This window comes from Fibrobacter sp. (assembly GCF_017551775.1).
Lineage (GTDB): Bacteria > Fibrobacterota > Fibrobacteria > Fibrobacterales > Fibrobacteraceae > Fibrobacter.
The window spans coordinates 1-56,866 of sequence record NZ_JAFZKX010000070.1; the positions used below are offsets into that span (position 1 = coordinate 1).

Annotated in this window: 52 protein-coding genes, 1 tRNA gene and 1 pseudogene; 30 read left to right on the forward strand and 24 right to left on the reverse strand. The window is 55.6% G+C overall.

Features of this window, described 5'->3' with window-relative positions; genetic code table 11:
- Together IK012_RS08070 and IK012_RS08075 are read left to right on the forward strand one after the other, a co-directional pair.
- On the forward strand, nucleotides 1–525 hold a 525-nt coding region (locus tag IK012_RS08070; RefSeq protein WP_290952910.1), incomplete at its 5' end, for a succinate dehydrogenase/fumarate reductase iron-sulfur subunit.
- 145 nt (nucleotides 526–670) lie between these two features.
- On the forward strand, nucleotides 671–1,639 hold the full coding sequence (locus IK012_RS08075) for a hypothetical protein (protein WP_290952913.1): 969 nt from the start codon (nucleotides 671–673) through the stop codon (nucleotides 1,637–1,639).
- 12 nt (nucleotides 1,640–1,651) lie between these two features.
- On the opposite strand, the gene IK012_RS08080 is transcribed toward IK012_RS08075, so the two are convergent.
- From IK012_RS08080 to IK012_RS08125, 10 genes are all read right to left on the reverse strand, one after another.
- The gene (locus tag IK012_RS08080; protein WP_290952916.1) at nucleotides 1,652–3,622 is read right to left on the reverse strand and encodes a TonB-dependent receptor; all 1,971 of its coding nucleotides are present in this window, start codon (nucleotides 3,620–3,622) and stop codon (nucleotides 1,652–1,654) included.
- Complete coding sequence (locus IK012_RS08085) at nucleotides 3,612–4,127, reverse strand: hypothetical protein (RefSeq protein WP_173379409.1); 516 nt, start codon at nucleotides 4,125–4,127, stop codon at nucleotides 3,612–3,614. The genes IK012_RS08080 and IK012_RS08085 overlap by 11 nt, the downstream gene beginning before the upstream one ends.
- A 148-nt stretch (nucleotides 4,128–4,275) precedes the next feature.
- On the reverse strand, nucleotides 4,276–4,542 hold the full coding sequence (locus IK012_RS08090; RefSeq protein ID WP_290952921.1) for a hypothetical protein: 267 nt from the start codon (nucleotides 4,540–4,542) through the stop codon (nucleotides 4,276–4,278).
- 7 nt (nucleotides 4,543–4,549) lie between these two features.
- On the reverse strand, nucleotides 4,550–4,981 hold the full coding sequence (locus IK012_RS08095) for a hypothetical protein (RefSeq protein WP_173379410.1): 432 nt from the start codon (nucleotides 4,979–4,981) through the stop codon (nucleotides 4,550–4,552).
- A 1-nt stretch (nucleotide 4,982) separates the two neighbouring features.
- Nucleotides 4,983–5,834, reverse strand: coding sequence for a metal ABC transporter permease (locus tag IK012_RS08100; protein ID WP_290952926.1), 852 nt, complete (start codon nucleotides 5,832–5,834; stop codon nucleotides 4,983–4,985).
- A 1-nt stretch (nucleotide 5,835) separates the two neighbouring features.
- Nucleotides 5,836–6,492, reverse strand: a complete 657-nt coding sequence (locus IK012_RS08105; protein ID WP_290952928.1) for a metal ABC transporter ATP-binding protein — start codon at nucleotides 6,490–6,492, stop codon at nucleotides 5,836–5,838.
- A 73-nt stretch (nucleotides 6,493–6,565) separates the two neighbouring features.
- Nucleotides 6,566–7,606 carry a metal ABC transporter substrate-binding protein gene (locus IK012_RS08110; protein WP_290952931.1) on the reverse strand — a complete coding sequence of 347 codons (1,041 nt, stop codon included), beginning with the start codon at nucleotides 7,604–7,606 and terminating at the stop codon, nucleotides 6,566–6,568.
- Between the two features lie 131 nt (nucleotides 7,607–7,737).
- Entirely contained in the window at nucleotides 7,738–8,004 is a 267-nt protein-coding gene (locus tag IK012_RS08115) for a hypothetical protein (protein WP_290952934.1), read from the reverse strand.
- Complete coding sequence (locus IK012_RS08120) at nucleotides 7,997–8,476, reverse strand: Fur family transcriptional regulator (RefSeq protein ID WP_290952938.1); 480 nt, start codon at nucleotides 8,474–8,476, stop codon at nucleotides 7,997–7,999. Before IK012_RS08120 ends, IK012_RS08115 begins: the two co-directional genes overlap by 8 nt.
- A 73-nt stretch (nucleotides 8,477–8,549) precedes the next feature.
- Nucleotides 8,550–9,113 (reverse strand): manganese efflux pump MntP family protein, encoded by a 564-nt coding sequence (locus IK012_RS08125; protein ID WP_290952941.1) that lies wholly within the window; start codon nucleotides 9,111–9,113, stop codon nucleotides 8,550–8,552.
- A gap of 150 nt (nucleotides 9,114–9,263) precedes the next feature.
- On the opposite strand from IK012_RS08125, the gene IK012_RS08130 reads away from it, so the two are divergent.
- Nucleotides 9,264–10,028 (forward strand): hypothetical protein, encoded by a 765-nt coding sequence (locus IK012_RS08130; RefSeq protein ID WP_290952944.1) that lies wholly within the window; start codon nucleotides 9,264–9,266, stop codon nucleotides 10,026–10,028.
- Here the strand turns inward: IK012_RS08130 and tsaE are convergent.
- Complete coding sequence (tsaE, locus tag IK012_RS08135; RefSeq protein ID WP_290952947.1) at nucleotides 10,025–10,447, reverse strand: tRNA (adenosine(37)-N6)-threonylcarbamoyltransferase complex ATPase subunit type 1 TsaE; 423 nt, start codon at nucleotides 10,445–10,447, stop codon at nucleotides 10,025–10,027. The genes IK012_RS08130 and tsaE overlap by 4 nt on opposite strands.
- Nucleotides 10,448–10,520: 73 nt before the next feature.
- A complete protein-coding gene (gene nspC / locus IK012_RS08140; protein ID WP_173379866.1) occupies nucleotides 10,521–11,648 on the reverse strand; it encodes a carboxynorspermidine decarboxylase in 1,128 nt (375 codons plus the stop codon).
- Between the two features lie 246 nt (nucleotides 11,649–11,894).
- Between nspC and IK012_RS08145 the strand changes: the two genes are divergently transcribed.
- Genes IK012_RS08145 through IK012_RS08155 form a run of 3 tightly spaced genes read left to right on the forward strand, consistent with a single transcriptional unit; the run spans nucleotide 11,895 to nucleotide 14,244 of the window.
- Nucleotides 11,895–12,524, forward strand: a complete 630-nt coding sequence (locus tag IK012_RS08145; protein ID WP_173379865.1) for a hypothetical protein — start codon at nucleotides 11,895–11,897, stop codon at nucleotides 12,522–12,524.
- Between the two features lie 8 nt (nucleotides 12,525–12,532).
- Nucleotides 12,533–13,516 (forward strand): iron ABC transporter permease, encoded by a 984-nt coding sequence (locus IK012_RS08150; RefSeq protein WP_290952953.1) that lies wholly within the window; start codon nucleotides 12,533–12,535, stop codon nucleotides 13,514–13,516.
- Nucleotides 13,513–14,244 carry an ABC transporter ATP-binding protein gene (locus tag IK012_RS08155; RefSeq protein WP_290952956.1) on the forward strand — a complete coding sequence of 244 codons (732 nt, stop codon included), beginning with the start codon at nucleotides 13,513–13,515 and terminating at the stop codon, nucleotides 14,242–14,244. Before IK012_RS08150 ends, IK012_RS08155 begins: the two co-directional genes overlap by 4 nt.
- Here the strand turns inward: IK012_RS08155 and IK012_RS08160 are convergent.
- From IK012_RS08160 to rho, 3 genes are all read right to left on the reverse strand, one after another.
- Nucleotides 14,241–15,563, reverse strand: a complete 1,323-nt coding sequence (locus IK012_RS08160; RefSeq protein ID WP_290952959.1) for a sigma-54-dependent Fis family transcriptional regulator — start codon at nucleotides 15,561–15,563, stop codon at nucleotides 14,241–14,243. The genes IK012_RS08155 and IK012_RS08160 overlap by 4 nt on opposite strands.
- A 127-nt stretch (nucleotides 15,564–15,690) precedes the next feature.
- The gene (gene proC / locus IK012_RS08165) at nucleotides 15,691–16,497 is read right to left on the reverse strand and encodes a pyrroline-5-carboxylate reductase (RefSeq protein ID WP_173383621.1); all 807 of its coding nucleotides are present in this window, start codon (nucleotides 16,495–16,497) and stop codon (nucleotides 15,691–15,693) included.
- 23 nt (nucleotides 16,498–16,520) lie between these two features.
- Nucleotides 16,521–18,449, reverse strand: a complete 1,929-nt coding sequence (gene rho, locus IK012_RS08170) for a transcription termination factor Rho (RefSeq protein WP_367273786.1) — start codon at nucleotides 18,447–18,449, stop codon at nucleotides 16,521–16,523.
- Between the two features lie 241 nt (nucleotides 18,450–18,690).
- Here rho and folK point away from each other — a divergent pair, with 241 nt between their 5' ends.
- The 3 genes from folK to panC are packed head-to-tail and all read left to right on the forward strand — an operon-like array spanning nucleotide 18,691 to nucleotide 20,711.
- Entirely contained in the window at nucleotides 18,691–19,200 is a 510-nt protein-coding gene (gene folK / locus IK012_RS08175; RefSeq protein WP_290952964.1) for a 2-amino-4-hydroxy-6-hydroxymethyldihydropteridine diphosphokinase, read from the forward strand.
- Complete coding sequence (locus IK012_RS08180; RefSeq protein WP_290952966.1) at nucleotides 19,200–19,850, forward strand: deoxynucleoside kinase; 651 nt, start codon at nucleotides 19,200–19,202, stop codon at nucleotides 19,848–19,850. Before folK ends, IK012_RS08180 begins: the two co-directional genes overlap by 1 nt.
- Nucleotides 19,851–19,859: 9 nt before the next feature.
- Nucleotides 19,860–20,711, forward strand: coding sequence for a pantoate--beta-alanine ligase (gene panC / locus IK012_RS08185; RefSeq protein ID WP_173383620.1), 852 nt, complete (start codon nucleotides 19,860–19,862; stop codon nucleotides 20,709–20,711).
- Nucleotides 20,712–20,854: 143 nt separating this feature from the next.
- Here the strand turns inward: panC and IK012_RS08190 are convergent, their stop codons facing one another.
- A complete protein-coding gene (locus IK012_RS08190) occupies nucleotides 20,855–23,899 on the reverse strand; it encodes a CHASE2 domain-containing protein (RefSeq protein ID WP_290952970.1) in 3,045 nt (1,014 codons plus the stop codon).
- A gap of 61 nt (nucleotides 23,900–23,960) precedes the next feature.
- Between IK012_RS08190 and IK012_RS08195 the strand changes: the two genes are divergently transcribed.
- The 6 genes from IK012_RS08195 to IK012_RS08220 all read left to right on the forward strand — a co-directional run bounded on the left by IK012_RS08195 (nucleotide 23,961) and on the right by IK012_RS08220 (nucleotide 30,291).
- A complete protein-coding gene (locus tag IK012_RS08195) occupies nucleotides 23,961–26,933 on the forward strand; it encodes a DNA translocase FtsK (protein WP_290952973.1) in 2,973 nt (990 codons plus the stop codon).
- 26 nt (nucleotides 26,934–26,959) lie between these two features.
- On the forward strand, nucleotides 26,960–27,844 hold the full coding sequence (gene ispE / locus IK012_RS08200) for a 4-(cytidine 5'-diphospho)-2-C-methyl-D-erythritol kinase (RefSeq protein ID WP_290952976.1): 885 nt from the start codon (nucleotides 26,960–26,962) through the stop codon (nucleotides 27,842–27,844).
- A gap of 248 nt (nucleotides 27,845–28,092) precedes the next feature.
- Nucleotides 28,093–28,164: transfer RNA gene (locus IK012_RS08205), tRNA-Gln, on the forward strand.
- Between the two features lie 38 nt (nucleotides 28,165–28,202).
- Nucleotides 28,203–28,826 (forward strand): 50S ribosomal protein L25, encoded by a 624-nt coding sequence (locus IK012_RS08210; protein WP_290952980.1) that lies wholly within the window; start codon nucleotides 28,203–28,205, stop codon nucleotides 28,824–28,826.
- Between the two features lie 105 nt (nucleotides 28,827–28,931).
- A complete protein-coding gene (gene pth, locus IK012_RS08215; protein WP_290952983.1) occupies nucleotides 28,932–29,486 on the forward strand; it encodes an aminoacyl-tRNA hydrolase in 555 nt (184 codons plus the stop codon).
- Nucleotides 29,487–29,547: 61 nt separating this feature from the next.
- Complete coding sequence (locus tag IK012_RS08220) at nucleotides 29,548–30,291, forward strand: hydroxymethylpyrimidine/phosphomethylpyrimidine kinase (RefSeq protein ID WP_173379126.1); 744 nt, start codon at nucleotides 29,548–29,550, stop codon at nucleotides 30,289–30,291.
- A 316-nt stretch (nucleotides 30,292–30,607) separates the two neighbouring features.
- On the opposite strand, the gene typA is transcribed toward IK012_RS08220, so the two are convergent.
- Entirely contained in the window at nucleotides 30,608–32,443 is a 1,836-nt protein-coding gene (gene typA / locus IK012_RS08225) for a translational GTPase TypA (RefSeq protein ID WP_290952989.1), read from the reverse strand.
- 94 nt (nucleotides 32,444–32,537) lie between these two features.
- On the opposite strand from typA, the gene IK012_RS08230 reads away from it, so the two are divergent.
- Nucleotides 32,538–32,987 carry a hypothetical protein gene (locus IK012_RS08230; RefSeq protein ID WP_290952993.1) on the forward strand — a complete coding sequence of 150 codons (450 nt, stop codon included), beginning with the start codon at nucleotides 32,538–32,540 and terminating at the stop codon, nucleotides 32,985–32,987.
- Between the two features lie 176 nt (nucleotides 32,988–33,163).
- On the opposite strand, the gene IK012_RS08235 is transcribed toward IK012_RS08230, so the two are convergent.
- Nucleotides 33,164–34,414, reverse strand: coding sequence for a lamin tail domain-containing protein (locus IK012_RS08235; protein WP_290952996.1), 1,251 nt, complete (start codon nucleotides 34,412–34,414; stop codon nucleotides 33,164–33,166).
- 141 nt (nucleotides 34,415–34,555) lie between these two features.
- Nucleotides 34,556–35,047 carry a peptide chain release factor-like protein gene (locus tag IK012_RS08240; protein WP_173383614.1) on the reverse strand — a complete coding sequence of 164 codons (492 nt, stop codon included), beginning with the start codon at nucleotides 35,045–35,047 and terminating at the stop codon, nucleotides 34,556–34,558.
- Here IK012_RS08240 and IK012_RS08245 point away from each other — a divergent pair.
- From IK012_RS08245 to IK012_RS08260, 4 genes are read left to right on the forward strand one after another with little or no spacing between them, the layout of a single operon-like run.
- Entirely contained in the window at nucleotides 35,042–35,776 is a 735-nt protein-coding gene (locus tag IK012_RS08245; RefSeq protein ID WP_290953000.1) for a hypothetical protein, read from the forward strand. The genes IK012_RS08240 and IK012_RS08245 overlap by 6 nt on opposite strands.
- Nucleotides 35,777–35,785: 9 nt before the next feature.
- The gene (locus IK012_RS08250) at nucleotides 35,786–36,649 is read left to right on the forward strand and encodes a hypothetical protein (protein WP_290953003.1); all 864 of its coding nucleotides are present in this window, start codon (nucleotides 35,786–35,788) and stop codon (nucleotides 36,647–36,649) included.
- Nucleotides 36,650–36,681: 32 nt separating this feature from the next.
- Complete coding sequence (locus IK012_RS08255) at nucleotides 36,682–40,797, forward strand: C25 family cysteine peptidase (RefSeq protein WP_290953006.1); 4,116 nt, start codon at nucleotides 36,682–36,684, stop codon at nucleotides 40,795–40,797.
- A gap of 2 nt (nucleotides 40,798–40,799) precedes the next feature.
- Complete coding sequence (locus IK012_RS08260; RefSeq protein WP_290953009.1) at nucleotides 40,800–41,663, forward strand: hypothetical protein; 864 nt, start codon at nucleotides 40,800–40,802, stop codon at nucleotides 41,661–41,663.
- A 204-nt stretch (nucleotides 41,664–41,867) separates the two neighbouring features.
- Here the strand turns inward: IK012_RS08260 and IK012_RS08265 are convergent, their stop codons facing one another.
- Nucleotides 41,868–42,749, reverse strand: coding sequence for a YicC/YloC family endoribonuclease (locus IK012_RS08265; protein ID WP_290953012.1), 882 nt, complete (start codon nucleotides 42,747–42,749; stop codon nucleotides 41,868–41,870).
- Nucleotides 42,750–42,920: 171 nt separating this feature from the next.
- Nucleotides 42,921–44,714, reverse strand: coding sequence for a homoserine O-acetyltransferase (locus IK012_RS08270; protein WP_290953015.1), 1,794 nt, complete (start codon nucleotides 44,712–44,714; stop codon nucleotides 42,921–42,923).
- Between the two features lie 272 nt (nucleotides 44,715–44,986).
- On the opposite strand from IK012_RS08270, the gene IK012_RS08275 reads away from it, so the two are divergent.
- From IK012_RS08275 to IK012_RS08305, 7 genes are all read left to right on the forward strand, one after another.
- Nucleotides 44,987–46,465, forward strand: coding sequence for an FISUMP domain-containing protein (locus tag IK012_RS08275; protein WP_290953017.1), 1,479 nt, complete (start codon nucleotides 44,987–44,989; stop codon nucleotides 46,463–46,465).
- A 239-nt stretch (nucleotides 46,466–46,704) separates the two neighbouring features.
- Nucleotides 46,705–47,598 carry an FdtA/QdtA family cupin domain-containing protein gene (locus tag IK012_RS08280; protein WP_290953020.1) on the forward strand — a complete coding sequence of 298 codons (894 nt, stop codon included), beginning with the start codon at nucleotides 46,705–46,707 and terminating at the stop codon, nucleotides 47,596–47,598.
- A gap of 1 nt (nucleotide 47,599) precedes the next feature.
- Nucleotides 47,600–48,547, forward strand: coding sequence for a GNAT family N-acetyltransferase (locus IK012_RS08285; RefSeq protein WP_290953024.1), 948 nt, complete (start codon nucleotides 47,600–47,602; stop codon nucleotides 48,545–48,547).
- A 1-nt stretch (nucleotide 48,548) separates the two neighbouring features.
- A complete protein-coding gene (locus tag IK012_RS08290; protein WP_290953027.1) occupies nucleotides 48,549–49,712 on the forward strand; it encodes a DegT/DnrJ/EryC1/StrS aminotransferase family protein in 1,164 nt (387 codons plus the stop codon).
- Nucleotides 49,696–50,307 carry an acyltransferase gene (locus IK012_RS08295; RefSeq protein WP_290953030.1) on the forward strand — a complete coding sequence of 204 codons (612 nt, stop codon included), beginning with the start codon at nucleotides 49,696–49,698 and terminating at the stop codon, nucleotides 50,305–50,307. The genes IK012_RS08290 and IK012_RS08295 overlap by 17 nt, the downstream gene beginning before the upstream one ends.
- A 9-nt stretch (nucleotides 50,308–50,316) precedes the next feature.
- Nucleotides 50,317–51,585 (forward strand): O-antigen translocase, encoded by a 1,269-nt coding sequence (locus IK012_RS08300; RefSeq protein WP_290953033.1) that lies wholly within the window; start codon nucleotides 50,317–50,319, stop codon nucleotides 51,583–51,585.
- Entirely contained in the window at nucleotides 51,570–52,535 is a 966-nt protein-coding gene (locus tag IK012_RS08305) for a glycosyltransferase (RefSeq protein ID WP_290953036.1), read from the forward strand. The genes IK012_RS08300 and IK012_RS08305 overlap by 16 nt, the downstream gene beginning before the upstream one ends.
- 62 nt (nucleotides 52,536–52,597) lie before the next feature.
- On the opposite strand, the gene IK012_RS08310 is transcribed toward IK012_RS08305, so the two are convergent.
- From IK012_RS08310 to IK012_RS08320, 3 genes are read right to left on the reverse strand one after another with little or no spacing between them, the layout of a single operon-like run.
- Entirely contained in the window at nucleotides 52,598–53,341 is a 744-nt protein-coding gene (locus tag IK012_RS08310; protein ID WP_290953039.1) for a glycosyltransferase family 32 protein, read from the reverse strand.
- A complete protein-coding gene (locus IK012_RS08315) occupies nucleotides 53,338–54,321 on the reverse strand; it encodes a glycosyltransferase (RefSeq protein ID WP_290953040.1) in 984 nt (327 codons plus the stop codon). The genes IK012_RS08310 and IK012_RS08315 overlap by 4 nt, the downstream gene beginning before the upstream one ends.
- Nucleotides 54,322–54,328: 7 nt before the next feature.
- Nucleotides 54,329–54,829, reverse strand: a complete 501-nt coding sequence (locus IK012_RS08320; protein WP_290953042.1) for a hypothetical protein — start codon at nucleotides 54,827–54,829, stop codon at nucleotides 54,329–54,331.
- Between the two features lie 98 nt (nucleotides 54,830–54,927).
- Here IK012_RS08320 and IK012_RS08325 point away from each other — a divergent pair, with 98 nt between their 5' ends.
- The 3 genes and pseudogenes from IK012_RS08325 to IK012_RS08335 form a co-directional block, all read left to right on the forward strand.
- Entirely contained in the window at nucleotides 54,928–55,482 is a 555-nt protein-coding gene (locus IK012_RS08325; RefSeq protein WP_173384771.1) for a hypothetical protein, read from the forward strand.
- A gap of 12 nt (nucleotides 55,483–55,494) precedes the next feature.
- Entirely contained in the window at nucleotides 55,495–55,986 is a 492-nt protein-coding gene (locus IK012_RS08330; RefSeq protein ID WP_290953048.1) for a hypothetical protein, read from the forward strand.
- Nucleotides 55,987–56,140: 154 nt separating this feature from the next.
- Nucleotides 56,141–56,866, forward strand: a pseudogene (locus IK012_RS08335) (phosphoribosylformylglycinamidine synthase); the annotation flags it as partial.

The window sequence follows — 56,866 nt, forward strand, 5'->3', positions numbered from 1 at the left end:
ACCACTTGCCAGCTGCACATGCGCAAGTTCAAGGATGGCGACACCATCGTGATCGAACCGTGGCGCGCCGCCGCATTCCCGGTTATCCGTGACTGCGCCGTCGACCGTACCGCTTTCGACCGCATCATCGCCGCTGGCGGCTTTGTTTCCGTCAACACCGGTGCTGCTCCCGAAGCTTCCACGATTCCCGTGCCCAAGGCTGATGCCGACCGCGCCTTCGACGCTGCCGCCTGTATCGGTTGTGGTGCCTGCGTGGCCGCCTGTAAGAACGCTTCTGCAATGCTCTTCGTCTCTGCTAAGGTTTCTCACCTCAGCTTCTTGCCGCAGGGCAAGGTCGAAGCCAAGAAGCGCGTGCTCGCCATGGTCGCCCAGATGGACAAGGAAGGATTCGGCAACTGCACGAACCTTTACGAATGCCAGGCTGCATGCCCGAAGGGTATCACCGTGGATTACATCGCCAAGATGAACCGCGAATACCTCGGCGCTACTGTTACCTACGCCGAAAAGGTTTACGGAAAGGATTAATTTCCGGCATTGTCATCCTGGAGGGGCGAAGCCCCGATAGGATCCAAGGCATTAAAAAAGGACCGCAGCAATGCGGCCTTTTTTTTTTGACAAATTATAAACTATCTTTATAAACATCTCAAAGAATATTATGAAGGAGATAAAAATGAGGTATTTTATTTGTTTGCTTGTTTCTGCTGCCGTTTTTTATGCGTGTTCTAGCGATGACGGCTCTAGCGTCAACGAAAACGAGGGATATTCCGAAAACAGCGGATTTCAATATGTGAATGTCGATAAAGACAATCATGTGATTATGATCAGAACGGAAGCCACGACCAAAGCGTATTGTGTTTTGAACAAAGGCGCCTTTACGTGGAGTGAACTTTCCTATCCGTCATACGACGAAATGGATCCGTCCATCTATGAAACCCGCGGCGACACCCTTGTCGTCTATTTCAACGGCAATACTGACGATCCGCACTATTACATTGGCGGTTCTACCGAAAAAATTTACGGCAAGTGGAAGAAACTTGAATGTGGCGAATACAATGGCAAGCTGCTTTGCCTCGACGATGATATTCGCGAATTCGATGAACAGTATAGTGAAACGATTCTGACTATTTCGGAAAATAAGTTCCAAGAAGAAGTCGTATATAAACCGGCTTATTTCAAAAATGACGATTACATGAATTCGATGTTTGTGCATTACCTTTATGGTTCCATTCAGAACGGCGAGATTGTGGGAGGGACTGTTTCGCTCAAAGACCTGTTAGAACCTGCACAAGAGTCTTATATAAAGAATGATGAAGAAATGCTTGACATTGAGGTTTTGGAATCGTCTAAAACTGAAAAGAAATTCAAGATGAAAGACAAGGAATTTGTGTTCAAGGTGACGAAAGCCGAACGAGATTCGTTGGACTACACGCTTGCTGTCAGCCTGACCTCTGGAGACAAGGGTTGTTCTTACGAAGAACGGCAGGTGAATGTCACGAAGGATAATTGCAAGGACCTGACCACGGACGGCTTGCGCAACTATGACGAAGAACGCGATTTCCAGGATTCGCTGTACATCCGGGGAACAGTCGTGTTTGCAAAGGGCGCCCGCGAATTTGGCGAGTGCCTTGCTGGACTGTAGCTCCATGCCCGCCTAGAATTGTACTCGTGCCATAGCGCTGAAATTGCGCCCCTTTTCGGGCATTACGGATTTCAGGCGCGAAAGGTGGTTGCGTACATCGGCGTCGAAAATGTTGTCGGCGCGGAATACGAGGCTGTATTTCGCAAGTGCGAGCTCCCAGCGGATTTCTAGCACGGCTCCCGTGGTGAAATAACCGGGAGTCGGCTCTTCGTAAAGGTCTACGAAGTTCTGCGCGAGCGCGAAGTCACAGTAGGCGGAGGCTTGCAGGTGTTCCCAGATGTAGCCCAACTCACCGTGGAACTTGAACGGGGGAATCTGCGGCATGTCGCCCCAGTCCCCGTCGCGGAAAATACCGCGCACGTAGCTCGCCGCCGCGGAGGCACGGAGGCCCAGCTCTGCGACTGTCTGTACCGAGGCGCTCGCGCCAAAGAGCAGGGCCTCGTCGCCCCGCACTTGGTATATGGGCAGGAGTTGTGACCAGTTTGTGTCCCCGGATGCTCGCGGGGCGAGGTGGTTCAAGAACCACGTGCCGTGCGCGGCCGCTCGCCACGAAAGCAGTTCCCCGTAGGAGCGGTATTCTATTTCCGCGCCATACCCGCTTTCTGCGTCGAGCTTGTGATTTCCGCGTTCGTAGGTGTAGGCCGCCAGATGCGGTCCCTGGTTGTAAAGTTCCTCGATGGTGGGGGCCCGCGTCGTCCTGAATACGTCAAGCGTCAAGAATTTGCCGACGCCGACCCTCTGCGAAAATTCCGCTTCGAGCGCCCACAATGCGAAATTGCGGTCTTCTATCGCGTCCTTGTCGGCGACGACGCTTTCGCGCGGGCGGAAAAACGCTCCTCCGAACCTTCCTGAGAAAGTCATCTCGAGGCCGCGCCACCCACCCGCGCTTGCAATCGCGAAAAGCGAGGCCCCGTACGAGCGGGTCGGTGGCGTGAATACGTAGCCGCCCATCTCGACCGAACGGGAGTCGAATTCCGCCCCGATGCGCACGCCGAAAAGGGGGCCAAGATTCGCCATGATCTTTTCCAGACGGAGATCCTCTTGATTCACGGCGAACTCGGCCCCCACGGTTTCCCCCTCGAATTCCTTGTGATGGTAGCGGTTGATACGTAAAGTCACGTCCAAGGTATCGTGCATTGCGCCCGATGGCAGGTAGAGCCCGCGCAGGGTCAGGTCGTGTTTCCATAAACTGATGTCCACCCCGTTCGGGTGGCCTCCGATAAAACCTCCGGGAATGCCATAGTCGCTGTCGAACCAGCGGTAAGATGCTCCCAGCCGGAATTGTCCGATTCCGTAAGCGGCTCCCACGGCGCCGCTGCCGTTTTCGATTTGCGTGTTTTTGAGCTTGCCGTCCGGCGTCTGCATGTCGCACATGCGTCGCCCCGAAAGTTCCCCCTTGACCGAGAGCCCCATCGCATAGGCGTTTGCGCCTACGGCAGTCGCGTATCCCGGTTGTCCGCTTTCTGCATACCACGTCACGTAACCGTGAAAAAGCGAATCGCTGAAGGGGATGTCCTTGCGTTCCACCTGCACCACGCCACCCGCGGCAGAATAGGAATGCAACAAAATGTGCGGCCCGCGCAGTACGCGGAGTTTCTGTGCCGTCAAGACTTCCGATGCCACGGCATGGTCGGGCGATGTGGCGCTCATGTCGCCGCTGATGGAGCCGTCTTCCGTCACTTCCACGTGGCTCCCCGAAAGTCCCTTGATTACGGGCCGCGCCGCCGCGGGCCCCATGGAACGTATCGCCACGTCGGGCTCGTTCCGGATAGTCTCTGCTATTGTCGTCGAAATTTCGCGTTCCAGTTTTCCGTCTTTCAAATCGTCGTCTTCGCGCAAGCCTTCCATCAGTGTCTGCGTCTGGATTTCGGCTTCGACCGTAGAACTTCCCAAATCCTGTATGAATTCCTGTGCAAAAGCAAAAGGAAGGAAGCCTCCCGAAAGGAGGCTCCCTATGGCTACCTTCAAAAGGCTAGTCTTCATCTTCGTCTTCCTGGAAGGGGCATTCTTCCGCCTTCAGGGCCTTGTCTACGACGACGCGAATTTCAGGCGTGCGTGCGTCGGCATGGTCGTGGTGGTTCACCTTCAAGATAAGCGTCGTTTCGCCTTCCTTGAGTCCCTTGAGGTGGAATCCCCAGCCGCCTTCCCAGTGGATGTCGAGAATCTTCTTGTCGCCGACATCCCAGCCGAGGGAATGTTCGTCATCCTTCGGGCCGGCCACTTCTTTCTTGTTCTCGTCCAGGAATTTCACGTGGATGTGTTCGCTCATGCAGTTCGCGTTCACGTGGAGCGCTTTGAGGCTCGTATCGGCCTTGCCGCGGTACACGCTGTAGGCGAGATCCCATTCGGACCAGTAGAGGTTCCAGCCTTCGACTTCGAAATGTTCGTGCTGTTCGGTAGAGACGCTGTTCTTGTCACCGCATGCGGAGAAGAACGCGCAAAGGACAATGCCGAGGAGGGCAAGGGAGATTGTCTTGATCATTTTCATTTTAATACTCTTTTGGTTTGCCGTCGTATGGCGGCAGTTTACAGGCAACAAGCCTATCCGCAAATGTCGTGGCGGATAACGCGGTTAAAACGCCTTGCGGTTTTTCGCGAGGCAAAAAGCAGGATGTTGCGATTGAAGTTTTTGCAGGCTAGGCGAAAAATGCCGGAGGCCCGCGCGGCCTGTAAAGATTAAAATGGGAATCCGCCCTGCGGGTGCCGCATGCGCCCGTGAGGACGAAGAGCACCGCCCAAAATACGGTAACTTGCGGCGTGAAGTCGTTGAATTCAAGACCGTCCTGCACCAGCGCGCAGACCGGGCATTCGTCATGCTCGTCAAAATCGTCGTGATGGTGCTGCGCGATGGCCAGGAGGCCCGCGACCATGAGCGATACGATTATGGTCTTGAAAAGTTTCACTGCGGAATTACTCGTTTGTCATTTTGGCTTTGCGGATGATGGGGTAGGAGATGTCCTCTTCCCCCTCTTCCACGACATAGTCGAAGTCGCCGGTAATGGTGATTTCGGTGCCTTCGTCGGGGAATTCGTCTGGGTACTTATGGGGTTTCTCGAGCTCGAACGCGAGCCCCTGCGAACAGCAGGCGAGCGCATCCGCGATAACGCAACCGAAGAACCGCGTTTTGGTGGCGTCGTCGTAGTAACTCGAAAAGACGCCTTTCATCTTGATGCGCTTCCCGACGTATTTGCCGGGATGCATTACCATTTGGTAAACCTGCGCATAGACCATGGTGCCGCTCATGCGGGTGAGGTCGATATCTACGGGCCTCGCGAAAGTCTGCGCTGCAAGTGCGAAAATAGCCAGGAATGCGATTGCCTTGGCTTGGATATGTTTGTACAATCTAGTTACCGCCGTTTCGTGCAATGCCTATCAAATAGAACAGGCCGAATGCTACGATATCCGCCGCCACGATGGTGGAACCCACGGGGGTCCCTGCGAGAATGGCAATCACGATGCCGATGAGCGAGCAGATTACCGAGATGGTCGCTGCCGCGATTGTCACCGAGAAGAAACTCTTGAATGTACGCATGGCCGAAAGCGCCGGGAAAACCACGAGGGCCGACACCAGGAGGGCGCCCACAAGGTTCATGGCGAGCACGATGATGACGGCAACGATGACCGCGATTAACAGGTTGAAAATCGTGGTGTTGACGCCCGTGGCGCGTGCGAAATTCTCGTCGAAGGTGATGGTGAATATCTTGTTGTAGAACAGTATAAAGCAGAAGATGACTATGCAAGAAAGTACGATGCACAGGTAGACTTCTTCCGCCTTCAAAGTGAGAATCGATGTGGAACCGAAAAGCGTGGTGCAAACGTCGCCCGAGATGTTCGCCGACGTCGAGAAAATGTTCATCAGCAGATAACCGATGGCGAGCGCCCCGACCGACACCATGGCGACTGCGGCGTCACCCTTGATGCGTGCGTTTTTCCCGGTGCAGAGCAGCAGTACGGCGACGGCTATGGTCACGGGCAGAATCAGCAGCATGTTGTTCGAAAGCTTCAACACCGATGCGATGGCGAGCGCGCCGAAGGCCACGTGCGAAAGGCCGTCACCGATATAGGAGTAGCGCTTGAGTACGAGCGTCACGCCCAGGAGCGACGAACAGAGTGAAACGAGCACGCCCACGATAATCGCATAGCGCACGAAGGGAAAGTCCATATAGAACGAGAGCTTTTCGATAAGTTCCGGCATGTTATTTCCCCTTCACGGAAATCTGGTCGAAGTTCATGACGCGAGTGGCGTCGCCCAGGGCGGAATCCACGTCGTGGGTCACCATCACGATGGTCATTCCCTTCTTGTGCAGGTCCTTGATGACGCGGTACATCGTTTCCGAAGATTCGGGATCGAGGCCGGTGACGGGTTCATCGAGGAGGAGCAGACGCTCTGCGGCACAGAGGGCCCGGGCCAAAAGCACGCGCTGCTTTTGCCCCCCCGAAAGTTCGCGGAAGCACGACTTGCGCAAACTTTCGGTGCGGGTCAGCGCCATGCATTCCATGGCGCGGTCCCGCTGGGCCCGTCCATAAAACGGGAGCAGGCGGTGCTTGCCTTGGAATGCCGACAGCACGATCTCTTCGACAGATGCCGGAAAATCCTTCTGAACTACCGTCATCTGTGGCAGGTAACCGATTTCACTGCGCTTCAGGCCATCGCAGAACTCGATGCTGCCCGATTTGGGCGAAAGCAGGCCGGCGATTCCGCGGAGGAACGTCGTCTTGCCGGATCCGTTGCGGCCGATGATGCAGAGGTAATCCTCCACGTTCACTTCGTAGTCCATATCGCGGATTAGGTCCTTGCTTCCGTAGCCGAGGGTCAGCTGGCGGCATTTGATCAGAGGGATTAGTTCGTTCATATTATATAGAGATTCCCTTCGGGCTGGCTCAGGGAACTTTGCGTAAGGTCGCTGAGCCTGCCGAAGCGATGTTTTATTTTAATGCCTTTTTCAGAATTTCAAGATTTGACCGCATAATGGACAGGTAACTGACGCCGGCTTTTATCTGGTCGTCCGTCACCGACTGCATCGAATTGAGCGTCAGGATTTCGGCTCCTTTGGAGTTCTTGCTCGCTTCGAGGACGGTGCGGGCGATTTTCGTGTCGCTTCCTTCAATGGTGAGAATGGCGGGCAGTTGTAGAGAATCCATCTTCCCCGCAAGGAACGCAACCGTCTCAAAGCTCGCCTCGCTCTCGGCGGAACACCCAACAAACGCGGCATAATACTTAATACCGTAATCATCCACCAGATAGCGAAACGGGAAACGGTCGCCGAACAGGATAGTTTGGTGGGTCGCCTCGCCAACGGCATCGGCATATTCGTCGTCAATTTCGTTCAGCTTGACGGTATAGTCGGTTGCGTTCGTTCTGTATGTTTCGGCATTTGCGGTGTCGATTTTGACCAGGGCTTTGACGATGTCCACGCCAACCAGGTATTTGGCCGCTACCAGCGAAAGCCAGATGTGCTCGTCGTTTTCCATCTCTTCCTCTTCATCGTGATGATGGTGTCCTTCGGCGTGCTCATGGTGCTCGTCTTCGTGCTTTTCGGCATGTTCATGATGTTCGTGTTCATGCTCTTCGGCCTCTTCGCCATGTTCGTGGTGGTGCTCCTCAGCCTGCATGCCTTCCACGATTTCTTCTTTCTTGACGTGGTCGCCGAGAGCCTTCATCAGGTTCAACGCAATACGCCCATCTTTCGGGGTTGCCGCAAGCGCTTTCTCGATCCATTCGTCGGATTCTCCGCCCACGTAAACAACGAGGTCGGCCTTGGCGATGGTCGCGATGTCCTGGGCAGACGGCTTGTAGCTGTGCAAATCGGTGCCGTTCTTGATGAGCAGTTTCAGATCCACGTCGTTTATGCGCTCGCCCAAAATGTTCTTGATCCAGTCGTATTGCGGGTAGATGGTCGCGACGATGGAAATCTTTTTCTGGGAAGAATCCTTCTTTCCGGATTCCGTCCCGCAAGCGGACAGCATAAACGCTGCCCCAAAAATCAAAAATGCAAGGAATGCAATTTTTTTCATGTAAAGTCCCTTGTCCTCATGGACAAATGTTGTTGATGTTGGTTCGCGGCTTGGAGCCGCTCGTCGTCTTGGGGCGGCGCACATCAATTCAGCAACAGGACTTTTTGCGAAACGAGGGTGGAGGTCCGCGTTTCCGGGAACTTGACGCGGGGTAGCCTGAAGAAGACTCCGCTCAGGGCGAGCTCGAAAGGCTCGACGACCAGTTCCATGCAAACCGAAATAAGCTCGAGGCAGCGGTGTATGTGGTGGCAAACATGGCAGTGTTCGCCATGGCAATGGTGTTCCAGGTGCCGCGACACGTAAAGCGATGCGAGTACCACCAGCAATCTGCCGAACAATGCCTTAACCATGGCGCATGCGCCTCCGCGGTTGGGGCTTCTTTGTGGCGATGGAACATTCGGCGCAGCGGCCGAGCAGAACCGATTGCTGCTGGTCCAGTTCGAATCCCTTGATGCGCTGGACGGAGAGGAGCAGCATCTTGAGTGCCGGACCGTCGAGATGGAAAAACTTGCCGCAAATTTTGCAGACCATGTGCATTTTCGCCTGGCACCTGCCCGGTCCCGTGTAGCGGTACTGGAGTTCCTTGTTCTCCTCCGCGCCGACGATTTGCACGAGGCCCGCTTTTTCGAGGCGGGAGAGGTTGCGGTAGATGGTGCTCAGCGAGACGGAGGGAAGGTTCTTGGCGATATCGGACGCCTTGAAAATCCGGTCAGGATTTTCGACCATGTAGTCCATGATGACTTGCCTAGTCTGAGTCTTGTATTCCATTTCGCCTCTGCGAATGAACCGGACTGTCCCTCCCGGAACGAATTTGCAATTCATTCGCAAATTCAAATATAGCATAAAAAAGCCGCCGCGTCAATGCGGCGGATGGCCCGTTTCGGGTGAAAAACGGCTAAAACAGCATTTTTACGCCGATGCCGATGAGGATTACGCCCGCGAAAATTTCGGGAATTTTCGTCTTGAAGCGCTTGGCGGTATGCCGGCCGATTTCGTACCCGATAACGCCCATGGCGAAACTTGCAAATGCGATTGCGGAGGTGGCGAGCACCATGTTCGCGTTTATGAAGGCGAAGGAGATTCCTACGGCGAAGGCGTCGATGCTTGTCGCGACCGAGAGGAGCAGGATGTTTGTTATGGTGAGGTTCTTGGCCGCAATTTCTTCACCTTCCTTTTCTCCGGCGTCCCCGCGTACGGCGCCCCATATCATGCGGAGCCCGAGGACGCAGAGGATGGTGCAGGCGATGGGCGTGGCTACAGAACTGAACCAGCGTTCGGCGAAACTCCCGAGAAAGTACCCGATGAGCGTCATGCCGCCCTGGAAAACGCCGAAACTGACTGCCTGGAGCATTGCCCGGCTATAACGGATGCCCGACTTGGAGAGCCCCGTGGCGATGGCGACCGCGAAGCAGTCCATGGCTTCGACGATTGCGACTATTATTATTTCTATGATGCCCATTTTTCAGCGTTTTTTTTATCTTGCGTGCGCAAAAATAGAAAAAAAACGGGTGCCGGATGTTGTTTTTATCACGTTTTCGGCTTCTTTTGGCCTCTTTTGGGGCTTTTGACGACAAAAAAGCTTATTTTATTAAAAAAGCGGAGGTACCCTATGAAACAGTATTGCATTCTGCCGATGGCCTTGTTGCTCGCCTGTTCCATGGCGTTTGCCCAGGCCGAAAATACCGGGTCTGCCGAAAATGCGGTGCAGGGAACCCTGGTCGAACAAAACGGTGTTCAGTATTTGATGGTGCCTGCGGCAGATGGCGGGCAGCCTGTCTACTATGAAGTCCAGACGGTGACCGACGGGGAGGCCATACCGGAGGGTACCCAGCAGGTCTTCTACGTCGAAAACGCTCCGGCTGATCCTGCGGACGCGCCGGTTGTTACCAATGACGACGCGCAGGCGGTAGAGCCTAAGCCCGAAAAGAAGGAATCCTGGAAGGAGGCTTGGCGGAAACGTCGCCACAATGTCAGCTTTTTTGTTGGCTTTTTCCCGGTGACCGCCTTGATCGATATGTTCGCCAAGGATGTGGACGGTGGGGATGCGGATGAGGGTGTCCTCGCTTATTCCATTAGCTATGGCTACGAGTTCTTTTACTTGTTAGAAACCGGCCTCATGGTCGATTATACGACTGTCGGGAAGAAACCCGTGGTTTCGATTATCCCGAGATTCAAAGTGAATTATCTGAATTTTAAATATATCAGATTGTATTCGTATTTGGGAGTGGGCGTTATAATCTGGTCCGAAGGCGCGATGTACATGTTCAACGGCGCGATACTGGGTATTGAACTGGGGACGCCCGTATCCGGCTTTGCGGAATTCGGCTGGGGACAGGTCGGCATGTTCACGGTGGGCTTGAAGATCGCGTTCTAGCCCTGAAGCCTGTCGAACTTTTCAAGCGTCACTTCGCGCTCGTTCTCCGATACGATTTCGATGCTAATCTTGTGCGTTATGTCGCCCGTTTCGCCCTCGAGGCGTTCGGGCCATTCTATTAGGCTGATTCCCTTCGCGAGGTAGTCGTGGTCGAACCCGACTTCGTAAAGTTCCGTTCCGGGTTCGAGGCGGTACAGGTCGAAGTGGAAAATGGTCGGGTCGTTCGGGTATTCGTGCAGAATGGTGTAGGTGGGGGAGCAGACGGCGCCGTCGAAGCCGAGCCCCTTGCAGATGCCGCGGCTCATCACCGTCTTGCCGGCTCCGAGGTTGCCGTATAGCGCAACCATGTCGCCCGCCTTGAGCGACTTGCCGAATTCAACGGCCCAGTTGTATGTCTCTTCTTCGCTGTTGAACCTCATTGCTTCTTTCCCGCAATAAACATCCTGCTACCCGCAACATCATTATCCATCATCAATTATCAATCATCAATTATTAAAGTTTGTCCTTGAACTGCTCGTAGGTGAACTTGTGCAGCAGGTGGAATTTGCCGTCCAGGTCGAACTTGCCGATGCTCGGGTGGCGCACCCCGTTGAAGAAAGTCGTCTTCACCATGGTATAGTGGATCATGTCTTCGAAGATGACGCGGTCGCCGACCTTAAGCGGTTCGTCGAACGAGAAGTCCCCGAGCTGGTCCCCGGCCAGGCAGGAACATCCTGTTAATTTGTATGTAAACTTCTTTTCGCCGGGCATGCCGGACCCCGTAACCATGGGCCTGTAGGGCATTTCGAGGCAGTCGGGCATGTGCGCGCTGACCGAGACGTTCAGGACCGCGATGTCCACTTCGTTGTGCACGATGTCTTCGACCGTGGCCACAAGTTCGCCCGTCTGCCACCCGACGGCCTCTCCCGGTTCCATGATGACTTGCACCCCAGGGTGCCTCTGCATGAACCCTTTCAGGATGCGCACGAGCTCGTCCCTGTGGTAATCCTTGCGCGTAATGTGGTGCCCGCCGCCGAAGTTCACCCACTTCATCTGGTCGATGTACTTGCCGAAATGCTTCTCGAAGGCCGTAAGCACGCCTTCCAGCGCGTCGGCGTCCTGCTCGCACAGGGCATGGAAGTGCAGTCCCTCAATCCCGTCCAAGAGTTCCGGTTTGAATTCTTTTTCGGTGACTCCGAGCCTCGAGAACTTGCCGCACGGGTTGTACAGGTCGGTCTCGACCGTCGAGAACTCGGGGTTTACGCGGATGCCGGCGCTGACCCCCGCCTTGAGTGTCTTGTCCTTGAAGCGCACCCACTGGCTGAAGCTGTTGAAACTGATATGGTCGGCCAGCGAAAGGATTTCGTCGATTTCGTCGTCGGAATAGACGGGCGCGAAAACGTGGACTTCTTTATCCATCTCCTCGCGTGCAAGTCTGGCCTCGTTCAGGCTCGATGCGGTCGCCCCACGGAGGTACTTCCCGATGAGGGGGAACGACCTCCAGAAACTGTACCCCTTGAGGGCGCAAATTATGTGAACTCCGGTCTTTTTCTGGATTTCGTCCAGAATTTCCATGTTTTTGACGAGTCTTTTTTCGTCCAGGACGAAGCATGGACTGGGGATTTGGGTGTAATCGAGCATGCGACAAATATAAAATTGTTGCCTAATTTTGTGTAGTATGCATTTTTTTGTCGTTTTTTAGACTATGCTGGCTTTTTTTTAAAACCTTTAACTAAATTTAAGACGATGATTTTGTCTATACACAAGTGTTTTTTCGCAGCGTTTATATCCCTCGCTTTCGCAGGGATCTCTTTTGCACAGTCTACCCAGCAGCCGGCGGTTGACTCCGTCGTTGCTCCGCGAGGCTCTCAGGCAACTCTCGATGAGATGATTCAGCACAAGCTGGACTCCCTCGACCGTACAAACCAGTCCAACGTCCCGAAGGCCAATGCGGACAGCATCGCCAAGGCGAAAGCCGACAGCGTTCGCAAGATGATCCAGGCGGGCAAGTACGTCCAGCGTGCCAAGTACGACAAGAGCAACTTCGACCACTGGAAGGTCGACACGGTCTTCCAGAAGAAGGTCAAGGAACTGGTCTACGGCGTGTGGCGCACTCCGATCGTGGCTCATGGCCATGCGTTCCGTGACGCTGAACTCACGTTCGGCATGAACGACACCCTTTATGGTGTTACCCGCACCTACTCCGACTCCGGCCGTTACCAGATGACGGGCGAGTATGCCTACAAGGCCCGCTACCGTTTCGATAACGACACCTCCATGGTGAGCCGTGAAGTGTTCCGTGACCGTCAGGTCATCCGTTGGGACTACGTGACCTTCAAGGTTACTGGCGATTCTCTTCGCTACAACTTGAAGAAGCTCGAGTTCCGCGACCTGAACGATAACTGGTTGAACGCCCTCCAGGGTTTCGACAACGTTCCTCCGGAATACTACATCCGCGACAAGAAAGCTTCCGAAGAATTGCGGAAGAAGGATAAGTCGAAAAACAAGAAGAAATAAGGTCGCGTATGAGACGCACCGTGCTTTGCTTCGGAATTGTCCTCCTGGGCGTTCTGGTGTTTTTTGCGTGGACTTTGGTGTCCGGTCCGGTGGATGTCTCGCTGCGCGATCTGGCACTGGCAGTATTCTCGCCGGATGAGGCGGAACCTTTCCACACCAAGATTTTATGGGAGCTGCGCTTCCCGCGTGCCGTGGCCGCGGTGCTTGCGGGCGTCGCGCTTTCGGTCTCGGGCCTCTGCCTGCAGACCGTTTTCCGTAACCCGCTCTGCGGGCCTTATGTTTTGGGCATCAGCAGCGGGGCCAGTCTAGGGGTGGCGGTCGCGCTTCTTGCGGGCTTCGGTTTCGGCGCCCTCGGCGTCTTGGGTGCCGCTGCCGCAGGTGCCGTGCTTGTTACGCAAATCATACTCATCCTCGCCTCGAGGTTCAGGAACAGTTCCGTGCTCCTTGTGGCGGGACTCCTCGTCGGTTATTTCGTGAACGCGCTCGTGAACGTTCTCGTGTCGGGCGCCGATGCGGAAAGCTTGCAGGTCTATGTGTCGTGGGGACTCGGGAGTTTCGGGCGCCTCACGCTCGGCGCCGTTCCCGGATTCGCGGTCTCGGTTTTGGTCGGGCTTGCACTGGTGGTTTGCTCTATGCGTTACCTGAACGCGATCCACATGGGCGACGACTTCGCCCGCGGGCTCGGCGTCCGCGTCGGGCCTTCCCGCATCTGCGTGCTGCTCGGTTCGAGCTTGCTTGCCGGAGCGGCGACCGCGTACTGTGGCCCGGTGGCATTCATCGGCATCGCCGTTCCGCATTTGGCCTTCATGCTTTTCCGGACGACGAACCACCGCGTGCTCTTGCCTGCGGCTTCGCTGTGCGGCGCCCTGCTTGCGCTTGCCGCGGGACTGTTCCCCGTGTCCATTCCTCTCAACGCGGTCCTGAGCATCATCGGCGTTCCTGTTATTTTGTATGTACTCTTGCACGGAAACCGTGGCGGGAGGGCTCTATGATTCTTGAAGCGTCCGGTTTGCAGTTCGGCTATGCGGGCATCGAAAATGCATTTGCTGCCGCGTTTGATTTCGGCCTGGAGGCGGGCGAGGTCGTTGCGCTTATGGGCGAGAACGGTTGCGGCAAGAGCACCCTGTTGAAGGTCTTTGCCGGACTGTTGCCGCCGCTTGCGGGAAAGGTCGAAATTTGCGGAAAGGATGTTTATGACCGTGCGGCGGGATGGAACCTGCTCGATTTGTCGAAGAAGGTGTCGCTCGTGCGCATGGGCGTGCAGCCTCCCGACCGCATGACGGTGCGGGAATTCGTGAGCCTCGGCCGCACGCCGTATTCGGGAATTCTCGATGGCCGGAGTTTGGAGGACGAACGCGTTATCGACGAGGCCATGGCGCTCTTGGACGTGACGCGATTTGCGAAGCGTCCGGTCGCGGAACTGAGCGACGGTGAACGGACCCGCGTGTACCTTGCCGAGGCCGTGGCCCAGCAGGTGGACGTGATGCTCCTCGACGAACCGAATGCGTTCTTGGATATCCCGCGAAGCCATGCGCTGTTCCGTACCTTGAGGGAACTAGCCGCGTCCCGCAAGATGGGCGTCGTGGTGTCGACGCATTCCATAGAGTATGCCGAAAAATATGCCGACCGCATTATGGTCGTGAATGGCGGGCGCGTACGCGTGTCGCCTGCCGGCAATGCACTTGCCGATGGCCTGCTGGACTGGGCCTGCGCCGACTAGCGGATTTTCTTGACATCGATGCCGAGGCGCGAAAGCCTGTTGTACAGAGTCGTACGTAACAGGCCGAGCCGTTCGGCGGCGAGGCTGATGGAGCCGTCGCATTCGCGAATTTTCGCCTTGAGGAATTCGCGTTCCTCTTCTTGCTGCATTTCCTGGAACTGGGCGTAGCTTTTAATTTCGGAACTAGGCGTGCCTTGGCCTTGGTGTTGCGGGTGCGAGGCCGGTTCCCCGATTTGCAGGTCGTCTGCAGTAATCGTGCCGGGGTCGGTGAAGCACAGCGTGCGCTGGATGACGTTTTCCAGTTCGCGGATGTTACCGGGCCAGTCGTGCGCTTCGAGCTTCTTGAGGGCGTCGGGCGAAAGCGTGTAAGGTTCGCCCGCGGGCGCGTACTGGCGGATAAAGTAGTTTGCCAAGTCTTCGACATCCTCTTTGCGCTCGCGCAGGGGCGAAAGCGCCACCGGGATGACGTTCAGGCGGTAGAAAAGGTCTTCGCGGAAGCGTTTTTCGCGGATTTCTTCGCGCAGGTCGCGGTTTGTCGCCGCGATGATGCGCACGTCGATATGCCTGGTCTTGTTGGCGCCTATCGGGCGGATTTCATGGTTCTGGATGACGCGCAGCAGTTTCACCTGGGCGTGCAGGGGCATGTCGCCGATTTCGTCTAGGAATATTGCGCCGCCGTTCGCGTCTTCGAACAGCCCGATGCGTTCGTTCTGCGCTCCGGTGAACGCGCCGCGCGTATGCCCGAAGAGCTCGCTTTCGAAAAGCGTGTCGGGTATGGCGCTGCAGTTTACGACCACGAACTTGTCGTACATGCAGGCGATGGCGCGGGCCACGAGATCCTTGCCGACGCCCGATTCGCCCTGGATGAGCACCGGGCCTGTGTGCAGGATGGCGCGCTCCACCATCTTGCGGAGTTTCTTCATCGACTCGCTTTTGCCCACGAGGTGGCTCATGCGTTCGGTGAATATGCGGCGCGCGCTCTGGATTTCCTTGAGTTTCGAAATCTTGCTCATCAGGTGCAGGCGCAGGGCTTCCACCGAGAGCAGGATGTCGTAGAGGTTTCCGGGAATTTCCGCGTACGCTTCCGGATTTTCGGCGTAGGCGAGGACCATCGCGTCGGGGGCGAGCGTACGCACGCGGGCGAGCGCGGCGACACTTTCGCCCTTGAATGAATCCAGGTCCCAGATGACGATTGACGCGATTTGATTTCGCGGGGTGGCGTCGCTATGCGTCTCTACCGAGTAGTCCACGGAAGAAAGAACGTCCAGGATGAACGAGGACGTGTCTGTTTCTTTTGTGAAAAAATCGATAGATTGCATTATTAGTTCTGAGTTTCTAGTTTAGAGTTCTAGTTCTTTGTATCCTGATAGCAAGAAACTTCTTGATAATAGAAATTCTAGTAACTAGTAACTACTAACTAGTAACTGCACCGTAGGTGCCCAGTAACTACTTTCCTAATTCCTTAGAGCGTTCCGTGCCAGCGACAACGGCCTTGATGAGGCTCGAGCGGAAGGCGCCTTCTTCGAGGGCGTCGACGCCTGCAATCGTGGTACCGGCGGGCGAGCAGACCATCGCGCAGAGGTCGCTCGGGCTCTTGCCCGACTGCTTCACGAGTTCGACGCTGCCTTCGATGGTACCGAGGGCGAGCTTGAGGGCCACATCGCGGGTAAGGCCGGCCTTCACGCCGCCGCGGGTGAGGCCTTCGATGAACTCGAACACGTAGGCGGGGGCACTACCGGAAAGTCCGGTGACGGCGTCCATGAGGCTTTCTGCGACGCGGCAGGTGACACCGATGTTCCCGAAGATTTCTTCGGCGGCCTTGAGGGTGGCCTCGTTGACGCCGTCCGTGGCGAGCGCCACGGTGCCCTTGCCGACAGTGAGCGGCAGGTTAGGCATCACGCGGAGCACCTGGTTCTTGGCGCCGAGCACTTCGGTCAAGTTCTTGCGGGCGACACCCGCCATGATGCTCACGAAGGTCTTCGTACCCTTGATTACCTTGACGGCGTTCTTCCATTCGGTAGCGACCAGCTTGAAAATCTGCGGCTTCACGCAGAGGAAGGTGATGTCGGCCTTCTTGACGCCTTCGGCGAAGTTTTTCACGCGTACGCAGCCGAGTTTCACGACCGCTTCAGCGGCAGCGTCGTTCGGGTCGAAGAAGAAGATGGACTTGGGGTCAACTTTGGCGTTCAGGAGCCCGCGGAGGATAGCGCCTCCCATGTTGCCCGTGCCCGCGAAGAAAATTTTCTGGTTCATTTTGTTTTCCTTTTTTCCTAAAATTATCCGTTCATCGAGGTGAGGAAGTCGCGGTTCGTCTCAAACAGCTTGAGCTTGTCGCGCATGAATTCCATGATTTCGACGGTGGTCATATCCTGCAGGTAGCGGCGCAGCACCCAGACGCGGCGCAGTTCCTCGTCGGAAAGAAGCAGTTCTTCCTTGCGGGTGCCGGACTTGAAGATATCGATGGCCGGCCAGATGCGCTTTTCGGCGATGCGGCGGTCGAGCACGAGTTCCATGTTGCCCGTACCCTTGAATTCTTCGAAAATCACTTCGTCCATGCGGCTGCCGGTTTCGATGAGGGCCGTACCGATGATGGTGAGGGAGCCGCCGTTCTCGATTTTACGTGCTGCACCGAAGAAGCGCTTGGGGCGCTGCATGGCGTTCGCATCCACGCCGCCGCTCAAGATCTTGCCGGAATGCGGGATGACGACGTTGTTCGCACGGGCGAAACGCGTGATGGAGTCGAGCAAAATCACCACGTCGTTGCCGTGTTCCACGAGGCGCTTGGCCTTTTCGAGGACCATGTCGGCCACCTTGATGTGGCGCTCGGGCGGCTCGTCGAACGTGGAGGCGAGCACTTCGGCCTGGATGTTCTTGCCGGCGTTGGCCGCGTCGTTCTTGAGTCGGTCGATGAGCTTCCTCATTTCGGTCACTTCTTCAGGACGTTCGTCAATCAGGAGCACCATGAGCTTCACCTCGGGGTGGTTCACGGTGAGCGCCTGCGTCACGTTCTGGAGCAAAACCGTCTTACCGGTACGCGGGGGAGCGAGGATAATGCTGCGCTGGCCCTTGCCGATGGGTGTGAACAAATTCATGATACGGGTGCTGAACTCGTCCTTCTTCCATTCCAGATTGAGCTTCTCGATCGGGTGGATGGGAGTGAGGTATTCGAATGCCACGCGACGTTTCGTCTTCTCGGGCGCTTCGAAGTTCACCGTGTCGATGCGCATGAGGGCGAAGTACTTTTCGCCTTCGCGCGGCTGGCGCACCTGGCCCGTGATGGTGTCGCCCATCTTGAGGTCGTAGCGGCGGATGATGTTCCTGCTGATATAAATATCGTCGGGGCCCGCGAGGTAGTTGTGGTCGGGGTTACGGAGGAATCCGTGGCCGCCTTCCGGGATAATTTCGAGCACGCCTTCCGTGTAGATGGGGGTTTCTTCGCCACCGGTAGAAGAAAGGATGCTGTACACGAGCGCCTGCTTGCGCATGCGCTTGTAGTCCTCGATGCCGAGTTCTTCGGCGCGCTGCTGGAGTTCGAACATCGGGAGGCCGCGCAGTTCGCGCCACTTGGCCTTCGCGGCCGCCACGACTTCGGGAGGCGGGGGAGGCAGCTGGATGCTCTCGTCGATAAAGTCGTCTTGCGGGAGGTTCCTGTTGTGGCGGTTCTTGAACTTGTTGTTCTTGTTGAACTTGTTGAACTTGCCGTTGTTGTTGAAGTTCCCGTTGTTGCCGTTATTGTTGTTGAACTTTCCGCCGTTCTGTCCGTTGTTCTGCTGGTTGTTCTGGCCGTTGCCCGCATTTGCGGCGGCACCTTCCGCGCCGGCGGCCTGGGCGTTCGCGTCACCTGCGTTTTCGGGCTTCGCTTCGCTCTTGGCTTCGGGCTGCGCCTCGGACTGGCGTGCCTCGTTCTGCTTGTCTTCGAATCTCTTGGCGTTGTTTTTTTCGGCCTTCGGGGCGGGCGCTGCGTCTTCGTTGCCGTTCTGTGCTTCGGCGGGAGCGGCTTCTGCCCTGGGTGCTTCGTTCTGTTCGGCTTCTTCGTTTGCCTGTTTCTTGGGGCGGCCGCGGCGCTTGCGCGCGGAATCGGCTGTGTCTACGCCGGGAATGGGCTTGGCGAGGTCGCCTAATTTTTCATAATCTATCGATGCGTTCAGGTCAATGCTATCGGAAAGGAGCTGCGGTTCGTCTTGAACTTTTTTTTGTCTAGGCACGTTTCGTTCCTTTGAAAGTATGTTGGGTGAAAAAACTTGTGTTGTTGAAAAATGGGGAAAGGGAATAAAGAAAAAATCCCTTCGATTTATTTATGATATTGAAAATAAGGATTCCCTTGGAATCGTTCATAAAATACAAAATTAATCTCACTTTGTCAAAAAAACGTGTCTCCAAACGCATTTTTATTCACGGGGTATTCGAACGGAATAGCCGCACGATGAAAAATGCTATATTAACGGCGTGGATTCATTAGACCGCGTTTTTATCGCATTGGGTAGTAATCTGGCTCCGCGTTCCCGTAGGCTTGCCGAAGGAAGGGATATGCTTTCGCGCATTTCCTCGGGCGGCTGGATGGAAAGCCCTATTTATGAAACTCCTCCGGTAGGACCGGAAGGGCAGGGTCCGTATTTCAATCAGGTCGTAAGTTTCTGGTACGACGGCGATCCGAAGCGTTTGCTGCATTACCTCAAGGGCGCCGAACTCGTGCTCGGACGCAAGCCCCGCGGACACTGGAATTCCCGCGAGATAGACCTCGACCTGCTTTATTTCGGCAACAGGGTATTGGCGGGCAGGCCGACGATCCCGCATGTCGAAATCCCGAACCGCCAGTTCGTGCTCGTCCCGCTGAACGACATCGCCCCCGACTGGGTGGACCCGCTCAGCAACACCACCATGAAGGATTTGCTTTCGCAGCTTCTCCAGAAGGAAGGGAAGATCGAATTCCGTACCATCACAGCGGAGGAACCCTAATGCTTACGGACAAAGGTGTACATTTTCTCGCTATCGAAGGGGTCATCGGGGTCGGCAAGACCTCGCTTGCGCGTATCATCGCCGAGCGCTGGAATGCCCTCTGCATAGAGGAGAATTACCAGGACAACCCGTTCCTCGAAAAGTTTTACGAGAATCCCGAACCCTATGCGTTCCAGACCCAGTTGTTCTTTTTGCTGGAGCGTCACAAGCAGTTGCAGCATTCCGCACTCCAGAGCGACTTGTTCCACGACTTGCTCGTGAGCGACTACACGTTCGACAAGGATGCCATTTTTGCGGCGCAGAACCTTTCGGACAGTGAGTTCGCCATGTACGAGCAGGTTTCGAAGGCCATCGAACACGAAATCCCGAGGCCGGACATGGTTGTGTATTTGCAGGCGAGTGTCCCCACTCTCCTTTCGCGCATCAAGAGCCGCGGCCGTTCGATGGAAAAGGCCATCGAAGGCAGCTATCTGAAAGATCTACAGGCCCGTTACGACCTGCATTTCTGGCACTACCCGCATGCGCCCGTCCTTATCATCAATACGGACCACATCGATTTCGTCCACAACGAGAATCACTTGAAACTCGTGCTCGACGCCATCGAGGCGTGTCCCCGCCAAACGACTTATTTTGTTCCAGAAGGTAATTAAGAAGGTCATATGCAAATCATAAAGTCAATCGAAACTCTTCGCGAAACGCTCAAACCGCTTGCGAAGGAGGGAAAAACAATCGGTCTCGTCCCGACGATGGGTGCGCTCCATGAAGGTCATGGCGCCCTCATCAAGGCTTCGGTGAAGGATTGTGATATTACGGTTGTCAGCGTGTTTTTGAACCCGATCCAGTTCGGCAAGAACGAGGATTTGGACAAGTATCCCAAGCGTCTCGAGGCCGATGCCAAGCTCGCCGAGTCCCTGGGGGCAGATTTCGTGTTCGCCCCGAGCGTCTCCGAGATGTACCCGGATGGCGATCCGCTCACGATGGTGCGTGACGAGACCCTCGAAAGCCTTTACTGCGGTGCCTACCGCCCCGGACATTTCCGCGGCGTGCTCACCGTCGTCTCCAAGCTTTTCCTCATTACCCGTGCGAACCACGCCTATTTCGGCGAGAAGGATTACCAGCAGGTGTTCCTCATCGAACGCATGGTGAAGGACTTGAACTTCGATATCGAAATCCACCGCGTGCCTATCGTGCGCGAGGCTTCGGGACTTGCTCTTTCCAGCCGCAACGAATACCTGTCCGATGAAGAACGCAAGCAGGCGCTCGGCATTTCTACCGGCCTGAAAGAAGCGAAGGCCGCCTTCCTCGCCGGCGAGAAGGGCGTGGCGAAGCTCCGCGATGTCGTGGTGAAGTCCATCTTGCAGAACCGCGGCCAGGTGCAGTTTGTCGAAGTCGTGAACCAGAAGGACTTGCAGAAGTTCTCCGGCGTGCTGAAGTCTTCGGACAAGGCCGTTATTTTGGTTGCAGCCTTCTTCGGCAAGACCCGCCTTATCGACAATATCGAACTTAATTAGTTACTAGTTCCTAGTTCTGAGTTACTAGTTTAACGGGTCTCAAGAAGCTTCTTGAGACCTAAAATTCTAGTAACTAGTAACTATTGACTAGTAACTGCACCGCAGGTGCCTGTAACTATTGACTAATAACTGCGCCGCAGGCGCTATTTGCTTGTTGCGGTAAACACGCCGTCCCATGTTTCGCCGGGTGCCACGGGCGGATTCTCGCGGTAGGCGATGCAACGTTGTATATACACGAGGCTCGGGCATGTCTTGCTTCCGGGGTCGCGCTCGGGCAGATGCGGCTCGTATTCGAGGCACTGCGTGAACAAATCCTGCGCCTTGTCCCAGTCCATCTCCAGGTAGGCCTCGCGGGCCGTTTCCCATATTTCTACGAGCTTGTTCAAGGTTTCGCGGTTCTCGGTGTCCGATTTCGCGAGGAGTTCGAACGTCTTGACCGGCAGGCTCTTGCCTACAACGCGGATGGTGTCGAGCGAGCGGAATATGAACTTGCCCGGCTCGAGGTGCTTCTGCGTGTCTTCGCTAATCTGTATGTAGGCACCGTACTGCTTTGCGGCACTTTCCAGGCGCGAGGCGAGGTTCACGGCGTCGCCCATCATGGTGTAGTTCTTGCGCATGGTGGAACCCATGTTGCCCGTCACTATGTCGCCCGAGTTGATACCGATACGCATGTGCATATCGTGGACCACCTTCGGCCACTTGTCGCCTTCCGATGTCCATTTCTTGCGGAGTTTCATGAGCTTGCTCTGCATGTCGCAAGCGGCGCTGCAGGCGCTTTGCGCGTGGTTTTCCAGGGGCATGGGCGCTCCGAAGAATGCGATGATGGCGTCGCCTTCGTACTTGTCTAGCGTTCCCTTGTTGCTCAAAAGCGTGTCCGTCATTGCCGTGAGGTATTCGTTCAGCAGGTCGACGAGTCGGCTCGGGTCGCCGATTTTTTCGGAGAAGGTGGAGAAGCTTGCGATATCGGTGAAGAACGCGGTGATGTTCGACTTTTCGCCGCCGAGGGTCGGCATAATCTCGTTGTTCACCATTTCGTCAATCAGTTCGGGCGAGATGTACTGCTTGAACGCGTTGTCGAGGAATCGCTTTTCCTTGTTTTCGTAGTAGAACTGGACAATCAAGGCCGCGATGTTCGTAATCAGCATGGCGATCAGCTGCTTCGATACGCCGATGTACATGCCGTCCTGGAAGTAGCGGAACGCTATGAAGGTGTAGGCGCTCATGAGGAGGAACGAAATGGCGATGGATATGTAGCTCTTGATGAAAAGACCGAGCACCATGCAGAGGATGGCGAGCAGGATGACGATGAACTGTTGGTGTTTTTCGGCCAGGGTCACGATGTAGTTGTCGTTCAGGATGTTCTGGATGATGGTCGCGTGTATGAGCACGGCGGGGTTGTTTTCTTCGTGCGGGCCAGGCACAAAGTCGAACAGGGCGGGCGCCGCCGACCCGAGAATGAATACCTTGCCCTGGTACATGGCCTGGTCGTGACGGTTCTTGGTGACATCGTAGTAGGACAAGTGCTGGAACGGGCGGCTTTCCTTGTCGGTATTGTATCGCCCGATGTAGTTCACGAGGTAGCGCCCGTAATTGTCGATGGGCACGCGCTTGATGGGGCCGAATCGGTATTCTTCGCCGGGCTTGAGGTTGTCGACCTTCTTCTCGCTCGTGGCGATGATGTCGCGGATGACCTTGTCGTTCAAGATGGCGATGTTCGACACCCATTTCTTCGAGGACTTGTCGTAACGGAGGTCGATGTCGATGGAAAGGTGCTTGGGCTTGTTGACGGGAAGGCTCGAAAGCGAATCCTTGTAATAGCTGATGGTATGCAGGATGTTCGGCGTGATGGTGATTTCTTCGTCGTTGTTCGTGTCGTTGACGATGAAGAGGATGTTGGATTCGCTTTCGTCTTCGCGGGTGATGGTCACGCCGGCGGCGAATTCAGTTTCTTCGCCCTGCTTGAGGGACAGAAGTGAATCGCAGTGGACGCTGGTCGCGATGTCGAGAAGCAGCTTGGATTCCGTTGGGTCGAGAACCTGCCCGTCGAACAGCGAGAAGGTTATTTCGCCATCCTTGTTCTTGGTGGCGATGACCTTGTTGGTTATGTCGATGATGTCTTCGGAGGCCCTGTGCTGCGCGTCCTTGCGCTTGAGGAATTTCCGGAGCTCGAGGAACATGGGGTAGCTGAACTGCGGATAGGTCGCGTGGAAGCCCCCCGCCGAATCGCGGTATATGCCGAAGGGCTTGCCGAGGTCGATGTAGTTCCCCATCTTGATCTTGACGTTTTTCGGGTCCTGGTGGAACAGGTGGAGGACCGTCATCAGGGACATCGTGGAATAGACGCGGCTCGGAATGTCGGGATAGGCGTAGGGGTTCGGGAAACGGTAGAGCATCGACACGTGGCGCACCACGCCGTCATCGTCGGGGTAGGCGTTCACGGAACCCATCAGGGCGCCCGCCTGTGCCAATTCGGGATAGATGTTGTCGAGGAGCGTTTTCGGTTCCACATGGGTGATGGAATCCACTTGCGAGTTGTTGAAAGTCGAGTTGAACCCGAGTTCCTCGGCGCGTTCGAATGTGGCGAGTTTCTCCCAGACGGATTTGTGGTTGAACGAGGTGGAATCGTCCATCATGAAGCACATGATGGCGTTCCCGCTCTCCCTGATTTCCTTGATCATCAGGGAGTCGAAATTGTAGTGCGAGCGGATATCCGAGAACAGGGAGTCCCACTGCTTGGTGGAATCGACCGTGTTCAGGATGTTGATGGTCTGTTCCGCCTTTTTCTGGCCGAAGTCCGCGCTCTTGAACAGGATATCGAATGCGATGGCCGATGCTCCGCCATCGTTCAAGTTCTTGATGACGTTGGCGTGGATGGAACGGTCCCATTCGTTGTAGTTGCCGAGCTTCGTGAGGGCGTTCTCGTCGATATCGACAATGATGATGTTGGGCTCGAAACTGTGACTCATCAAGACTTTGCCGTCTTTCTCGAGCTTTTCGAAGGTCTTGCCGGTCTTAATCTTGAAGAATTGGTCGTAGAAGAAGTTTTCCAGATCCTCGGCGGCGGTACGGGTCACATCGATGTAGGGGTCCTGCGAATTGCCAAGAAGGAGAATCAGGAAAAGAAGGACGGCGGTGATGACAAGGCCGACGACAATCTTCTTTATCTTTTTCAAGATTTTTTTGTTCATGCTTTAAGTATAATAAAACAATAAAACTATATTTCAGTATGATTTGCCCCAGGAGCGTATTTTGGCTGCACAGAAAAAGAAAACTGCAAAAAAAACAAGTTCGAAATCCAGGGAAAAGACCCCGGTCGAATCGGATGTTCCATTTTTTGTAATGCTCGGCGGCTGGTTCCTGACTGCGGTCGGAATCATTCTCCTGCTCGGATGTGTAAGTTCCGTGTATAGCGGTTCCGACGGCAACTGGCTTGGCCCCTACCTGGGCAAGTTCCTGCCGGATCTTTTCAATTTCATTTTCGGCAAACTTCCCGTAGTGTTCTTCACCGGAGCGCTCATGCTGTGGGGACTCTTCCTGGCGGTGCGTTCCATGCGCGAACGCCTGCTCAGCTTTGCCATCGGGATGAGCCTTTTGACCGTCGACCTTTCGTGCCTGCTTTCGCTCAAGAACTACGGCGAAACCCACGTGGGCCGCGACGTGATGATGATGAACGGCGGAATTGTCGGGCAGTTCTTTAGCCAGAATATCGCGATTCCCGTGTTCGGGAAGGTCTCCTGCGTGGCGCCGCTCCTGGTTCTGCTCGTGGCGCTTGCCCTGATTCTCGTGCTTTCGTTCGGGTTGCGCCCGAGGCACTTTGCCTTTATCGCCAAGACGATGCGCTGGTTTGCGGGGCTGTTCCGCAAGAAGCCCGAGGCCGAGGAATTGGAAGGCGAAGAGCCCGAAGAAGACGATGATATCCGGACCGAGGAACCGAAGCGCAAGGGCATCACCTTCATGGACGACGATACCATTTTCAACGAACCCGACGGTTACAGGCTGCGGCACCGCGGGAAGTTGAAGCCTTTTAGCGCCCGTAAGAACTGGATGGATTCTCCCTTGATGGATCTCGGGGACGAGGCCGGTTCGGGCGAAACGACAATTGCGCCGGCAATGCCTGTTGCGACGATGGCCGCAACCGCGAGGACCGTGGTTCCGGCCGAGGCGGCTTCGCCGGAATTGACGGGCGAAGATCCCGAAATTTTGCGCCTGGAACAACAGCTGCGCGACAACGAACGCTACATGAGCGCTCTCGAAATCAAGGAAATCCGCGACAAGATTGCCGAAATCCGCCGTGCGCGCGACATGCTCAACTGGGAACGCGCCCACCAGAACAAGATCGTGGTGAAGGGCGCCGTTCGCGGGAACAACAATACCCGTCCGGTAGATACCGTAGGCGGCGACAAGACTGTTATGGCCGGGAATGCCGCGGCTCCCTCGCAGGACGACGAGAGGACCGTGGTCGCCGGTGCAGGAAAAATGGAAAGCAGGCCCGAACGTACGATGGCCGGGACCCTTTCCGGATTGTTCGCCGGTCCCGAGGAAGCGGACAATGCGCCTGCCGCGGACGACGAGACGTTTATGCCCGAGATAGTCTCGAGCGACGAGGTGGAACAGGACCCGACCTACGAAGGCGCGAACCAGATTGGAACTTCTTCGTCCGGGACGACGTATACGGGCGGTGCAGCGAACGGAATTCCGCAGCCTGACCCGACGGTGCATTACGACGAGTACAAGGTTCCCACGGTCGACGAGATTCTCGACAAGCACGATCCGCAGCCTGCGGACTATACCGAGGACGAACTCAATGCCATCGGCCGCATGCTCGAGGAAAAGCTCGAGAACTTCAAGGTGAAGGGAAAGGTCGTGGGCTGCGAGACCGGCCCCGTGATTACGCGCTTCGAGGTGGAACCGGGCCCGGGCGTGAAGGTGAGCCAGTTCAGCGCGTTGCAAGATGACCTCGCGATGGCGTTGAAGGCTTTGTCTATCCGCATCCTGGCGCCTATTCCGGGCAAGGGAGCCGTGGGTATTGAAATTCCGAACAGGAAGATGCAGACCATCTTCGGGCGCGACATCTTCGAGAGCGCCGCGTTCAAGCCTACGCCCGACAAGATTGTCATGGCGCTTGGCAAGGATATTTCCGGCGAGCCGTTCACGATGGATTTGGCGAAGGCCCCGCACTTGATGATTGCGGGCCAGACAGGTTCCGGTAAGTCCGTCTGTATCAACGCGCTTATGGCGAGCATGCTCTTCAGCAAGACTCCCGATGAACTGCGCATGATTCTCGTGGACCCGAAGGCGGTGGAACTCAAGATGTACGAGAACATCCCGCACCTGCTCGCTCCCGTGATTACCAAGCCCGAGGTCGCCATCCAGGCGCTCCAGTGGCTCTGCTACGAGATGGACCGCCGTACCGAGGTGCTCGCGAAGGCGAAGGTCCGCAACCTGCTCGGCTTCAACGAGAAGTTCGAGGCTGGCGAGCTGCCGGACGACGTGCCCGATACCGATCGCGGTCACCGCATGGCGTTTATCGTCGTGATTATCGACGAGATGGCCGACCTCATGATGGTGGCCGGCAAGGAAATCGAGAAGAACGTGAGCCGCCTGGCCGCAAAGGCGCGCGCAGTCGGCATCCATCTGGTGCTCGCGACCCAGCGCCCGTCGGTGAAGGTGATTACCGGTAACATCAAGGCGAACCTGCCGACCCGTATCAGTTTCAAGGTGGCATCCCAGGTGGACGCCCGTACCGTGATGGACCATGCCGGCGCCGAGAAGTTGCTCGGGCGCGGCGACATGCTGTTCAAGGCGGTGAACGCTCCCGACCCGGTGCGCGTGCACGGAGCCTTCCTGAGCGACGAAGAGGCGGAAAAGCTTGCTGACGCCTGCAGCAACCAGAACGTTTGCTACCCGCAGCTCGAGACCTTCGAGGTCGAAGGCGAAGGCGGGGAAGGCGATGAAGACGGTGAAGGCAATGCCGCGATGAACGAGAAGAAGGACAAGCTCCTGTTCGAGGTCGCCAAGTGGGCAATCGAATGCGGCAACGGCCTTTCTACTTCTGCCGTGCAACGCCATTTCAGCGTGGGCTACAGCCGCGCGGGCAAGATCGTGGACCAGCTTTACGGCATGGGCCTGTGCGCCCGCAGTACCGGCAACTCCAAGCCCCGCGCGATGCTTATCGGCATGGATGAACTCATGCAACTTGACCGCTCCGGCGCGTTCAGGTAGTACCAATAACTAGCGACTATTGACCAATGACGATTAAAGAATTCGCTCCTGCAAAAATCAACTTGTTTCTCGATGTCATCCGCAAGCGTGAAGACGGCTACCATGACCTCGGCACTGTTTTTCAGACCATCGATGCCGGCGATACCGTTTCGGCGGAAGCCCGCATGGACGGGAAAATTGCCCTGAGCTACAACAAGCCTCAGGATTATCCCGTGGAATCGGACCTCGTCTACAAGGCGGCGCTCGCTTTGCGCAGCCATTCCGGGAACGAGAACCTCGGGGCGGAAATTTTCCTTGACAAGGTGATGCCTCTCGGTGCTGGGCTTGGTGGTGGCAGCGCCGATGCCGCAGCGACCCTTCGGTTGCTGAACCGCCTCTGGGACCTCCGGTTGCCGCCTGCGGAACTGGAACGCATCGGGGCGACGCTCGGGGCCGATGTGCCCTTCCTGGTCAGAGGCGGCACGGCTTTCGCCGAGGGCATCGGCGAGCGCCTGACCTTCATCGAGCCGCTCGACCTACCTGCGGGCGAGGTCCTGCTTGTCGCGACCCCGCACGACGCCGTCCCCACGAAGGATGCGTATGCGGGTGTCCCGAAGTCCGGGCCGGACCGCTGGGATGCCTACAAGGCGGCATGGGCGAGCGGAACCGATGCGGAAAAGTCCTTCGGGTGCCATCTTCTCGATTCTGGTTCGTTCTTCAATGCCTTCGAGATTTCCGTATTCCCGAAGCACCCGCTGGTCTCCGCGCTTAAGGACAAGGTTCTTGACCTCGGTGCGCGGGTCGCCCTCATGAGCGGCTCCGGCGCCTCCGTTTTCGGCATCTTTACCGACAAGGCCTCCGCCGAAACCGCCGCCGAGAACCTCCAGCCCTACACCCGCTACCTCACCCTGACCAAGTTCTGGCACGCATAAAGCGTTGGGCCCTTGCGATAAACGGTCTTAAACCTGCAATAAACGGTCTTTCTATTGCTATAAACTGCCCAAACCTGAGAGGCGTCGGCCGAGATGGGGTGGGTGCAGGGCGGGGCCCGTGCGGCCTTCGCCACTCTGAGCTCGGGCCCCGCCCGCAAGCATTTTATACCAGAAATAGCCTTTTCTATTCGAAAATAACCGCTTTCCCTTTAAAAATTCCCCGAATTTTTATATATTTGCGCCACCATTGGGGTATCGTCAAGTGGTAAGACAACGGATTTTGATTCCGTTATTCGTTGGTTCGAATCCAGCTACCCCAATGAAATTTTTTAACAATAAACCTCAATTGGAGTCTACAATGGAACTCACAAAACTCGCAGCAACCTCGAGAGTGCTAGGCAAGAGCCGCGACAACGCCCGCCTTCGTAAGGCTGGCCAGATTCCGGCCGTCTATTATGGTAAGGGTCAGGAGTCTGTGAATATCAGCGTCAGCGCTATCGATGTTCGCAAGGTTCTCGCCCCGGGTAAGCGTTACACCCTTCTCGACCTCGAGATCGACGGCAAGGCCGGCAATCCCGCTGTCATCTACAGCTACCAGAAGGATGCCATCACTCAGGCTATCACTCACATCGACTTCATCAAGATCGGTGAAGACTCCAAGATCAAGGTCCGCGTGCCGGTCAAGCTCACCGGTCTTCCGGTCGGCGTCAAGACTCAGGGCGGCGTGTTCTCTCAGGAAAGCCGCTACCTGATGCTCTCTGCCAAGCCGGGCTTCATCCCGACTGTTCTCGAAATGGATATCTCCGATTTCGGAACGAACATCACGTTCTACGCCAAGTCGTTCAAGCTCCCGGAAGGCTGCGAACTCGCTAGCCTCCCGCGCACGGTGATCTTCACGATTACGTCCAAGTCCAAGAAGAAGGAAGATGCTGCTGATGCCGCATCGGCCGCTGCTGCCGCTCCTGCTGCGGAAGCCAAGTAATCTGGACAATCGTCAAGAAAACTTCAAAGGGTCTGCCAATCGGCGGACCTTTTGCTTTTGTGCGCAAATCTGCCGCGGCATGGACATTTTTTCTAAATTTGAATCATGTATATTATCGTAGGTCTCGGAAATCCTGGTACTCAGTATTCTAACACGCACCACAACGCGGGTTTCATGGCAATCGAAAAGCTTGCCGACCCGAACAAGGACTGGAAAAGCGAACACAAGGCGCTCACGATGAAGGTGAATATCGCGGGCGAGGAGGTTTTGCTCGCGAAGCCGCAGACCTACATGAACCTCTCGGGCGAGGCCGTGCAGGCCCTGATGACTTGGTACAAGGTGAAGGTGGACCACCTGCTGGTGTTCAGCGACGATATCAACCTTGACGTGGGTCGAATCCGTTGCCGCAAGGACGGCAGCCACGGCGGTCAGAACGGCCTGCGCAACATCATCGAGCATGTGGGCGACAAGTTCCCCCGTATCCGCTTCGGCGTGGGCAAATGCCCCCCGAAATGCGACCTTTCCAACTGGGTTCTCGCAAAATTCTCTCCCGAGGACCGTCCTGCCTTCGAAGAGGCCATTTCCAAGGTCCCGGCACTTGTAGAATGCTACTTTAAACTTGGCATAGAAAAGTGCATGGAACGCTATAACGGAAAATAGTATATATTTATAAGAGTATATATCTAGTATACTCCTTAGCGTTTGTCTGGGTGGGAAGATTATGGATGATAAACTGACATTCGCGCTTACGGTGGCTGGCTTTGATGGCAGTGCCGGTGCCGGAATTTTGGCCGACGTGAAGGCGATGGCCCATTTCGGCGTGTACGCGCAGGCTGTTTGCACGGCTGTTACCGAGCAGAACGAAGACGAGTTCGTTGCCCCGGGATGGGTCATTTGGGACCGTATCGAGGCGCAACTCGAAACGCTTTTCCGCAAGCATACCTTCAAGTACGTGAAAATCGGGCTTGTCGAGAAGGCGAGGGTCCTCAGGCGCATTGTGGAATTCGTGCGCGAGAAAAGCCCGGACGCCTTTATCATTTGGGACCCGATTGCGAGCGCCTCGGCGGGATACCACTTTATGCGCGACGCCGAGAAGTTCTTGCCGGTCATGAAGTCGATTGACCTGGTGACCCCGAACCAGGACGAATTTGCCTTCCTGGGTCTCGGGCTGGCCGCTTCGCGCGAAGAGGTTGAACTCGGAAAGGATTTTGCGGTTCTCCTGAAGGGAGGGCATGCGAGAGGGAAGGAAGCCGTCGATACCCTGTGGTACAAGGATGAACAGTACAAGTTCAGGAGCCCGCGGTTGCCCGGCAAAGGGAAGCACGGAACGGGCTGCCACCTTTCCGCGGCAATCCTTGCGAACGTGGCGCTCGGCAAGGACTTGCCGGATGCGTGCCTAATCGCGAAGCAATACATGAACGAACTTCTCCAGAGCGGGGAAGGCCGCCTCGCGAAAGATTTTTAGAAAAAACGAGTGGCCGTCTTCGGAGCGGTCGTCCGTGAAAAAATAAAGCCCCGCGGCGTGCGGGGCTTTTGAATTTCAATGCGAGCACAAACCGGAGTAATTTCCGTGTTTAGCGCGAGCGGTCGCTTGTGAACGGAAAAGGCCCGTATTGACGGGCCTTTGCAGTGAGAGTGAGTGAGGAACCGGAGGTTCTGCTCCCTAGATGTCGAACGAGCGGTCGCCTGTGAACGGAAAAGGCCCGTATTAACGGGCCTTTGCAGTGAGAGCGAGTGAGGAACCGGAGGTTCTGCTCCCTAGATGTCGAACGAGCGGTCGCTTAATCGTCGTCTTCAGCAGGACGCTTCGAGAGCTGCTTTCTCTTGATCGGGTCGAGCTCGTTTTTGCGGAGACGCAGGATTTCCGGCGTGACTTCGATGCATTCGTCTTCGTTGATGAAGGTGACGCATTCTTCCAGGGTCATGCGGCGGTACGGAGTCAGCTGGATCATGTCGTCAGCGGACTTGGAGCGCATGTTGGTGAGGTGCTTGCCCTTCGTAACGTTCACGGTGATATCGACGTCGCGGTTGTGTTCACCCACGATCATGCCCGGATAAACTTCGGCACCCGGTCCGATGATGAGGTAACCACGGTCTTCCAGGTTGGAAAGCGCGTAGCTGGCGGCTTCGCCCGGTTCCTTCGCAATGAGCACGCCGTTGATGCGTGTCGGGATTTCGCCCTTGTACGGCTGGTATTCCTTGAAGGAAGACTGCGTCACGGCGTAACCCTTCGAGAGCGAGAGGAGGCGCGGACGGATACCGATGAGGCCACGGCTCGGCACGACGAATTCGAGTGTCACGCGGTCGTTGTCGTCGGTGACCATGTTCACCATTTCGCCCTTGCGCTGCTGGATTTCCTGGATGCAGGCGCCGCTGAACTCGCTCGGGACTTCGACCTTGAAGTCTTCGACCGGCTCGAGGAGCTTGCCGTTTTCATCGTTGTGGAAAATCACCTGCGGAGATCCGATGGTGAATTCGTAAAGTTCACGGCGCATGTTTTCGACGAGGATCGTCAAGTGCAAAATACCACGGCCCGAGACCTTGAACGTGGAGGCTCCGTCGACCTTTTCGACCAGGAGGGCGGGGTCGGCCATGTGGGCGCGTTCCAGGCGTTCCTGGAGCTGGTTACCCGTCATGAACTTGCCACCGTACTTGCCGGCGAGCGGCGAGGTGTTCACGGTGAAGATCATGGAGATGGTCGGCGGGTCGATGTGGATGCGCGGCAGGTGCTTCGGATTGTTCGAAGCGCTGATGGTATCACCGATATCGAACGTGTCGAGGCCAGCGATAAGCACGATTTCGCCCGGACCGGCTTCGTCGACCGGCTTCGGGGTGAGGCCTTCGTAGCGGAGGATCTTCTGCGGGCGGACGTTCTTGACGGTGCCGTCGCTGAAGGACTGTGCGTAAGTCTGGTTCGGCTTGATGACGCCTTCCTGCACGCGGCCCACGGCCAAGCGACCGAGGAACGTGGAGTATTCGAGGGAGGCAATCTGCAGGAGCGGTTCGGCGGCGGGGTCACCCTTCGGGGCCGGAATGCGCTCGATAATCTTGTCCATGAGGATGCTGAAGTCGCCGTCCGGGTCTTCCATCTCGGCCTTGCAGATGCCCTTGCGGCCGGAGCCGAACACCTTGTCGAAGTCGAGCTGTTCTTCGTTGGCGTCGAGTTCGCAGAAGAGGTCGAAAACCTTGTCGAGGGCGAGGTGCGGGTTGCAGCCGTCGCGGTCGATCTTGTTCACCACAACGATAGGCATGAGGCCGAGTTCGAGAGCCTTCTGGGTCACGAAGCGGGTCTGGGCCATGGGGCCTTCGAAGGCGTCCACAACCAGAAGCACGCCGTCCACCGTACCGAGAACGCGTTCCACCTGGCCGCCGAAGTCGGCGTGCCCCGGGGTATCGACGATGTTCACGCGGTAGCCCTTGTACATGACGCTCGTGTTCTTGGAGAGGATGGTGATGCCGCGTTCGCGTTCCAGGTTGTCGGAGTCCATCACGCGTTCGTTGACTTCCTCGCCTTCGTGGAAGGTTCCGCACTGCTTGAGGAGCTGGTCGACGAGGGTGGTCTTACCGTGGTCAACGTGGGCGATAATGGCGACGTTTCTGATTTTTGACTGGTCCATGGAATCTGCCTGTAATGGTTGTTTTTTGCGCCCAAATTTAGCAAAATGAGCCTTATATGGCAAGTTCAGGCGAATTTTTACTATATTTACAGCCATGGCAAAAGAATTTGAAGACTTTGAAAATGATGAAATGGACGAAACCGCCAAGGCGTTCTTCCCCGAAGAAGAGGCTATGGCGCCGGTCGTCCGCGACTACAGCGAACGCCGCATCCTGATTTGGGAAGAGGACGACACCCGCCGTGGCGCATGTCTCGAAGTGCTTTCCGACCTGCTTGTCGGCGCTACCTTCAAGGCGGTGCGGACCGAAGCCGAGGCCATGGAACAAATCGAAAACGACGACTGGGACACTTTCGTCGTGGACTTCTACACCGATGGCGTTTCTTCGAGCGAATTCGTGAAGTGCGCGAACAACTACCCGGGTTCGATTCTCGTCGCCATCAACATGGCGCCGCTCACGCTCCCCGACGAACGTGACCCGGCGAAGACCGAACTGCTCCGTCGCCTCTTCGATATCGAAAAGCCCGTGACGCAGCTCCACGGATAGTCGATTTGTCCCTGCTGTCATGCTGATGAAGATCAGCATCAGATATAAACATTTCGACCCTGAAATAAACATTTTGACCCTGACCGGAGCTCGTACTGAACTTGTTTCAGTGTCAGGGTGGCTATGAAGAAAATGCAGGCTCGCGAGTGCGGGCCTGCGTCTGTTTTTTATGCTGCCTAATTGCAGAAAGTCGCCGCTCCCGGCGTAGGCGCGTCCAGACACCAGTTCTCGGGATTTTCGCGGTCATCCCACGCCCCGATGTTCAGGTGCGGGCTCTTGGTGGTGCTGGAGTTCGTGCTGAACGGGACCTGCGAGAGGTGCAGCGAATCCACCTTGCCGTAGTACACGGAATCGAGAATCTCTCCGTCGCAGTGGAATACGATGGAGGCGCCCGTAGAGGAGTTCGACTTGTTGAACGCCGGCAGTGCCGCCGCATGGCGGAATTCCGCTGGCACCTTGGCGCTCGTGTCGGCAATGGCCGTCGCCTTGCGCGGAGAGAGCACGAACGGCTCGATGGCCGCCGATTCCCTTTCGAGCGATGTCTTCCCCACGAAGCAGTTCTCGATGATGAGCGAGTCGTTGCTCCCGTTGTAGATTTCCACGAACTCGTAGAGCGCGGAATCGTTCTTGTTCGGGTTCACCAGGAACTCGCTTACGACGATGTCACCTGCCTTCGGGCGCCTCTTGCCTGCGGGGAGGGTGAGCGGGATTTCCATCTCCACGTCTTCGGCCTTCCCGATGGAGACGCTGACTTTTGCCCGCAGTGAATTTATCTGTAATTCAGGGACGGGCGTGCTTTCGTCGAGCAGGAAGGTCTGTTCCATGCTGTAGATGTTCGTTCCCGAGGAATCCGCAAGCGAGAGCCGGAACGTGTATTCCAGCCCGAGCGGGAGCATGCCGCTCTTGAATATGGCGCTGCCCTCTTCGACCTGCATGGGAAATTCGAAGGTGCCGTTGGTGGATTCGACCTGGAGAAGGCCCGAGGCGATGCCCGCCGGATTGCCGAACCCGAGGGGGATTTCCACGTACACGAACCCGACGACGGCGTGCATGGGGATGGAAAGGTCCACGACGCTGCCCGCATCCAGGCGTGTTTCGATTTCGCCTTTCTGCATGAGGGCTCCGTTTGCGTAGAGCTTCGCGGAGAATTTCCAGTGTTCATGCGGGAAAAGGTCGAGGTCGAAACCCGAATCCTTCGGGCCCAGCGAGAGGTGGAGCGTGTCGGCGCCGACGCAGTCCACCACGAGGCTGTCGGTGAGCGGGACTTCGACATGCGAGAACCGGAGCGCCACGCTTGCTGTCGCGGTTTCGGCGCCACCGACGGTCTCATGTTCCTGTGTGTCGCTTCCGCAGTTCCATATGGATGCGAGACATGCGCATGCGGCGAGTGCGGCCGCGCCGTTTTTCATTTTCTTCAAAGGACTCATAAAAACCTCCTGTATTGGGTGTCCTTACCCTTAATACGGATTGGGAGGTAAAATCAGCCTTTTTGGTACCTTTTTTTCTGTGTAGGCCGCTTAATCGTGTCGATTAAGCGCGCTGGGCTGTCATTATTCGGGTTTTGACGCTTAGAGCTTCAGCCGGGATTTGCCGCCGGCGACCCTCTGGTTTTGCAACTTTTCGGCGCAGGCCTTGTCTTGCCGGAGTATTTTCACGAGCGCGCTGGGTGAAAGCCCGAACGCCGCCGCTGCCGCCTTCGTGTCTCCTGCCTTTGTCGCCATGATGTCGAATACGTGCGCGACGAACAGCGGGAAAAGCGCATTGGAAGGTTGTATGTGGCCGTTGCTCCCGGGAAACGGAATTTCGGGGTCTGCGGGCGTTTCGCGGACGTTCAGGGCGATGGCCATCTGCATCCGGTGCAGCGCATGGGTCTTATTTTCCTTCGCGCTCCTCGCTTCGCAGGATTTGATTTCTAAATTGTATTCACGCAGATTGAGCTGTACGCCGGTGTTGGTCTTGTTGCGGTGCTGTCCGCCGGGGCCGCTTCCTTGGAAGCCCTTCTGGGAACAGGCGGCGAGCAGTTGGTCCAAAGTCATTCTTAGGTAGGTATCGCGATGCATATCTTGAAAAATACAATTGTTGCGGCGTTCACGGTGGCGCTCGCTCTCGGATTTACCGCCTGTGCGGGTACCGCCGGGCAATCGGGTGAAGGCGCGAAGGCCGCGGAATCGGGCGCAAGTGCCCAGGTAAAGAACGCCCAATACGAGGGCCAGCAGCAGGACAAGCAGGCCATGCTCGAAACCATGTTCGCGGGTTTCCTTTCCGCGGTTCGCGGGGGCGCTTCTGCCGAGACTTTGTACGGTTACCTGACCGATACTTCGGAATACTGGCTCGATACGCTCGAGAACCACGCCAAGGTCTACGATTCCGAGGCGCTCGACACCTGCCTGTTCTACGAGGCCTATTCCATTCTCCTCTACCGCCTTTACGAGCGAGAACACCTGTGGGAATCCGAAGAAGACCGCATGCTGTTCATGATGCTCAGCAAGAGCGGCATGCTTGACCGCTTGACGAAGCTGCCGCTCGGCCCCATGAAGGTGAAGAACGACCGCGGAAGCGTCGGACTCCAGAAGAGCCCGGAAGTGCCTATCATGATTTTCGAATGGGATGACCAGAGCTGGAAACTGAACCTTCCCGAAACTATCCCGCTGATTACGAAGGGAATCGAGTCCATCGCCGTGAAGAAGAATTGGAGCGGAAAGAAACTCGCTCTCTACTGGATCGAGAAGGAATACCACATGACGTATTCCCGTCTCGACGAGAGCCTGTTCGAACCTCTCGGCTTCTAGGATTCCCCGATGCGGCTGATTACTGTACTGCTCCTGCTTGCCTTCGTGGCTGGTTTTGCTGCGCCCGTGAAAGCGGCTACGGCGCCTGCCCGGCTTTTTGGCGCTGTCGATTCTCGTACCGAGTTTTCCGGCGGGAGGCTCTTTGCCGTATTGGATTCCGTCGGCGGCACGGGCACCTGGATGGAATGGGACGTGAACGGCATTCGCGACCCGTCCGTGATGTACATTCTCGACCCGCTTCTGGCCTCATCGAACAAGCCGAAGATGGTCTGGGTGATTTCGGAACGTATCACGCCCCTCATGGCGGTGTTGCTCCCGAAAGGGTCCGGCGAGGCGCTTGTGTTCTACGAACTTTCGGCCCTCGACGCAAAGCCCGTCCCCCTGCAGATGAACCGCGTGCTTTCGCCCGACGTGGTGTTCCGCGACTACAGGCTGGTAGGCGCCTCCGAATTCGTCCACCTGGATAGGCCGAACCTGAGGGTCGTGGCGACGGACAAGACCATCCGTTTTTCGTACACGAACCCCGATGCCACCCCGCTCCGTTTCGACCGCGATTTCGCGAAGAAGACCGTCGTCGAGAAGAAGAACGAGGTGCGCAACTACCGCGACTTTTTCGATTACGAATACGTCTTGATGCTGCGCGCCTTCGTACAGTCGACCCGCGGGCTCTTCAACTGGCAGGCGTGGCACTGGTATATGCCCGCTTTCAATTCTCGCGCTATGATTTCGGATGCCGAACTGGAGGCTATTCTCTCGAAGGGAGTGCCCCCGCAGTCGGTCACCATTTTCAAGATGAAGGCCTCCGGAGGCCAATGGGTGGAATTCAAGACGAACGGGAACGGATTTTACGAAATGGTCATCACCAATCCTTAGTTTTGGCGGGGCTGTTTTTGTATTTTTAGATTGTGAAGTCTGTTTTTTACATAATATCGATTTTATCTCTTTGCGCATCGGCGTTCGCGACCACGGTGGTGGAAGATTCCCGCTCGCGGTTCGTGCTGGATGATGGTGTTCTTGAAACTTCGATTCACGGCTGCATGGACAGCCTGGGCGGGTTTGTTCCCGGTAATCAGTTCGAACCTGAAAATGCCACGGTGAGCGCCGAGAGCGATGTCCCGTTCCGCATATACCGCGTGGCCGTCCCCGCGGGAGCCACGCCCCGTGTTTCTCTCTCTGTCAAGAAGACCAAACCCATGCAGGGAAATTTCTGCAAGGGTGGCAAACTGAATTTTTTCCCGGTTTCCGCGTCATCTCCGTACATGCGAGACGGACTGTGGATGGTCGATATCCGCGTCCCCCTGTACGAAAAGGCGGGCGCATCGTTTAGGCTGCGCACGCAGTACCGCCTTACGGTCGAATTCTCCGTGACCGGTTCGGGTATAAATCCCGGAAAGCGTGCCGTCTCCCGCGTGATGAACGAAAACGGCGCATCGCATTTCGGGGTGTCGCGCAACAAGTACCGCAATTCGCTCCGTCGCTCTGCTTCGAGTGACCTTTCCGACGTGCATTTTATCGCGAAGTTCGTGGTGGGCGACCAGAACGTAGCGGCTACAGGCGAAGACGGTCTCTATGCCCTGGACTTCAAGACTGTCCAGAAGGCGCTCCTGCCTTATTACGCCCTGTCCGAATTGAACAGTATTCCTGTCGAGAAACTGAGGCTTTTCGGTGCTTCTCCGGATACGATGACGGCTATGGTCCCGGGTCCCGACGTACTTGCGCCCGTGCACCTGTTCGATATCCCGTTTGAAGTGCGCGACCATTCAAAGAACGGGAACAGCATGAGTCCGGACGGGACCTTCAACGAGGGGGACTCGATTGTATTCGTGGGCTACGGATCTTCGTACTGGAAACTGGGCGACAGCGCCTACTACCATACCACTTCGCCGTATTCTTTCTATCAGCATTTCCAGCTGGGCTGGAGCGACACAGGTAAGGGCAAGCGCCTTAAGGACAAGATTTCGTTCTCGTCTTCGGGCGCGAAGGATGTTCCGCTCATGCGCTATGTCCGTGCGGAGAAAGACGCATTCCTGATTGATACCTACTATGGAAAGGAACTGGACTGGGAAAAGAATTCGGGCAAGGAATGGTTCTGGTTCTGGCATTCCAGGATAGACACTACGGTGGTATCTTCGTCGGAGTTGCTCTACGGGATGCCGCAAATGAAGAATTTGCCGGGTCGTGTTGACGGTGGACAGTCGCTCCTGCAGGTGACTTATTTCCCGCATCGTTCTGTCTGGAAGGACCGCATCGAAAATGTAGCCCAGTCCGGAGGAATGTTCCTTTCTGCCGAAGGTATGACGAAAAGGATGGAGGAAGTCCGGTTCCTGTTCGATGTCAATGGCAAGAAGTATTCTAGGGCTGACGCCACACTCGGTGCCGAAGGGAATTTCTGGATAAAGAACCCTCCGCTGAAGGATTCTGACAACGCCTATGTATTGACGATGCTTCCGAACGGCAGACAGTACGACCGATTTGACGGCTTTACTGTGGCGTACCAGTGGACGCCTGTCGTGGACACTGCGGAATGGTATTTGCCGGGCCGGGTTTCGGGAAAAATCCGTATGCCGGTTCCTGATGGCGTGAGCCTCATGAAGTTCGTGAATATGGTTCCTGTCGGTGTGCTCGAGAATTCGGGCAAGTATGCCGTAGACAGCGTTGCCGCCGGCGAGGACGTGCGTTACCTCGCGTACCGCGAAATATTCCGTAATGGCGAGAATCGCAATCTTATTACGGTGGAGGGCCTGCCGGCCCCGTCTCCCGACGTGCTTTCCGAAATCTCGAAAATCAATTCCAAGACGGAATACCTCATTATAACTCCGCCGGAGTTTATAGACGGTGCTGTCATGCTGGGCAAGTTCCGTTCGGAGGGGCAGGCCGTTTCCAAGTATGCGACGACGGTCGTGAATGTCGAGGATATCTACCGCCTGTATACGGGCGGCTCGCTTTCGCCGATAGCCATAAGGAACTATATCGCTTACGCTTATTCCCTGTGCCCCGACCTCAAATATGTGCTTTTGCTGGGTACCGGCCATTACGACTATCGAGGCGCAATCGAAAAGCGCGACAAGAATTTCATGCCTCCCTTCGAACTCGAAGACAACGTCACGGAAGACTTCTTCGCGGCTTTGGATTCCGGCGAAATGGTGCGCTACGGTTTCTACGATTTGGATTTGGCTGTGGGCCGTCTGCCGGTCCGTACGCCCGACGAACTCTCGGACTATATAGAAAAGGCTAAGGAGTACGAGATGGTCGGACGGTTCGACCATTCTGAATGGCGCAATACGGTTATTCTTGCTGCTGATGATGCCAAGAACGGAACGGAGATCGACAAGGCACGACATGCGGAAACGCAGGAACAGGAAATTTCCCAGAGCATAGACAAGCTGGTTGATGAACTCGGTGTTCGCTGGAACCAGAAAAAAATCTATTTGCTGGATTACGAGGCGGATGCCGCCGGCCAGAAAAAGGATGCGACTGCGGACTTCTTGAATCTCTTGAACCAGGGTGCCTTGCTTGCAATTTATTTTGGACATGGTTCCAAGACGGACTGGGCTTCTGAGGGACTCTTGAAGCCTAGCTACATACCGAGGCTTTCGAATCAGGGGCGTTATACGATTCTCAATTCGTTCTCTTGTATCGTCGGACGTTTTGATCAGGGCGGGTCGAGATCCTTGTCCGAAGAGTTTGTTGTTGCCCGGTCGGCGGGTTCCATCGTGTCGATAGGTGCTACCCGCGAGACGTTCGGACAGCAAAACAAGACTTTGGGAAAGAATTTTATATTCGGACTCCTGCGGAATGACGGCATTTCTGTCGGTGATGCATTCATGCAAGCCAAAAACATGAATACTTCGAAATTCCAATCGAAGAATTATGATAACCAGCGTTTCAACAACGAACACTATACCCTTTTCGGTGAACCTCTCATCAAGATGCTCAAGAACGGTTTCGATGTGACGCTCGACCAGAAAATCGATACGCTGAAGGCGCTGGACAAGATGAAGCTTTCTGGTTCGGTCAAGGGCATGGAAAATGGTACTATTGAACTGTCGTTGCGCGGTGGCCGCAGTTACAAGAATATGTATTTGGGTTTCCAGGTTAACGAAAAAGATGCGACGACGGATTCTATTAAGGTTTCTTATGATGGTTCCCTGATTTATTCGGAAAAAATTCCTGTTGTCGGTGGCCGTTACAAGACGGAATTCGTGACTCCTCGCAAGATATCGTTTGGCGATACCGCAGTGGAACTCAATGCCTGGGCGTATTCCAAGGACGATCGCGAAATCGGGCGTTTCCGGGTTGGCGGCATCTCTATTTCCGGTTTTTCCTCCTATGCCGATTCGCTTCACGATTCCGAACCTCCGATTATAAAAATCCAGAACTGCTATTCCAAGGGAACGGAATCCTCGTTCTCGGAAGGCGAGACGGTGAAGTTGCAGGCGCCCGCCTGTCTCCAGGTCGTTGTAGAGGATTCTACGGCCCTCGATTTCCGCGAACAGCCGGATGAAGGCCTGTCCATCGAAATTCAGGGTGTCGAGAATCCGTACCACCCGTATCCTTTCTTGGAACAGTCTTCCAAGAAGGCGGTTTTCCGCAAAACGTTTACGCTCGAGAATTATCCGGAAGGTAGCTACCTGTTCCGCGTGCGTGCACTCGATGTGCTCGGGAACATGGCTGTCAAGTCGTTGAATATCGAGATTGCCGAAGACATGAAGGCTGGACTTGCGGACGTGTTCAATGTCCCTAATCCGGTGGGCAAGAAGGGCACGACGTTCTTCTTCAAGAATCTTGCTGTGGACCGCGAGTCTACGGTGAACATCTTCATCTATAACCAGCACGGTCGCCTGGTGAAGGTCATCAAGGATGCTGTTTCGGGCGTTACGCACTGGGACGGCAAGGATAATCACGGACGTAAACTGGCGAACGGGCTGTACCATTATGTTGTTCGCAGCGAAGTTCCCGCGGTGGGAAATTCTAAGGCGAAGACTTGGACAAAGAAACAGAAACTATTGATTTCGAGGTAATTATGGATTTGCGTGAAAAACCGGGAAAGGTTCAGAAGTTTTTGGAACTGATGCTGCGCCTTCGCCTGATTTTTGTGGTGCTGATGGTCGTTTTTGGAGTGACCCTTGCTGCGTGTGGCTGGCAGACGATGAATTCGCTCCCGCTCGCCGCCTCCGAAGGGCTTGGCATGTGGCTTGTTGACTTGGACGGCTTTGGCGCCTTCTGGAGCACAGCCCAGTACCTGAGTGTTGTCGCCGTCGCCTTTGTGGTGCTCATGTTCGTGTTCGGAGGGCTGCGTGGTGGCCTCGGCACTATAGCGTCGCTCGCGTTGTTCGTTACCGCCTTGATGCTTCTTGGCGGTGCCGAGGGTATGCAACTGAAATTCTATGGCGTGTTTGCCGGAGTTGCGCTTGTCCTGTTGCTCTTCGCCAAGTGGAGTGTCGCCTGTGCGCTATTCCCGTTCGCGCTTTCGTGGGCCTTGATGACGGGCTTTATTGCGTGCTTCCCGATGGTTCCCGGTAATGCGTGGCTCGTGTGGGCGGTGCTGAGCGCCGTCGGGTTTGCAAGCGTCGTTTCGTTCGCGCTTGTCGCAGGCAAGGAACTTTCCGAGGGTGCGCCCCAGGCGGGAGCGCTCGTGAAGGCGGGCCGCAAGATGTTCACGCCCGTGCTGGTATCGTCGCTCTTGGCTGTCGCTGCAATTACGGTCGATATGGGGAACGCCTCGGCTAGGGAAATTGCGGGCGCCGCAGTCCTGTGGGTCGCGTTCGTAATCTGGTTCTTCGGGTTTACGCTCGGCACGATGGCTTTCTGCCCGTGGGAACGCCTCCGCGCAGGTTCCCGCCGCGTCCAGATGAAGGACAAGAAGAAAAAATCTTCCAAAAAATAAAGCGCGCTTAAAACGCGCGCCATTTTGCAATTGTCATGCCGGGCTAGTCCCGACACCATCGATAAACATCTTTGCAATTGTCATGCCGGGCTAGTCCCGGCATCGCCGATAAACGGTCTTCTTACGCAATGTGGCGCTACTTCATAGCGCACCTCGCTCGGCTCGGTCATAGAGGCAAACTTGTTTGCCTCTGCGACGCTCGCCTTATGCGATGTTGAGGCTCTGCTCCCTAATGCACTCGATTTCATTCTTGAGTTCGATGGCAAGCGCTGCGATATCCGCGCTCTGGCACTTTGTCCCGAGCGTATTCGCCTCGCGTCCCATCTCCTGAAGGATAAACCCGAGGTTCTTTCCCTGCGCTCCGCCTTTCTTGAGCGCGTCCAGGAACAGCTTGTTGTGGCTGTGGAATCGCGTAATCTCTTCATGAATATCGAGCTTGTCCGCCATGATGCAGGCTTCCTGCAGCAGGCGCACGTCGTCGATTTCGCTGTCCTTCATCAAGGTGTCCACGCGTTCCTTGAACTTGACCTTCCAAGTTTCAATGCGCTGCGGGTCGAGTACTTCGACTTTCGCGAGCACGTCTTCCAGGTGGGCGACACGCTTCGTGAGGTCGGCGGCGAGGTTCGCGCCTTCCTTTTCGCGCATGGCGATGACGCCGTCAAGCGCCTTGTCGAGTTCCGCCTTCAGGTGCTTTTCCCATACTTCGTTGTCGGCACCGGCGTCGGTAAACTGCAATACTTCCGGAATCGAGAGGATGTGGTCGAGCGTGATTTCGCCCTTGATGCCGAATTTTTCCTGCATGGCCTTCGTGATTTCCACGAACTTGCTCACCGCCGTCTCGTTGTAGCATACGGGGATGTTGCCGACGCTGCCTTCACCGAGCGTGATGGAGAGGTTCACCGAGCCGCGGGCGAGTTTTTCCTTGATTTGCGCCTTGAAGTCGTTTTCGAGGTAGGCGAAGTTTTTCGGAATTTTTGCGGAAATTTCAAGGAAACGGCTGTTCACGCTGCGCACTTCGATAACGCAGGTGGTTCCGTTCAGGGTGGATTCGCTCTTGCCGAACCCGGTCATGGAAATTATGGACATAGTTTTAGTCGACGAAATGATGTAGACAGTAGAATGTGTTTTTTGATTATTGCTCGGTGTTAAATATAGTTACTGGTCGGGGATATTTGACAAACGGATTCAAGAAAAGCCCCGCGCCATTGCGGTCGCGGGACTTTTCGAATACCGTTGAACGGTGCAGTTTCTTGCGGACTACTTCTTGCTGATCGTCGCGATGACGTGTTCCGCACCGAAGTTCGGGATGCCGATGGCGGTGAGGAATTTGCTCAGCGTGTGTTCGCTCTGGAAACTGATGTTCTCGATGCGGAACCCTTCCTTTTTGCAGAGTGTGTAGAAGTCCTTCACCGTCAGGAGGCGGATGTTCGGCGTATCGTACCACTCGTAAGGCAGTTCCTTCGACTTGGGCATGCGACCATGGAGCATGAGGCTTCCGCGGGTGGTCCAGTGGCCGAAATTCGGGAACGTGACGATGGCCTTCTTGGCAACGCGCAACAGCTCGTTCAGGAGCGCCACGGGGTCGCGGATTTCTTGAATCGTGCGGTTGATAATCGCGTAGTCGAAACTATTGTCCTTGAGGTCCGTGATGCCGCGGTCGTCGAGGTCGCGCTGGATGACCTGCACGTCCTTCTCGATGCAGTCCAGGATTCCGGTGATGTTCTTTTCGATGCCAAACCCGGTCGCCTGCTTCTTGTGGGCGAGGTAGTCTAGCAAGTCACCGCTGCCGCAACCGAGGTCGAGCACGTGGCTGCCTTCCCTCACGAGTTTGCCGAGCAGCTTGAAATCGCTCTCCTCGTGGAACACGGGTACGGCCTGCGTGCCCTGTTGCGGGATAATCTTGGAATCCAGGAAACGGCCCACGGCTTTGCCGAGTTCGCCCACTTCGATGAGGAACCCGTCGTGACCGAACTGCGTGTCGAGTTCGAGGCTCGTGACGGACTTGCCCACGTTCAAAAGCGCGCTCGTGATGCGGCGGCTTTCGTGCGGCGGGAACAGCCAGTCGGTCGAAAGGTTCACGTTCAGCACTTCGGCCTTGATGTCCTTGAAGGCGTTCTCGATGCTGCCGTATTCGGTCTCGAGGTCGAACGCGTCGGTCGCATGCGCAATATGCAGGTAGCTGTTCGCGTCGAAACGGTCCACGAACTTCTTGCCCTGGTAACGCAGGTAGCTTTCGATGGGCAGGTTCAGATCGAACGGGGTCGAGTACGTGACGGCGTGGTTCTTGTTCTCCTGCGCTTGGGCGCGCTTGAACTTCTGCTCCATGCCGATGGCCGAAAGGTAAGTGATGTGGGCGAGCTTGCGGGCGTTCGCGAGGCCTACGTCGGGTCTTTCCGCCTTGTCGTAGAAGTCACCGCCGTTGTAGTTCGGGTCCTGCGTGATGACGTCGCGGGCAACCACTTCGAAACCGAGCGCCTGGCTCGAGAAGCGCGGGGAACTCGCGATGATCACGATGCGCTTCACTTGTTCGGGGTAGTAGATGGCCCACTTCATGGCCTGGAATCCGCCCATGGAACCGCCCATGACGCAGTAAAATTCCTTAATGCCGAGGCCGTCGGCGAGTTCCTTCTGGGCGTGCACCATGTCGCCGATGGTGATGGTGGGGAAGGTGCTCCCATAGGGTTTGCCCGTGCGCGGGTTGATGGTTGCAGGGCCTGTGGTACCCTTGCAGCCACCCAGGATGTTGCTGCAGACCACGAAGAAGCGGTCCGTGTCGATTGCCTTGCCGGGGCCGATGAGTTCGTCCCACCAGCCGGGCTTCTTGTCGCTTTCGGTGTACCAGCCGGCGGCATGCGCGTCGGCGGTGAGCGGCGAGCAGACCCACACCGCGTTGTCGGCAGCCGCGTTCAGCTTGCCGTAAGTCTCGTAACGGATGGTAAGCGCCGGAAGCGTCTTACCGTTTTCCAGCACAAAACCGGCCTCGCCATAGTCCTTGACGTAGTCCTTCGGCTCAACGGGGCCGATGCTGGATTTATGCGAATATTCACTCATATGCATAAATATAGTAAAATGTAGTGGATTGCTCGTTATCGGTTTTTCCTATGTCTACCTATATGCTGATGCTTTCCTAGAGGCAATGTCCATGTGAAACTTCAATTCGCACGAAGAATGCGTGTTTTTAGGGCTGGCGGGGGTGTCTGGGACATGTATTTTAGGGGTGGGGCGTATAAATCGCGCTTTTTTCTAGCATTTATATGCCCCGAGCGCGAGAAAAAAGATATTTTGGGGTTAAAGAACACAAAATGGCTTGAAGGGGGATTAAAATGCGCTTAGGACTTCAATTCCCGTTTGTTCTGCTGGCGTTCGCGCTTCTGGCCGCCTGTAGTGACGACTATTCCAGTCAATTGCATTGGCCGGGCGAGGACGACTTGTATTCAAGTGAAGAAGATTCGTTTTCTACTGAAGTCGAATCCTCGTCGAGTGAAAAATCCTCCAGTAGCAGCGCGGCGAAATCATCCAGCAGCGAAACGAAGACTTCTTCTTCGAGTTATTTCAAGGAAAATTGGAATTATTTGAATCCGGAAATCAGCTATGGCGAAATGACGGATTCCCGCGACGGCCAGATTTACAAGACGGTGGTGATTGGCACGCGGAAGTGGATGGCTGAGAATCTGAACTTCGAAACGGAGAACAGCTCGTGCTTCAATGATTCCCTTGAAAGCTGTGGAATGTACGGACGACTCTATACTTGGACCGCTGCTATGGATACCGCTGGCGTTTTCAGTACGGATGCTATTGGCTGTGGACACCCTAAAGATAATCCCTGGACAGTGTCTTGCGAGGCTTCCAGTAATGGAGATTATGTTCGTGGCGTTTGTCCGGAAGGCTGGCATTTGCCTCATTACGAAGAATGGAGGGCTTTGATTCTTGCGGGTAACAACCCGGTTGTACCGGGAAAAGCTCTTAGGTCGATGGAAGGCTGGGACGATGGAGTTGGTAATGGTACGGATGAGTTTGGTTTTTCTGCAATTCCTGTTCCCGTGGGGGGGCATAGCGCGGAATTTTGGACGCCAGGGATAGGGGAATCTGGTCCGGTCAGTGAAACTGTTATGCATCGAGTTTTCGAAAACGATCGCTCGTCTAGCCGCAAATTATCGGTCCGTTGTGTTAGTGACGATACGATTGCTGTATCCAGTAGCAGCGGATCCTCCAGTAGTAACTGTGAACCGAACATGACTCTTTGCAAGACAGAATCGGAAGACAACTGCGAGTATGAATCCTTGACCGATGATCGTGATGGCCGCGTTTATAAGACTGTAAAATTAGGGTGTAAGTGGTGGATGGCGGAAAATCTTGCTTTTGAAACAGAACATAGTTTTGAAGGAAAATATGGCCGGTTGTACGAGTGGGGCGCGCTGGCGGAAGCCTGTCCGTCCGGATGGCACGTCTCGATGGTGGATGAATGGTATGGCCTGAATAGTAGGGTGGGACGAGAGTTTGGAAATTTGTCTGTACTCAAGTCTACAACCGGATGGAAGGTGGATTCTAGCCGTGTTGATGATGAGGAATGGGACGGAAATGGCAATGGAACGGATGGTTTGGGTTTCTCTGTTTTCCCGGATGGTTATGTGTATGCCGGAGAACGGTCCGCTCGGCATTATAAAGTCGGAGAAAACGCCAGTTTTTGGATGGTTGATTATTTTCAGTCAGACGTGAACGTTGAGGTCTTTTACGTTTATGGGGTAGATGAAACGTATACCTCAGACCCATACGCATTCTCAGTCCGTTGCGTGAAGGACTGAGAGGTGCGTCAATGCGCGCAATAGCCTAGAATTCCTTGCTGTAGATTAAATTCAGCGAGGCCTTTGCTCCGAGGGATTCCTTGAACTTGAAAGAGGGGGAGGTTCAGACTGCCCCCGGCCATGCCGTTGGATGTACCCCACGAGAATTATTCCAGGTTGTTCAGGTGCCTGTAGAATTCGGGCATTTCCGCGTCGGTCATTTTTTAGGCACATAAAAAATTGTATATTACTTTCGTAATATGCCGATTTTTGAAGAAAAAGCGCAGATTGTCCAGCTTCCCAAGTTCCTCGACGAACGTGGGAACCTGAGCGTCGTGGAATCGCAGAAGCACGTGCCTTTCCGGTTCAGGCGCTGTTACTGGATTTACGACGTTCCCGGCGGCGAGCTCCGCGGAAGCCACGCTTTCAAGAATCAGCACGAAATCATTGTCGCCCTTTCCGGGAGTTTCGATGCGGTCATCCACGACGGGGTAGAAGAGAAACGCTATTCTCTATCGCGCTCGTATTACGGGCTCTACCTGCCGCCCATGCATTACCGCACGCTCGATAACTTCTCGACGAATTCCTTGGCGCTCGTGATTTCTTCGACGCCCTATGAGGAAGATGACTACATATGGGAACGCGATGAATTTTGCCGGATGAAGCCCACGTGGAAACCGGCCCCGCAGGAAAATGCTCCCGAGGCGGAAGTCGCGAAGAAGCCGGACATCGCTGCCGTGAAGGCCGCGACCATAGAGGATTGCACGCTGATGAAGCTCCCGCGGCACAGCGAGCGTTCGGGCAGTTTGACTTCGCTCGAAAACTCGAAGGACATTCCCTTCGACGTGAAGCGGATTTTTTACCTGTACGATATTCCCGGTGGCGAGAACCGCGGGGGGCATGCGCACAAGGAATGCCACCAGATGCTCGTGGCGGCGAGCGGAGCTTTCGACGTGAAGGTCTCCGACGGCAAGAACGAAAAGATTTACAGGCTGGACCGCCCGTACTACGGCCTGCATATTCCTCCCGGAGTCTGGGCGGAAGAACTGAATTTTTCTTCGGGTTCCATCTGCCTGGTGTTGACTTCGCATGAGTTCGACGAGAGCGATTACTGGCGCGACTACGAAGAGTTCCTGAAGTTCAAGAAGGCGTAAAATGGCGTGGGTCGAGATTACAGCGGACGAATACGCTCGCCATTTTGCAAATCCGGTCGCCTGTTACCTGAAGGCGGATTTCAATATGTTGAATGCGGAGAAGGTGGACAAGGTCCGTTTCTTCGCGTTCGAAGACAAAGGACTGCGCGTCGGCCTTGCCGTGGGCGAGAAATGCGACGAGTGGCGCTCTCCTTATTCGGCGCCTTTTGGCGGTTTTGTCTGCCCGCAGATGCAGACGATTGCATGCTTGAATACCGCAGTTCGCGAATTGAAGGAATTGGCCCTGTCGCAAAAGAAATTGCTCAGGATTACTTTGCCGCCGTTTTTTTATGACCGGATGTTTTATTCCAAGGTCGTATCTGCGCTGCTCCAGAACGGGTTCAAGCAATCGTATGCCAATCTGAATTATGCGTTTGACCTTGCGGACGGGACTCCTTACGAGAAACGGCTCCATTACATGGGGGCGCGGAATTACAAGCAGTTTGCCGGTTGCGAATGTTCCTTTACGCAGGAAACCTCCGAGGAACAGCGCCGGGTCGTATACGGATTTATCCAGAAGCATTATGAAGCCAAGGGCTATCCGCTTTGGATGCGGTTCGAAGATTTGCTGAAGACCGCCGAAATCGTTCCCATTGATTTTTGCCTGTTGCGCGTGGACGGCGTCGCGGTAGCGTCGACTATCATTTACAAGGTCAGTGAAAAGATTGCGCAGATGATTTACTGGGGCGCGGACCAGTCCGCTTTGGACAAACGCCCCTTGAACGTGATTGCACGCGAAATGTTCCGGCATTATCAGGAACAGGGCTTTGACTATCTCGATCTCGGGCCGGCTGCATCTGACGGGATTGCTAGCGAGGGACTTTGTACGTTCAAGGAGAGCGTGGGTTGCTTCGCCGACTTGAAATATGCGTTTGAATTTGACGGTACGCATGCCGGCATGGGAGCGTGAGATGGGTAAGATTGCATTTCTTGATTTGAAGCAGGTAAACGCGCCCTACATGGACACCCTGAAGAGTGCCGCCTCCGCTGTCGTGGAGTCCGGCTGGTACATCCGCGGGTCGTATGTCGAATGCTTCGAGCGGGAATTTGCCGCCTACTGCGGGTACGCCCACGGCGTGGGCGTCGGGAATGGTCTCGACGCGCTTACGCTCATGTTACGCGCTTCCATAGAACTCGGGCGTATCGCTCCCGGCGACGAGATTCTGGTTCCGGCGAATACTTACATCGCGACGGTTCTGGCCGTGAACGCCGCGGGCCTCGTTCCCGTGCTGGTGGAACCTGACGAAAAGACTTTCAATATCGACCCCACGAAGCTCGAGACCGCCTGCTCACCGAAAACGCGCGGCATCCTTTCGGTGAACCTGTACGGGCGCCTTGCCGACATGAAGGCTATTTGCGCTTTTGCCGAGGCCCGCGGGCTTTTCGTTTTTGAAGACTGCGCCCAGTCGCACGGTGCTGCGTCACACCGAAGTGCCGCAGGCACAAGTGGCGTGCGCGGAATCGCCTGCGCTTACAGCTTCTACCCGACAAAGAACTTGGGCGCATTGGGTGACGCCGGCATGGTCGTCACCGACGATGCGGAACTTGCCCGCGTTGTGCGCATGCTCGGCAACTACGGCTCCGAACAGAAGTACGTGAACCGTTACCGCGGTGTGAATTCCCGCTTGGACGAAATTCAGGCCGCCTTTCTGCTCGCGAAGCTCCCGCATCTCGATGCCTGGAATGAGCGCCGCCGCGAAATTGCGGCTCGGTACTGCCGAGAAATAAGCAATCCTCTGCTGCGCTTGCCCGAAATCCCGTCGGACCCGAAGGAGCACGTGTGGCACGTGTTTACCCTGCGCACGCCCGACTGCAAGACCCGCGATGCGTTGCGAAAGTATCTCGAAGCCCGCGGCATCGGGACTCTCATCTTTTACCCGATTCCTCCGCATAAGCAAGAGGCCTATGCGGCCGGCGCATTAAACGGCGCGGAAGCCGCCCTTTTGCCCGCGAACCCGAAGTTCCCGATTGCGGAATCGATGGCCGAGACTGTCATCAGCATTCCAGTATCGCAGGTGCTTACCGACGACGAAGTTGCCGAAATCATTGGAGCGCTGAATGAATTTGTTTGCTAGAATCATCCGCAAATTTACGCGCAAGTCGAGCGTCCTCTTTTTCAGGAGCATCTCGACTGCGAAGCCCGAAGGCAAGTTCTGCGCCATCGCTCCCATGCTTTGTGAAGGCAAGGGCAGCATCGTGGTGGGCGAGGGAACCTCGTTCGGCTATATCGAAGATGCGGAATTCTGGACTTCATACGTGTTCCTGAACCCGCGTACAGCAGAATCCAAAATATCCATTGGCAAGAATTGCCAGATATGTAACCATTTTACGGCCATTTGCGAAGGCCCGGGCATAGAAATTGGCGACAACGTCCTCGTCGGAACGTCCGTGAATATCTACGATACCGATTTTCATGAAGTACATCCGGAGCGCCGTCTTACGGGTTCCCCGAAGATGGGGAAGGTCGTAATTGAAGATAACGTTTGGATTGGCGACCGCGTTACGATCCTCAAGGGTTCCAGAATCGGGAAAAATTCTGTCGTCGCCGCGGGTGCTGTCGTTACAGGCGAGTTCCCTGCGAATGTCGTTATCGGCGGGGTGCCCGCGCGTGTCATTCGTGAAATCGACGTTTTGGCACAGCCTGCTCGCGAAGTAAACGGTAAAAGATAGGCGGTGACGGTGGAACATTCCTCGAAAATTTGGAAGCTGTTTTTCGGCTCGGGTTCGGTGACGCTTTTCAATACGCTCCGCGCCTTCGTCATCAATAAGCTGCTCGCCGTATTCCTGCCGCCGGCAGCGTTTGCGTGCGTGGGCCAGTTCATGAACTGGATGAGCATCGGGCAGGCGACTTCTAGCCTTGCGATGCAGAACGGCTGGGTGAGCCTTACCGCGCAGAACAAGGACAATATCAAGCAACTGCACGGGGTATGGCGCGGCGGGTTCCGCCTCACGACTTTCGCGACGGTGTTCACCTGCGTTGCAGCGATTATTTTCTGCTTTGCCGCCCCGCTCGAAAAAATGTTGCCTGGCGTGCATCCGCGCTTGGCGCAGGCGGCCATCCTGTTTGCGATGCCGGGAATCTTGGCGACGAACATGGTCGCCATCTGCTCCGCCGTGATGAACGGCCTCGGGTTGGTGAAACGCTGGGCGCTTATCCAGATTGTAGCCTCGCTTTTCCAGATGATTTGGGTCGCGGTTTTCCTGTACTCGGGCCGCCTTTCGGTGCTGAGTATCATCGCCACGCAGTCTGTAGTTGCGGGCATTTTTGCTGCCCGCGTGGCGGCGCGCGCCGGGTTCAATATCAAGACCTTCAGGGAATCGGTCCTGGATATACGCGGGCCGTGGATGTCGTATGCCGTGATGGGGCTCGTGCCGATGATTGTCGCCCCGCTCGTGCTCATGTTCGTGCGTTCGCTCGTGGGTGCCGAACTCGGCTGGAATGCCGCCGGTATCTGGCAGGGCGTCTACAAGATTTCGGACTTTTTCGCCTCCATTTTCTCGGCGGTCCTCGGAGTGCTTATTCTGCCGCGCATCAGCCGCAACATGACGCGCGAGAGCTTCCGCAAGGAATTTTACCCGATTTTCTTGCGGATGATGGGCTTTACGCTCGTATTCTGCGTTGCTCTTTATTTTGGCCGTAGCCTTGTGGTGTCCATCCTCCTTTCGGGTTCATATGCCGCCGCGGCCGATTACATGCCAATCCAGCTGCTGGGCGACTTCTTCCGCTCGGGCGGTTGGTGCCTCGGAATGGTGCTAATCGCTCTCCGCGAGACGAAGGCCTTCCTCATCATCGAGGTGGGGGCGAACCTGCTTTTTGCCCTCGGGACGTTCGTGGGAATCAGGATGTTCGAGATGCAGGGCCCGATGATTGCCTATGCTTTGGAAAACTTCGTGACGCTCGTCGCGCTTGCCGTAACTGTCAGGAGGCTCAAATGGAATACTCCGTAACGAACATGTTTGCTGAAAAGATGGATGAGAACGTCTACGTGAAGGCCTTTGTGCAAGGCTCTGAAACGGAACAGCGCGAAATGCCCCCGCTGGTGTCGGTGCTGATGGCCAGCTACAATCACGAAAAGTACGTGGAAGCCGCCGTCCGCTCGATTATGGCGCAGAAGGGCGTTGCCTTCGAACTCATTGTCATTGATGACGGCAGTACGGATTCTTCGCCCGAAATTCTGGAACGCCTGCAGGCCGAACTCCGGTTCACTTATATCCACCGCCCGAACCAGGGCCTCGTGCCGACGATGAACAATCTCTTTTCGATGGCACATGGCAAGTACTTCTGTTCGTTCGCGTCCGATGACATTATGCCGCAAGGGAGGCTCGCAAAGCAGAGCGCCTATCTGGAATCGCATCCGGAAGACCCGCTGTGCTTCGGCCAGATTGTGCTGATGGACAAAGACGGCAATCATGGCGAAAAGTTCGACCCGCGCTACACGCGTTCTGTTCCGCGAGTGACCTTCGACGAGTTCTTTTTGGGCCAGAAGGAAGTTCACGGCTGCTCCGAGATGATCCGGTTGGATTTTTTCCGCGAACACGGTGGCTACGATACGGAGTTTCCGTTCGAGGATTTCCCCCAGTGGCTCAAGTTCTTCAAGATTTGCGGCTCGCTGCCTGTTCTGCCCGTGAATTGCTGTTACTACCGACAGCACGGCAACAACATGTCGCTCGACAACACGCTGATGTACGGTACTTTTTTGAAGGTGCTGGAACGATACAGCGACCACAAGCGCTACAAGGAGGCGGTGAACATCTGGAAATCGCACTGGTTCTCGATGCTTGCCTACCGCGACAAAAAGGACGCAATCCGCAAGCTGCCACAGCTCTGGTCTTTCTCGCTCCCGTTCCTGAAGCGCTTCCCGAAGCTGTTTATTCCGCGTTTCCTGCTTAAACGGTAACGGCCTGCAACCCGAAAGTCACCCTGACGCAGGTCAGGGTCGGAACGTTCATAGTTCGCGTTTTACTTAAAGATTTTTTTTATGGTCCCCGCGACCCCGAGGGTCGTGAGGTTCGTCCACAGCGAAAGCGGTACCGCGAGCACTTTCGCCAGCGGGCGCGGGAACTTCGCGAATAGCCATTGCCTGCGCCGTATACCCTTGCGTACGGATTCCGGCCTCCACGCGCTGTCAAAATGGTGGATGCAGAAGGTGTCTTTGTCTGTGCGAATCTTCCCGTCGATGAAGCTCTTGGGTGAAAAAGCGCTTTCGGGCAGAATTTCGATTCCGGTGAATGGAGCGAAGGCCTCGCGCAAAATATTCGGGAGTACCATCTGGTCGACGCATCCTTCCGAATAGGAGAACTCGTGCGTTTCGTAATATTCAAGCGCTGCCTTTATGGGCGCGCATCCCGCCTCGCATCCCATCGCGGCTGCTTCTATGCGTTTGGAGCCGTTCTCGTACCCGAATGCGTTCGGGCGGCTCAGTAGCGTATCGAACGGGCGGAGCACCTCCACGTCGGTGTCGAGGTAGAACCCGCCTTCCGTGTAGAGCGCATGCAACCGCACCGCGTCGGCGGCAAAAGCCCAGCGTTTTTGCGCAATCGATTCCTTTACCCAGGGGATTCCCGTTGCGAGCGCTTTTTCTGCATCCCAGTGCACGAACTCGAAATCGGGCAGGTACTTGTGCCAGGAATCAATACAACGTCGTATGCTGTCGGGGTAGGGCTCGCCGGAAAACCAACAGAAGTGAATCTTCTTCGGGATCATCCGAACCTCCGGAGCGCCCAGCCGAGCGCCTGCATCCCTGCGAGGGAAATCACGGCCGCCACCTTGTTGCGCAACCGTGTCTGCGGTGCGAATGCTGCCCGCCGTGTCGCGAGAATGTCGTTCCATGCGCGGTCGCGGTAATCCGCAAATTCTTCCGTGTTGGGGGTGCGCTTCAGTATGCTGCATCCCGCGCTGAACAGGTTGCTTGCGGCCGCCTGCTCGATTTCTTTTCCCTTGCCCTTGACCAGGTCGCATACCGATTCCGCAATGTCCAGAAGCTCGGCCTTCTTGCGGTCGTAGGCGGTCGCGAGAATGCTTGTGCTGCGCTTGCGGTACAGGTAGAGCGGCGCGGACACGAAGGCGATGCGGTTTGCTTCCAGGAACACTTGCGGTATGGTCGCTACATCCTCGAAGTATATGCCGGCCGGGAACCGGCGGTGTTTCCAGAACTGGGCCGCGTAAATCTTGTTCCATGCGGAATAGTCGGGCATGTCGTTTTGGAAGAGCGCGTTCGTGAGAGCCTTGATGGGGCTGAAGGCTACGGGTATCCTGCTGCTTTCGTTTGCGGGCGCTTCGTTGGCCGTACCCGCGCTTGATTGCGGGCCGAAACCGTCCCAGAAAAAGCGCTTTCCGCTACAGGCGATGTCTGCGCCTGTCGTTATCACCGCGTCTAGCAGTGTCTGCAAAAAATCGGGAGCGAGCTTGTCGTCGCTGTCCACGAAGGTAAGCCACTGCCCGCGGGCGACATCGATGCCTGCGTTCCGCGCTTCGGAAAGTCCTTGGTTCTCTTGGCTTACGATGCGTATGCGCGAATCCTTGTCGGCGAATTCCTTCAGGATAGAGGCGCTTGCGTCTGTCGACCCGTCATCTACCGCGATAACTTCGAAGTCGCCGAAACTCTGGCCGAGTACGCTCAAAAGGCAATCGGAAAGGTACGGCTCCGTGTTGTAGACCGGGATGATGACGCTTACAACAGGCATATGGACCTTAGGCCTTGCCGGCGATCTCCATCCAGCCGACTTGCACGAATGCTCCGGCGCGGACCAGATCTGCCTGCTCCTTCTCGTAGGCCTTCAGGAGCGTGTTGTAATCGCGCGAGTCGCGGATTACCTTGGCTTCGTGGTGAATTTTCTTGTAGAGCATGTCCTGCTTCCACTGCGCGATATCGGCGAGGCCTTTGCAACTCTGGTCCAGTGCTTCGAGGTAGGCGGGAACGGCGTCCAGGAACGTCTTCTCGAAAGGCTTGGCCTTGCTTTTTGCCTGCAATACGAGATTCTGCTGCGATATGATGTTCTTGCGGATTTCGCCCATCAGTCGCACGATGCGCTCGAAGTCCACCTGCGGCCATATGCGGTTGAACGGCCACATCTTCTTCCAGTGGAACTTGAAGATGGATTCGTGCGCAGCGTTCTTTGCCCTCAGGAATTCCTTGAGGTTTTCAAAAATAATTTGCGACGGCAGCTTAGTTTCTTCGTTATTTTCGCTCATATAAGCCTTAATATACCAAATATCAACAAAAAATTGCTTGCATTTTTCTAATTATTGATTAAATTCTAGATAAAACCATTCTCGATGAAGGAATTTATATGAAAACGAAAAAATTCAAGATTTTGGCCATTGTCGATGCAGTGCTCATCGTGGCTCTTGTCGTCTTGATGTTCGCGCTCAAGGGTCAGTACAACGACCAGGCGCAGTCATCCGTCAAGGAGCAGGTCGGTGCCTACAAGGCTACCGTGAACGCAGCTCTGCAGGACCAGTGGAAGTCCATGGACCAGTACGGCATGGCGTGGAAGCTCGTCTACGCGACCATCACTGGTGCGAAGACGGAAGCTGCTTTCAATGCCGCTGTTCAGAATATTTTTGAAGACAAGGAAGCTCGCTTCAAGCAGGTCTCGTACATGTACACTGCGGCAAGCATTCCGGCCCAGGTGCAGAACGATATCGCTGCGGTCGGCCTTGCCGAACAGTTCCTCCTCAAGGATGAAGGCGGCGTGAAGGAAGTTGCCTGCGGTAAGAACTGCGTGGCGAAGTTCACCTTCGTGAAGGGCAAGCTCAAGTCGAGCGACTACAAGGCCCTCGTTGAATACAAGTTTGCAGACAACTTTGGCATCGAAGCCCCTGCGGCGTTCAAGTTCGAATAAGGAGATGTGAAAATGAATATCAAGAATATATCTATCGTCCTGACCGTTCTCCTTGTTTTCATTGCTGCGATGGTCCTCATGCAGAAGGGCAACTATGTTGACCAGGCTACGGAACATTACAACAAGACGACTGAAGCCTCTTTCAAGGGTGGCAAGAAGATTCTCGAGTACGTGAACAACTCCGTCGACGTGAACAAGCTCGTGTGGGCGATGGCCTGCGAGGCAATCCAGACGGTGAAAACTTCCCAGGATATGGCGAAGCTTGAATCCAAGTACTTCCCGACAACGAAGGGTTCCAACAGCATCGCTAACAAGACCCGCCGTTTCGAAGCCACGAGCGCCTACTTCATCGTCTCCAACTTCGATAAGGTCGATGTCGACAAGAAGACAGACCTCAAGACCCTTTCGGGCCTCAAGTCTATCGACGTCAACGCCTTGATGGGCGAAGCTACTGTCGCTCAGGAAGAGCCTGAAGGCGAAGAAGAGGAAGAACTCGAAGAATAATCATAACTTCTTGATTATCAACGAGTTAGAAAATTGTAAGAAACGACCCGCTTTTCGGGCCGTTTTTTTGTGGTCTTTGCTTGTGTTTTTTGGGTTAAAAATCCCCGCCCTTTTTTCTAAATTTACGCCGTAAAATACTCAACAGAGGTTAATAATGCTTATTCTTCGTGGTACGCCGGCTTTGTCGGACTTCCGTCTCCAGAAACTTTCTTCCGATTTCAAGGCCGCGGGTCTTTCCGTGGCTGCGGTCTATGCAGAATTTCTGCACGTGGTGGATTTGTCCGCCGACCTGACCGATGCGGAAACTGAAACGCTCAAGAAAGTGCTGCATTACGGTCCGGCCCGCGAACCCAAGCCGCTCGAAGGCGAACTCTTCGTTGTTTGCCCGCGTCCGGGTACCATCAGCCCGTGGAGCTCCAAGGCGACCGATATCGCCCACATCTGCGGCCTCCCGGCTATCAAGCGCATTGAACGCGCTATCGCTTACTACGTGAAGTTTGACGGTGCTGCTCCGGCTGGCGCCCGCGAAAAGATTTCTGCCAAGATTCACGACCGCATGACGCAGGCCGTGTTTGCCGACACAGCTTCTCTTGAAGTGCTCTTCAGCAAGGAAGAACCGCGCCCGCTGAACGTGATTCCGGTGCTTGCCGAAGGCCGTGAAGCCCTGGTGAAGGCCGACAAGGAAATGGGCCTCGCGCTCTCTCCGGACGAAATCGACTACCTGGTGAAGAACTTCACTGAACTCAAGCGCAACCCGACCGACGTGGAACTCTACATGTTCGCGCAGGCCAACTCGGAACACTGCCGCCACAAGGTGTTCGGTGCCGAATGGACCATCGACGGCGTCAAGCAGGACAAGTCCCTGTTCCAGATGATCAAG

Bases quoted from the DNA above. Each gene is read 5' to 3' on its own strand.
- IK012_RS08075 (WP_290952913.1), top strand. From the start codon at position 671: ATGAGGTATTTTATTTGTTTGCTTGTTTCTGCTGCCGTTTTTTATGCG.
- IK012_RS08080 (WP_290952916.1), bottom strand. From the start codon at position 3,622: ATGAAGACTAGCCTTTTGAAGGTAGCCATAGGGAGCCTCCTTTCGGGA.
- IK012_RS08085 (WP_173379409.1), bottom strand. From the start codon at position 4,127: ATGAAAATGATCAAGACAATCTCCCTTGCCCTCCTCGGCATTGTCCTT.
- IK012_RS08100 (WP_290952926.1), bottom strand. From the start codon at position 5,834: ATGCCGGAACTTATCGAAAAGCTCTCGTTCTATATGGACTTTCCCTTC.
- IK012_RS08105 (WP_290952928.1), bottom strand. From the start codon at position 6,492: ATGAACGAACTAATCCCTCTGATCAAATGCCGCCAGCTGACCCTCGGC.
- IK012_RS08110 (WP_290952931.1), bottom strand. From the start codon at position 7,606: ATGCTGTCCGCTTGCGGGACGGAATCCGGAAAGAAGGATTCTTCCCAG.
- IK012_RS08115 (WP_290952934.1), bottom strand. From the start codon at position 8,004: ATGGTTAAGGCATTGTTCGGCAGATTGCTGGTGGTACTCGCATCGCTT.
- IK012_RS08120 (WP_290952938.1), bottom strand. From the start codon at position 8,476: ATGAATTGCAAATTCGTTCCGGGAGGGACAGTCCGGTTCATTCGCAGA.
- IK012_RS08125 (WP_290952941.1), bottom strand. From the start codon at position 9,113: ATGGGCATCATAGAAATAATAATAGTCGCAATCGTCGAAGCCATGGAC.
- IK012_RS08130 (WP_290952944.1), top strand. From the start codon at position 9,264: ATGAAACAGTATTGCATTCTGCCGATGGCCTTGTTGCTCGCCTGTTCC.
- tsaE (WP_290952947.1), bottom strand. From the start codon at position 10,447: ATGAGGTTCAACAGCGAAGAAGAGACATACAACTGGGCCGTTGAATTC.
- nspC (WP_173379866.1), bottom strand. From the start codon at position 11,648: ATGCTCGATTACACCCAAATCCCCAGTCCATGCTTCGTCCTGGACGAA.
- IK012_RS08145 (WP_173379865.1), top strand. From the start codon at position 11,895: ATGATTCAGCACAAGCTGGACTCCCTCGACCGTACAAACCAGTCCAAC.
- IK012_RS08150 (WP_290952953.1), top strand. From the start codon at position 12,533: ATGAGACGCACCGTGCTTTGCTTCGGAATTGTCCTCCTGGGCGTTCTG.
- IK012_RS08155 (WP_290952956.1), top strand. From the start codon at position 13,513: ATGATTCTTGAAGCGTCCGGTTTGCAGTTCGGCTATGCGGGCATCGAA.
- IK012_RS08160 (WP_290952959.1), bottom strand. From the start codon at position 15,563: ATGCAATCTATCGATTTTTTCACAAAAGAAACAGACACGTCCTCGTTC.
- proC (WP_173383621.1), bottom strand. From the start codon at position 16,497: ATGAACCAGAAAATTTTCTTCGCGGGCACGGGCAACATGGGAGGCGCT.
- IK012_RS08180 (WP_290952966.1), top strand. From the start codon at position 19,200: ATGCTTACGGACAAAGGTGTACATTTTCTCGCTATCGAAGGGGTCATC.
- panC (WP_173383620.1), top strand. From the start codon at position 19,860: ATGCAAATCATAAAGTCAATCGAAACTCTTCGCGAAACGCTCAAACCG.
- IK012_RS08190 (WP_290952970.1), bottom strand. From the start codon at position 23,899: ATGAACAAAAAAATCTTGAAAAAGATAAAGAAGATTGTCGTCGGCCTT.
- ispE (WP_290952976.1), top strand. From the start codon at position 26,960: ATGACGATTAAAGAATTCGCTCCTGCAAAAATCAACTTGTTTCTCGAT.
- IK012_RS08210 (WP_290952980.1), top strand. From the start codon at position 28,203: ATGGAACTCACAAAACTCGCAGCAACCTCGAGAGTGCTAGGCAAGAGC.
- pth (WP_290952983.1), top strand. From the start codon at position 28,932: ATGTATATTATCGTAGGTCTCGGAAATCCTGGTACTCAGTATTCTAAC.
- IK012_RS08220 (WP_173379126.1), top strand. From the start codon at position 29,548: ATGGATGATAAACTGACATTCGCGCTTACGGTGGCTGGCTTTGATGGC.
- typA (WP_290952989.1), bottom strand. From the start codon at position 32,443: ATGGACCAGTCAAAAATCAGAAACGTCGCCATTATCGCCCACGTTGAC.
- IK012_RS08230 (WP_290952993.1), top strand. From the start codon at position 32,538: ATGGCAAAAGAATTTGAAGACTTTGAAAATGATGAAATGGACGAAACC.
- IK012_RS08235 (WP_290952996.1), bottom strand. From the start codon at position 34,414: ATGAGTCCTTTGAAGAAAATGAAAAACGGCGCGGCCGCACTCGCCGCA.
- IK012_RS08245 (WP_290953000.1), top strand. From the start codon at position 35,042: ATGCATATCTTGAAAAATACAATTGTTGCGGCGTTCACGGTGGCGCTC.
- IK012_RS08240 (WP_173383614.1), bottom strand. From the start codon at position 35,047: ATGCATCGCGATACCTACCTAAGAATGACTTTGGACCAACTGCTCGCC.
- IK012_RS08250 (WP_290953003.1), top strand. From the start codon at position 35,786: ATGCGGCTGATTACTGTACTGCTCCTGCTTGCCTTCGTGGCTGGTTTT.
- IK012_RS08260 (WP_290953009.1), top strand. From the start codon at position 40,800: ATGGATTTGCGTGAAAAACCGGGAAAGGTTCAGAAGTTTTTGGAACTG.
- IK012_RS08265 (WP_290953012.1), bottom strand. From the start codon at position 42,749: ATGTCCATAATTTCCATGACCGGGTTCGGCAAGAGCGAATCCACCCTG.
- IK012_RS08270 (WP_290953015.1), bottom strand. From the start codon at position 44,714: ATGAGTGAATATTCGCATAAATCCAGCATCGGCCCCGTTGAGCCGAAG.
- IK012_RS08275 (WP_290953017.1), top strand. From the start codon at position 44,987: ATGCGCTTAGGACTTCAATTCCCGTTTGTTCTGCTGGCGTTCGCGCTT.
- IK012_RS08280 (WP_290953020.1), top strand. From the start codon at position 46,705: ATGCCGATTTTTGAAGAAAAAGCGCAGATTGTCCAGCTTCCCAAGTTC.
- IK012_RS08285 (WP_290953024.1), top strand. From the start codon at position 47,600: ATGGCGTGGGTCGAGATTACAGCGGACGAATACGCTCGCCATTTTGCA.
- IK012_RS08290 (WP_290953027.1), top strand. From the start codon at position 48,549: ATGGGTAAGATTGCATTTCTTGATTTGAAGCAGGTAAACGCGCCCTAC.
- IK012_RS08295 (WP_290953030.1), top strand. From the start codon at position 49,696: ATGAATTTGTTTGCTAGAATCATCCGCAAATTTACGCGCAAGTCGAGC.
- IK012_RS08305 (WP_290953036.1), top strand. From the start codon at position 51,570: ATGGAATACTCCGTAACGAACATGTTTGCTGAAAAGATGGATGAGAAC.
- IK012_RS08310 (WP_290953039.1), bottom strand. From the start codon at position 53,341: ATGATCCCGAAGAAGATTCACTTCTGTTGGTTTTCCGGCGAGCCCTAC.
- IK012_RS08315 (WP_290953040.1), bottom strand. From the start codon at position 54,321: ATGCCTGTTGTAAGCGTCATCATCCCGGTCTACAACACGGAGCCGTAC.
- IK012_RS08320 (WP_290953042.1), bottom strand. From the start codon at position 54,829: ATGAGCGAAAATAACGAAGAAACTAAGCTGCCGTCGCAAATTATTTTT.
- IK012_RS08325 (WP_173384771.1), top strand. From the start codon at position 54,928: ATGAAAACGAAAAAATTCAAGATTTTGGCCATTGTCGATGCAGTGCTC.
- IK012_RS08330 (WP_290953048.1), top strand. From the start codon at position 55,495: ATGAATATCAAGAATATATCTATCGTCCTGACCGTTCTCCTTGTTTTC.